Below are 56,562 nucleotides of genomic sequence, written 5' to 3' on the forward strand. Positions count from 1 at the left end.
TCATGCCCCATGGGGGTGGCGTCCGGCATGGACGTCGCAGGATCCTGGAAATCGGGGCTATGTACTTCCGAATCCATAGGCATGTGGCTATACCGCTCTTTGGATTGGTGCGTGCCGGATTGCCGCTCGGTGAGCTGGCGCTTCATCTCGCATTGGCCGGTCACACCGCGCATCAGCGCCATACCACCAATCGCCAGTTCCAGCACGCTGCCCAGACCGCCGGTGCGCAGGCCGCGTTTGAGTAACATCAGGCCACCCGCCACTGACGCGGCACGCTCCCAGCCCTGGACGTTCTGCGGTGCGTTCGGGTCATACAGTTTGTTCATCATCTAACTGATCTCCTGGTAAGGCACATCGTTAATAGATGACCCTGATAGCGAGCAAGCGTTCCAGCTGCTGGACAAATACCTTCCCCCTGGCTCGCTGCGGATCGCTTAACTGACCACCCGATAACAGGGTTCGTACGGCGCGCCGCCTGGCAGTTTCATTCGATGCTGCTCGACAAAGGATTCCAGAAGTTTGTCTAGCGGCTCCATGATTGCGGCTTCGCCGCGAATTTCGTACGGACCATGTTCTTCTATCCGGCGGATGCCCCGAGCCTTGACGTTACCCGCCACAATGCCCGAGAACGCCCGACGCAGATTGGCTGCCAGCTCGTGCCCAGGGAGATCACGGCTCAGCTCAAGACCTGCCATGTTCTGATGGGTCGGATCAAAGGGCCGCTGAAAAGTCTCTTCTATCTTCAACAACCAGTTGAAATGGAAGGCATCGTTGCGCTCACGGCGAAAATCGGTGACGGCCTTCAACCCTTTGGTCATCTCCCGTGCCACCTGGGCAGGGTCGTTGATGATCACCTGATAACGTTTTTGCGCGGCCTCGCCCAGGGTGGCGCCAATAAAGGCGTGGACCTGATGCAGATAGGGCTCGGCACTGGCGGGCCCGGTAAGGATCACCGGAAAGGGTACGTCTTCATTAGCGGGATGCAGCAATATCCCCAGCAGATAGAGAAACTCTTCTGCCGTGCCGACGCCACCGGGGAAAATGATAATGCCATGACCGACGCGTACAAAGGCTTCCAGGCGCTTCTCGATATCGGGAAGAATCACCAGCTCGTTGACGATAGGATTGGGCGCTTCGGCGGCGATGATTCCCGGCTCGGTGAGACCCAGATAGCGGCCATGGCGGATGCGTTGTTTGGCGTGGGCAATGGTGGCGCCTTTCATCGGCCCCTTCATGACCCCCGGACCACAACCAGTACAGATGTCGTGGTTACGCAGCCCCAGCTCATGTCCGACCTTCTTGGTGTACTTGTACTCGTCACTGCTGATCGAGTGGCCGCCCCAACACACCACCATGTTCGGCTCCAGGCCCGGACGCAGCGTGCGAGCATTGCGCAGCAAATGGAAAACGTAATCGGTAATGCCCTGTGAATCGGTCAGGTCAATACGTGGGCTGCCGAGTTCGCTCTCGGTATAGACGATATCGCGCAGCGCACTGAAGAGCATCTCCTTGGTACTGGCGATCATCTCGCCATCGACGAAGGCGTCCGCCGGTGCGTTGATCAGCTCAAGGCGCACGCCCCGGTCCTGCTGGCGGATTTTCACTTCGAAATCTTCGTAGGCCTCGAGGATCGTCTTGGCGTTATCGATCAGGGCCCCGGTATTTAGAATCGCCAGCGCACACTGGCGAAACAGCCGATAGGTTTTGCCCGAGCCGGCCTCGCTAAGTTGCTGGACTTCAAGCTGGGACAGTGTTTCCAGGCTGCCCCGCGGATTTACTGAAACGTTGACTACTTGTCTTTGCATTCTGAATTCCGGCCAGGTGTGATATTGCCCAATCTTACTCCAGCCTCGTCCAGCCGTCGCATAAGCGACATATCAATACCGGGACGGGTTTTGCGAAACGGCCATCCTGCGCCGGACAAGACGAGCGTCGATCGAGCTGGGAGCACCTACGACAATCGGCTGGGCGAATAGTTTGCCTGCCCGGCGTCGGATCATTGCATTGTTCAATTCATCAAAGCAGCTACCGCGGACTACACTGAAAGTCCGCCACCCACGCGACACTGCAGCGAGACTACCGTCATGCGGCTTACACGGATTGCGATTTACCTGACGGCTTTGACCTGTCTGAGCCAGCCCCTGTCAGCTGACATGGCAGAACGAGCCGAAGCAGCGATCACCAAGGCGGAGACGCTCGAGCAGAACACTGCCGAGCAAGGAGATGTCACCCGGGCGGATCCTGACGACACCATCACCAAGGCCGAATCCCGCGCGGTAGATCCGGCCGGCGAGGCGCCACTGGATGATGCGATCACCTGCCTGGCCCGCTCGATCTATTGGGAAGCAAAGGGCGACGGGGCAGACAGCATGGAAGCGGTGGCCAGCGTAGTGTTGAACCGACTGGCCGACGGCGGCTTTCCGGAAACGGTTTGCGAGGTGGTAAAACAGGGCTCCGAACAGGGCGCCTGTCAATTCTCCTGGTGGTGTGACGGTCGCTCCGACACCGTTCAGGAAGAAGAGCCCTATCGGATGGCCACAGAAATTGCCCGCAAGGCGCTCAACGGGCAACTGAAGGATCGAACCGACGGAGCGCTGTATTTCCATGACCGCAGCGTCGCCCCCGGCTGGTCTGACACCTTCGTCAAAACCGCCGAGATCGGCGATCTGTTCTTCTACAAGCCCAACTAGATCAGGCGCAGGGCAATGCGGAATTAACTGGCCACTATCGGGTCTCTGTATGTAGGGCCAGTCGGAATTTACCTCTCGTACGTCTCAATGAGAGTTCGACTGATCTGCAGCCAACCTGGCTGATTGTCGGGTTGGGAGGTCCCACTCTGATTCCTGGAACTGAGCGGTCCAGGTCACGCCTCAAGCTGTCTGAGCAAAGGAATGCACGGTTGACCCGAGCCTCATCGCAACCGGGGTAAGCGCGTGGATAACACTTCAGGGGTGCAATCATGACCAGACACGCCACCGAACTACCCAGCTTTGACACACTGATGGAAATGGCAACAGAGCGGCCAGAGGAGCTCGAAAACCTCAGGCAGAGGATGACAGAAGACATTCTGCGGAACGCTCCCCCGGAACGCCGCCGCAGACTACTCGGCGTTGTGTTTCGTATTGATGCTGAGCGGCGCATGGCAAAGAACCCACTGCAGGCCTGCATCAAGATATCGCAGATGATGATGGATTCGGCACTTGAGCTGCGCGACGGCATCCTCGGTCCCCTGCCGGTTCGCAATGAATCCAGGCCGGCGCAGATTATTCCGCTGCGCCGAAGCAAGCCCAACCGCTGATGCCGTTTGAACGCCTGATGCCCGACTGCCCGTCGGACATCAGGAAGCGTCTCAGGCGTCGCGCCACCCATTTCCTTCAGGTAACGACAAACGACATTCGATCCTGCCTCGGGCTCGAGTAGACTTGGAGTCCATGTTGACGACCAAGGCGGCTTATCCATGCCACTCACCACCGAAGAGCTTTCGAAGGTCAGCGCCGTAACTATCGGCCATTACCAACGCCAGGCCGAACAGTTCGAAGCCGGCACCCGTGACCATGACGTGCGCCAGAATATCGATGCCTTGCTGCGCCATATCCAGGCCGACGCTCCGCTGGACATACTCGACTTCGGGTGTGGCCCGGGGCGCGATCTGCGGACCTTTAGCGAAATGGGTCACCATGCCGTCGGCCTTGATGGGTGTCCGCGTTTTGTGGAGATGGCCCAGGCCAATAGCGGTTGCGAGGTATGGCTTCAGGACTTCCTCGCGCTGGATCTACCGACAGAGCAGTTCGATGGCATTTTCGCCAACGCGGCTCTGTTCCACGTGCCCAGCGCGGAACTGCCTGGGGTGTTGCGCCAGCTCATGGCGGCCTTGAAGCCCGGCGGCGTGCTGTTCAGTTCCAATCCACGCGGGCATAACGAGGAAGGCTGGAATGGTGAGCGCTACGGCGCGTATTACGACCTGGACACCTGGCGCGCCTTGCTGAATCAGCAAGGAATGGAGGAACTGGAGCATTATTACCGGCCCGCAGGCCTGCCCCGCGAACAACAGCCCTGGCTAGCGAGCGTATGGCGCAAACCCGGCTGAAGGGGGCAGTGGGCAGAATCACTCTGGTGCTGAACTTCGCCGCTCCAGGTTTCTCCAATCGGTACAACAGCTGACCATTGGGGACACTATGACTCGCAAGAAAGCACCGGAGAAGCCGAAGAAGCCGGAGAAAAAAAAACCAGACGCCGCGGACCCTTCCCAGGAAGAACCCGACACCACCATGGCCAACGCGGGGGAAGGTGGCCCCGGTGAGGATCCAGACTATGACGAGGCCGGCGAAGGTGATGACGGCATCGACGACCGCCATTGACTCCCCGTTATGGGTGATGCCAGCCAGAGGGTTCATCTGCGCCGTCAGATGAACCCTATCCAGCGCCCCGCCAGCACCGCAGCCACCCAGAACCCAAGTGAAGCCCCGGCGTGCATTCGCACGATGGCATCGGCGCGTCCTGTTGACAAAGCCGTCCGCCAACGATTCTGCCCGTGCAGCCACACCGCGTTGAGCAGTCCCAGCGCCACCAGGGCGAGCTTGCTGAGAAATGCGGGGTTATCGAGATAGGACGCGGGGTCGACGCTGAACAACCAGACGCCGGTGATAATCGCCAGCAGCAGGCCGGCTGCAGCTCCCGAGGACAGCATCGGGCCCACCGCGCTCAGCGCTACCGTCCTAAATACCCCGAGCAGGCGCAGATCCAGGGTGATGATGTTACCCAGCAGGTATCCCAGTGAAAGGATATGGGCGGCGTTCACCAGCAGATAGGCGGTCCCTGATTCGCGGATCCAGACCGCGGGTGGCAGCTGCGCTAGCGCCGTCCACAATGCCTGCATTCGTGCTACTGCTCGACACGCTCTGGGTAGATATCGTACGTGCGCCCACCCACGGTCACCTGGACCGCTTTCATACGAAGCTCCGAGCGGTCCAGGCTGCGATTGCCAACGATGGTTATTTCGTCACCGGCTTCAGCTGAGTCTTCGTCGAAACCGGAGCGCGCAGTACCCGCTGGATTACCGAGCTGTATATACCAGCTCTCACCGTCGTGCGTTTCGACATCCAGCGAAGGATGTGGCGGAGCCATGCTGACGCTCCTGACTACGCCGTTGAGCTCCATTTGCTCGGGTTCGGCCCAGGACCAACCATGGTGCGCCGAAACCTGTGTCGCATACAGGAGACTTGTGGCAGCCAGGATGGCTGTTGCAATGGATGGCAATCGATACGACATTGTCCGCCCCTCCTTTTTTGACCCGAACCATTGATCGTTATTGATTCAAGTGTAGGCGTGATGCGAGACAGCGCTCACTCAGCCGACAGACTGAGCAGACGCTGGTAACCACTGCGCGTCAACAGCACCAGATTGGTAGTGCTGCGGTAGATCTGGCCAGCACCCTTGAGTGATTCGATGAAGGCTTCATGCTCGGAGCCTGGCAGGTAGAAATAGTCCGCCTGCTCGACCAGCTGTTCCCGCTGGCGCTTGAATACCCGAAAGGCAGTACCTTTCTGAACACCATTGAGTTCGTCCAGCTGTTTGAAGCTCAAGGTCTCCTGCCCTGCATACTGGATTGCGTCGATACCTGCCATTGTTCCTCCATCAGCTACCATGCCCGGGTCCGAGCGCATGTGATAGGTTAATGCGAATCCTCAGCTCAGGGCCATCCGATGAACGATTTTCACTACTACGAGCCGGCACAGGGCCATGGCCTGCCGCATGATCCATTCAACGCCATCGTCGGACCGCGTCCCATCGGTTGGATCTCGTCGTCTGACGCGGCCGGCAAGGTAAATCTGGCGCCTTATAGTTTTTTCAATGCATTCAATTACATACCACCCATCGTCGGCTTCTCCAGTATCGGCCGCAAGGACAGCCTGAATAACATTGAGCAGACCGGCGAGTTCACCTGGAACCTAGTCACCTACCCGCTCGCTGAATCCATGAACCAGACCTGCGCCATGGTGGCGCCTGAGGTCGACGAGTTCGAGCTGGGCAATCTGACCAAGGCGCCGTCACGGTTGATTGCCCCGCCACGGGTGGCCGAAAGCCCCGTCTCCTTTGAATGCAAGGTGACGCAGATCATCCAGCTGCAACGCGCCGATAAGAGCCTGGTTCCCAGCTGGCTCGTTCTTGGCGAAGTCGTTGCGGTGCATATAGCACACCGCATGCTCAAGGAGGGAATCTACGATACAGCCACGGCGCAGCATGTGTTGCGTGGCGGCGGGCCGGCTGATTACTTCGCGATACAACCGGAATCACTGTTTCGCATGACTCGGCCGACATAGGGCCTGTCGACATAAGGCCGGTTGGGGTAACCTGCTCGCTCCCATTTAAAGGAGCATATTTCATGGCCCAAGCTACAGCCCGTCACATCCTGGTTTCCACCGAAGCGAAATGTAATGAATTGAAGACCGCCATCGAAGGCGGCGCTGACTTCGCACAGGTTGCCCGTGAGAATTCAACTTGCCCTTCAAGCCGTCAGGGCGGTGATCTTGGCACATTCGGTCCAGGCCAGATGGTCAAGGAATTCGATACCGTAGTATTCAGCGCGCCGATCAATGAAGTTCAGGGTCCGGTAAAAACGCAGTTCGGCTACCACCTGTTGCAGGTCACCAGCCGCCAGGACTGATTAACGCTCCGCCTCTTTTACGGCGTCTCAGGCTCCCGATCGCACCACGAGGGCCCGCCAACAGCCGAAAGAGGCGGAATATATCGGCGGGAATTACCGCAGCGGCGTGCCGAATACCTGGGTCCATAGGATCGGAGTCGCTGCATCGGGGTTCAACACGTAGGCTGCACCCATCTCGGTATAAGACGGCTCCATGATATTGGCGCAGTGTCCCGGGCTGGCGAGCCACCCTGCCACCACCTGCTCAACCGCCCCCTGCCCCGCCGCGATGTTCTCGCCGATATGGCTGAACTGATAGCCCTGATCGCGCACGCGTGAGTCGACTTGCCGTCCGTCCTTGTCTGCATGACTGAAGTAACCCTGCTGGGCCATATCCTCACTATGCTCGATCGCCGCTGCTGCCAGTTTGGCGTTCCACCGCAACGCCGGTGCCGCTTCGTACTCCGTACCACCACAACGTCTTGCTGAACGGCGAGCTTCGTTCACATGCGTCAATATCGCCTTGCCGGCCTCTTGCCAATCACCGAGATCCTCATCCAGCAATGGCTGCGCCAATATGATCTGCCAGCTGTTGCCATCCTGACGTATACCGATATCCGCCACCTGCGGGTCAAGCAGTGCGCTGCAATAACGCTCCTTTATCATGCGCATCGCCATGTCGGCACTATCGGGTCCAGCAAAGGCGAGTGCCTGCGCGCCAGCGGCCTGATAACCAGCCTGCTGCAACAGCGATTGCAACTGAGACTCCGAATCCAGACGGACTTCGGAGAGCGTCTGATTGGGGGCCAGCGGGCCGACCGGCTCAACCTCCTGACCGTCGCAGCGCTGCGGCGTCTCACGGAACTGGTTGATCATGCTCATCAGCTCGTCGGCGTCATCGGCCACTGCTGTCTGAGTCGACAGCGCCGCGGGCAATAAACACAACAAGGCTACTGCATACCGGCGGCTCGCTACCTTCTGCCACAGACCACCTAATTCTGGGAACATGATTGAGATCTTCCGTATTGCCAGAGATGTCAAATTGGACAACCAACCGCAGCCGAACATTCTGTCGTCCAAAAAAAACCGGAAGCATCGGCTCCCGGTTTATTCGTTTACCGCTGATCGCAGCGGCCGTTACGCCTTGTCGACGCCTTTTTTGACGGCATCCTTTGCGTCGCCCTTCACACCCTGCGCCTTGCCTTTGGTTTCCTGGACGTTGCCTTCCGCTTTGGTCTGCTCGTTATCAGTGGCTTCGCCGACACCCTGCTTGGCTTTGCCCATCGCTTCGTTTGCTTTGCCTTTCAGCTTGTCACCTGTACTTCCCATGATCATGCCTCTCTCTGCTAGGTATCCAGTGGGTACATACAATCGATCCTGATACGGGACGACAGTTCCACTGCGTACACAACTCGTTTCAATGATGGGGCTCATTCTCGTGCAGCAGCACGTTGAGCTCATCGACTACCGGCTCCCAGTCTGCATCGTCCATGATCGACTCTTTGAGGAAAGCCGCCTGTGATTCGTTCCAGAATGGGGCTTCAGAGACTTTCACATCGTCGGGCAGCGGATAGTGGCTGGCAATGAATGCGTCGATGCTGGCCTGATCAGATGCCAGACCCAGTTGTTCGAATAGCAGGCTCAGGTCTTTATTGAGCAGATCCATGATGACTCCTCTATCAGGCGCCGGAACAGCCGGCTCCAGGTCGCGTGCTTGGTTAACCCAGAGCCCGCCGAGGGTCATTGCTGCGGCGACACCTCGACAGGCTCTAGTAAGTAGAGGGTCGTTGAGTGATATCGGTTCCCTGCCATGCGCTGCGCCTGGCAGGGAACGCAGACGATCACTTGACCAACAACACCGGAACCGGTGAATCATGGACCACACGCGTGGCGACAGACCCCATGACCAGATTACCGAGACTACCCATGCCGCGCGTACCCATCACGACGGTGTCACATCCATGACGGGTAACTGCCTCCACTAGCGCGGAAGTCACCTCTCCCACCGCAGTATGGGTCTCGCAGACGATACCCGCGGCCTTAAGCTCGGCCGCGGCTTCTGCAACGATTTCCTTGGCATGATCTTCGGCACCAGCGTTAAGCTGATCGAGCATGGTAGCTGACACGTAGTTGCCGTAGAGCTTGGGCCCAGGCTGTACGTTCAGCACATGCACCGTGAGCTGAGGATATTCCTTCGAGAAATTCACCAGATACTGAATTGCACGCTTGGCTGAAGGCGAACCGTCAAATGGGACCAGAACCTTTTGCATAACCTTTCCTCATTATTGTTAATCGTGGCCTTGTCACTATAACCATTGTGGCAGCTGTCATTCACCCCGGGTTGACCTCGATCAAGAGGATTAGCAAGATTGTTCATTAATCCTGTTGCGGAAACGACTGTGACGCTCTGTTTCGAGTGCTTGCCGAAGATTGCCATACCCATGGCCAACCAGTTCTATCGGTCGCAGGCGAGCCGCATGAAAGCGCGCTCACGCCATCAGGTTCTGGTACTGCGTGATACGGAGATCAAAGCCGCGCTGTGTCTTCAGCCGATTGCGGACGGCACCTGGCTGACCAATCTACTGATCGCGACGGATCAACGGGGAAGAGGCTTGGCAACGCAATTGCTCGCCGAGGCCCGCAGCGTGACGCAGGGACCCATCTGGCTGTTCGCCAGGCCGGAGCTGGAAGGGTTCTATGTGCAACGCGGTTATCAGTCCCGGCCTGTGCTACCGGCGGAACTGGCAGATCGGCTGGTGCGTTATCAACGCACCAAGCAGTTGGTCGCGCTGGTTCAGCCGGGCTGAATATCACATCTCGGCGTGTCGACGACGTATACCGATATCGACTCGCATGCACACCGCAGCCAGAAACAGAAAGGCTATGCCCAACGCGCCGCGGCTTACGTTCGTTCCCGCCAACGCAGATAAGAAGCCAGCGATTTCATCCGGAAAAGCTGCAAGAAGGCCGCCGACGGGCACCATGACAAAAAGGAAACAATAGCCAAGAGTACGAAATATTTTCAAAAGGAGTCCTCACGCCATGCTTTGTTGTTCTCGACGCAGCATGGCGTGATTCGATCGAGGATTCAAACTAGACGATAGTGGCAGATCGAGCTCAGGCGCGCGGCAAGGTCACGCCGCGCTGGCCCTGATACTTTCCACCGCGATCCTTGTAGGACACTTCACACACCTCGTCCGACTCGAAGAACAGCATCTGCGCTACGCCTTCGTTGGCGTAAATCTTTGCCGGCAAGGTCGTGGTGTTGGAAAATTCCAGGGTGACGTGGCCTTCCCATTCCGGCTCAAGCGGGGTGACGTTGACGATGATGCCGCAACGCGCGTACGTGCTCTTGCCCAGGCAGATGGTCAACACATTGCGCGGGATACGGAAGTATTCCACAGTGCGTGCCAGCGCGAAGGAGTTCGGCGGAATGATGCAGACGTCACTCTTGATGTCGACGAAGCTGTCTTCATCGAAGTGCTTGGGATCGACAGTGGCCGAATGGATATTGGTGAAAACCTTGAACTCATTAGCGCAGCGCACATCGTAGCCATAACTGGAAACCCCATAGGAAATCACCCGGCTGCCTTCCTCACCGCGCACCTGGCGTTCCATAAAGGGCTCAATCATGCCTTGCTCTTCGGACATGCGGCGAATCCAGCGGTCAGATTTAATGCTCATGGAGTGTCCTGCTTTAGACCAGAAAAGGTGCCGTATCTTAGCCGGTTATGCCTGTCGACAAAAGATCAACAGGCAAGCCGCCATCAATCGTCGCTGATACTGATGGTCGGAGCGGCCTGAGCCTGCCCGGCCCGCTGAGCAATGCGCGCGCCGACATGCCGGGCAATGTCCTGATACAGCATACTGATCTGGCTGTCCGGCTCGGCAATAACGGTCGGCGTGCCGCCGTCGGCCTGTTCGCGAATCATCATTGACAGCGGCATCGACGCGAGCAGGTCGACATCGTATTCGTCTGCCAGGCGCTCCCCGCCGCCTTCACCAAACAAGTGCTCGGCATGGCCGCAATTGGAACAGATATGCACCGCCATGTTTTCCACTACGCCCAGCACGGGGATGTTCACCTTGCGGAACATCTCGACACCCTTCTTGGCATCCAGCAGAGCGAGATCCTGCGGTGTGGTGACGATCACCGCTCCGGTGACTGGCACCTTTTGAGCCAGCGTCAGCTGAATATCACCCGTGCCCGGCGGCATATCCACAACCAGATAGTCCAGATCGTTCCAGGCAGTTTGTGTCAGCAGCTGCATCAATGCACCGGACACCATTGGGCCACGCCAGACCATTGGCGTCTTGGCGTCAGCCAGGAAGGCCATGGACATGACCTGGATGCCATGGGCGGTGGGCGCGATAAAAAACTTCTCGTCGCGTACCTCTGGGCGGGTACCTTCCGGCAACCCAAGCATCAGACCCATGCTTGGACCATAGATGTCAGCGTCAAGTACGCCGACCCGGGCGCCTTCCCTGGCCAGAGCCAGAGCGAGATTGGCGGCAGTGGTGGATTTCCCTACACCGCCCTTGCCTGAGGCGACGGCGATGATGTTCTTCACGTTGTGCAGTGCTTCGACGGTCCCCTGCGAAGGGGCGGCGGCGATTTCACAGCGCACTTTAATAGAAGCCGATTCAACGCCGTCTACATTTTCCACCGCCACCTTGAGCATCTCGGCAATGCCACTGATGATCCCGGCTGCCGCGTACCCAAGCACCAGCTCCGCCGATACCTTGCTGCCGTCAATATCGAGGCTCTTGAGACAACCCGAGCTCACCAGATCGGTACCGGTATAAGGATCCTGATATTGAGCGAGGGCGCGTTTGATAGCGGGGCGATCGATTGTGGTCATGGGGTATCCAATGCTGTGGCGTTTCAGGTTCGCATGCTACTGACTGAACAGACGTCAGGGAAGCGTTGTGCAGAGTATGACAGCGCGCATCAAAGCTTTACTCATGAAAAAGGCCGGCGTACCCGATAGGTGCGCCAGCCTTGATCAATCGCCCACAAAGGCTGCAGGTTATCGGAAGTTAAGCCGCTTCAGGCTCTTCTTCAGTTGCGTCTTCAGGCTGCTCGCCCGCTTCAGCGTCGGACTCTGGCTCATCTGTCTCCTCAGGCTGCTCGTCCTGCGGTTCTTCACCTGCCTGTTCGAGGAGTGCGTTGAGCAAGCTCTCACCACGCTCACCAACCATTTCGACGAAGACATCACGCACCGGCAGGCTGCGCTCGCGGAATGCAGCACGCTCTTCAGCAGTGAGGTAGATCAGCTCGATATCGCTGTTCTCGGTAATGATATCCAGACGCTCGGTGTTCAGACGCGTCTGCACGTCATGGATGTAAGGCACCAGTTCAACCACTACTTCCTCGATGAGATCCTTGCGCTCGTCAGACAAGTTTTCGTACCACGCCTGATTGGCCATGAAGGTGGCGATGAACTGCGCCTGGTTAGCGAAGATCATGTAATCCTGGACCTGATAGAAATCCATTTCCTGGTGGGCAAACACCGGCTGGATATTGCCGTCCAGCTGACCCAGCTGCAGACCGCTATACAACTCGCCATATTCCATGGTGGTTGGATCCGCACCGTAGGCACTGTAGGTCTCATTCAGCAAACGGTTATCCATGGTCCGAATCGCCAGGCCTTCAAAATCTTCCGGAGTGCGGACGGGTTTGTTCGCGGTCCAGACCTGCCAGCCTTCCGGGACGATCGCCAGCGGATGCAGATCGCGCTCGTTGAACGCACCTATCAGATCCGGATGCTTGCGAAAATCGGGGTGGTTGAGAATTTCAGCATTCTTCTTTTCGTCATCCGTGAGGACAAAGTTCAGACTGAACAGCTGTGATTCAGGAACGGTCCCGCCAAGAAAACCGGAGCCAAACGCCATTTCAATCGAGCCCGCCTGGACTTGATCATAAATATCAGTCAACCCGCCAAGTTGGCCATAGGGGAAGAGTTTGACTTCAACTTCACCGTTGGTTTTCTCGCTAATCAATTCCGCGAACTGCGCACCGTATTCGTATTGAACGCTGCCTTCAATTTCTTCGAGGGCAACACGCCACACTTCGACCTGACCGGTTTCCGGTTGTGCTTCAAGCCCAGTTTCGGCTGTTTCTTCCGGCTCATCCGAGCCGCACGCCGCCAATACCAGGGCTGCTGCCCCAACTACTCCATTACGCCAGTTCATGGAACGCTCCTTATCTATTGTTCTGGTTAACCGCTTTTAACCTTATCACAAGGTCGTCATATGTCCACGTCGTGCAAAAACCCGAATCATGGGTTAAGGTCAAAAAAGGAATCTGGACGCGAAGTCGGTGCAACGTGGCCAGTTACCAGTGCATTGACTACAGAATGAAAGTAAATATCCCGACGTTACCTTTTTACGCCCGGGTAGTGCCTGACCAGGCCATGGAGAGGATCAACAGATGCCCGAACCTGCCGACAGGTCGGACAGCCACTCGTTCAAGGCATTGCTGAGCAAAGCTCTGCGTGTGCTGGATCGAATTGCAGAACACATTGAGAAAACCATACTGGGCTGCAGTGTGCTGTTCCTGGCGGGTCTGTTGATTGCTCATGTCCTCGGGCGCCAATTGCTGGGAACCGGCGTGACCGGTCAGGTGGAACTGACTCAGATGAGTCTGATCATCATGACCTTCGCCGGCTTGGGCTATGCCGTTCGGCGTGCCCGACACATCTCTATGTCAGCCTTTTACGACCAGCTCAAGGGCACGCCCCGCAAGATCCTGCTGGTCACCATCTCCTTGTCGACCGGTGCGCTGATGTTCTTCTTCGCCTGGCACGCCTGGGATTACGTGATGGCCATTCAAGGGCGCGGCCGTACGTCTTCCGCCCTGCAGATCCCGCTGTGGATTCCCTACCTCATGGCGCCGGTGGGCTTTGCTCTGGCGGGTATCCAATATTGGCTTACGGCAATCCGCAACATGATCTCCAAGGGCATTTACCGGTCATTCAATGAGAAAGAAGCTTACGATGAAGTCCCCGACTCAGCCCTCTAGAACGGTGATCAATCCATGCTGACCCTCACTGTCATTGTCATGGTGGTGTTGCTCCTGCTCGGCTTTCCCATGCTGGTTCCGCTGCTCGTTGCCAGTCTCATGTTGCTGTTCCTCGAACTGGACATGAACAACGTAAGCCTGCTGATGGGTCAGATGATCAGTGGCGTTCAATCCTGGGCACTGGCGGCCGTTCCGCTGTTCATCTTCGCTGCAGATGTCATGACCCGTGGTCACACATCCCAGCGCCTGCTTGATCTGGTGCAGAGCTTCGTTGGCCACTTGCGTGGTGGCTTGCCGATCACCACTGCTGCCAGCTGTACATTGTTCGGAGCAGTCTCGGGCTCTACCCAGGCCACCGTCGTTGCGATGGGTGGACCGATGCGGCCAAAATTGCTCGAAAAAGGCTATTCCGACAGTTTCACCCTGGCCCTGATCATCAACGCCAGCGATATTGCCCTGCTGATTCCACCCAGTATCGGCATGATCATCTACGGCGTGGTGTCCGGCGCGTCGATCGGCAATCTGTTTATCGCCGGCATTCTGCCGGGGATAATGATCCTATTGATGTTCTCTCTCTATTGTTGGGCAGCCTCTATCCGCATGGGCATCGCACCCGAGCCGCGCTCCGGCTGGGCGATTCGCTGGGCAGCGATGAAGAAAGCCATATTACCGCTAGGTTTTCCCCTGGTAGTGGTAGGCGGCATTTACGGCGGCATTTTCAGTCCCACCGAGGCGGCAGCCATCGCCGTGCTGTATGCCCTGGTGCTGGAGATAGTGATTCTGCGCGCCGTCAAGATCAGCGAGATATGGGATGTGGCCCTTTCCACAGGTTTGATCACCGCGGTGGTATTCATTCTGGTGGCGGCCGGGACGGCGTTCACCTATACCATTTCCTTCGCGGGCATTCCCCAGGCAATACTCGGGCCGGTCATCGAGGCGATTGGCGACAGCCAGCTGTTGGTGCTTGGTCTGATAGCCATATCCTTCTTTATTGGTTGCATGTTTGTCGATCCCATCGTGGTGATTCTGATCCTGACTCCGCTATTCAAACCGGCTGTGGATGCGGCGGGTCTCGACCCGGTGCACGTCGGTGTCATCGTCACTCTGCAGGCCGCGATCGGCTCGGCCACACCCCCGTTCGGCTGCGATATCTTCACCGCGATGGCAATCTTCCGCCGCCCCTATTTCGATGTAATCAAGGGCACGCCGCCCTTCATATTCATCCTGCTGTTGGCCACCGCGCTGTTGATCTTCTTCCCGCAGATCTCGCTCTGGCTGCCGTCGCTGTCCGATTCCTGAAGGCTTGCGCCTGAAGCCTTCAGGATCCCCTCTGCCCGTCGCTGACAAAAAACTTGATCTCTGCCCTTCGGTTATTCCGCGGGTTGCCGATAAGGCTATATAGTGGCGAAAGCCAATCAACCGTATCAAGTGATCGATAAAAAGCGCATCCATTAAGGCGTGACGAGGACAGTATGAACGCGACGGAAACCGCACCTGAAACCGGTCTTGCACCGAACCTCCCCACCATGTCCCGAGCGGGGATTTGCCTGGCCTTGTGTCTCTGCCAACTGTTCTTTACCGGGGCAGTGATCTGGCTCGCCGATGGCGTCCTGCTGGTCATGGCTATCCTGCTCACACCAGTCGCCTTCTATCTGATATTTCAATCGCGCTCTAAACGCGATGAGGCCGGCGATATGCTCGAACGCCTGGGCATGACCAACAGCAAGCAGATCGACCTGCGCCAATTGGAAACCGGTGATGCGCAACAGAGTGAGGCCAGCCACCGGTTCAACGATCTGAACGAACGGCTGCGTACAGTCATGCTCGACCTGCAAACCAATAGCCTGCGAACCGCGCTGGCCTCTGCCAATAGCCGATTGCTGGCAGAAAAGACCGCCAAGGATGCCAGCCTGCAACAACAGCTGTCTGAACTGATATTTCATGCCAGCGAACAAACCACCACCGCCCTGCAGGACATTTCCTCCCGGGCGAGCGACGTTTCAGAGGTCAATACCCGTAGCCTGGAGCTAGCACGTCAATCGAAACAGCAGATGGGTGATGCCCGACAGAATATGCAGTTAGTGACTGAGTCGATGAATGGCTTCAAGGGCAATATCAACGCGCTCTCTGCCACGTCAAAGAAGGTCAGAGAAATCCTCAATACCGTGCAGGACTTTTCAGCCCAGACCAACATGCTGGCGCTGAACGCAGCCATCGAGGCCGCGCGCGCGGGGGAACAGGGACGGGGCTTTGCCGTAGTGGCTGACGAGGTGCGCAGCCTCTCGTTCAAGGTAGGCAATGCCGCCGAGCAGATCACCCAACTCATGGAGCAAATGACCAAGGCTATGTCCGGAGCCGAGCAGCAAACCCTCGGCATGCTCGAACAGACCGAAACCACTGGCCTGGCGGTCAGCACCGCCGCCGACCAGTTCAACGCCATGGTGGAAGACTTCCAACAAGCCAATGACGACCTGCTGATGGTCAGTAGCGCCCTGGAAGAACTCACCGCCACCAACACCGAAACACTCAAGCACGGCGGTGAGATTCGAGCGCTCAGTCTTACCATCAGCAAATCCATGGAAGATACCTTCAGCCAGGCGGATGCCCTGCGCGACAACACCCATTTCACATTGCGCTCACTGGCAGGATTCCGTCTGGGTGAAGGCAACATGGAAGCGGTGACTCAACTGCTTATGCAGCGCAAAGAGGCACTGCAGAGCCGTTTGGCTGATCTGGCCAATGCAGGTGTGGATCTGTTCGACCAACGCTATACGCCGATCGCCGGCACCAATCCGCCCAAGCACGACGTGAGCTGGGCAGATGCGTTCATCAAGCAGGTGCGTCCGCTACTGGACGAGTGGGACCAGGGAGGCAAGGACGGTGTCGTGTATATGGCAGCGGTCAACGACAAAGGCTACCTGCCGACCAGTCGCAGCGCCTCGTCACAACCCGCCACCGGCGACCCAAAGATCGACGCCGCGCGCAGCAACTTCAAGCGCTTCGCCGTCACCAATGCCTCCGACCTGCATTTCATGACGACCTGCACCTATTTGAATATGGGTACCTTTGTGCTGCCGGGCACGGCAACAATTGTGTTCGTACTTTATGTACCGATCGAGGTAAACGGCCGGCGTTGGGGCACCATGTCCGCCGCAGTGTTGCCGACGGCGTTGGGGATCTAAATGCTGCCGCACTGCGCTATGAAGCGGTAGCAGGCCGCAGCCGCCTGGCTGATCAACTGCTGCTGCGTCTGCCCGCTGGCCTTCAAGGGCTTGAAGTCATGGTCGCCGGTGCCCAGCCAGTGCATCGAGATCTGCTTTGCTAGAGCGTACTGCTCGACGTCCTCGGGCTTGCCAAGCGGATCGCGGGTGCCCTGCACGATCAGTGTCGGTGTGACGATATCCTTGAGATGCTCAACCCGTGTCCTTTCCGGCTTGCGCGGAGGGTGGAAGGGATAACCGAAACACACTAGCGCCTTCGCGCCCAGCTCATCGGCCAGCATACTGGCCACACGACCACCCATCGATTTACCGCCGATATACACCGGCCCCTCACAGTCAGCGCAGGCCTGGCGAAACGCGTCGAGCAACATTGGCATCCGATTCGGTGGCCGTTTACGGCCATCTTCTCGACGAGCAGCCATGTACGGAAACTCGAAACGCGCTACCTTTAACCCGTTATCGGCTATGTCCTGCGCCAACAGCTCCATGAACGGACTGTCCATCGGTGCGCCGGCACCATGGGCGAGCACCAGGGTCCCCGGTAGCTGAGCCGATTCAGGCTGATTGATCAAGAATGAAGCGGGCATTGGGTCTCCGGCAGCTGTTGGTGCGACACGATGTCACAGCAGCGCAGCCGCATCAGGGTTCACTTGCCGATTGTGTGGGTTTACCCTTGAGTTCGTCCAGAGCATCTGGAAAAACTAACACCGGCGAGGTACAGCAACCGCCGAGGCCCCTGCAGGTCAGCTCGTGGATCCATTCCGAGCGAGCTCCTCTGATCCAGGCAGGGACGGGCCGCAAAGTCCGAAAAACCTGGGTGTGATGGGCTACCGACACCACGCCAGAGAGGTCTCGGACGGCCGTTAACGTTGACCTGTGTCATTGCAATGAGTTCAGCGTTTGCTCATACTTGCGGCCGCTTCGCCCCCCCTTTAACCATTGCTATCCGTGGAATCTCGCATGAGCACAGCTACCACTCCGACAGCTTATAACTACAAGGTAGTACGCCAGTTCGCCATCATGACGGTGGTCTGGGGTATTGTAGGTATGGCATTAGGCGTTTTTATAGCCGCACAACTGGTCTGGCCCCAACTCAGTTTTGACCTGCCCTGGTTGAGTTTCGGACGCTTGCGTCCATTGCACACCAACGCGGTCATTTTCGCGTTCGGTGGCTGCGCCCTTATGGCCACCTCCTATTATGTGGTGCAACGTACTTCCCAGGCGCGGATCTTCTCCGATGGCCTGGCTGCGTTCACCTTCTGGGGCTGGCAGGCAGTGATCGTGCTTGCGGTCATCACTCTGCCCATGGGTTTGACCTCAACCAAGGAATACGCCGAGCTGGAGTGGCCGATAGACATACTGCTTGCGGTTGTCTGGGTGTCCTATGCAGTGGTGTTCTTCGGCACCATCATGAAGCGCAAGATGAAGCACATCTACGTGGGCAACTGGTTCTACGGCGCCTTCATCGTTACGGTTGCGGTTCTGCATATCGTCAACAGCGCCGCTATGCCGGTCAGCATGTTCAAATCCTACTCTGCCTACGCCGGTGCTACTGACGCCATGGTGCAGTGGTGGTATGGCCACAACGCGGTGGGTTTCTTCCTGACTGCAGGCTTCCTGGGCATGATGTACTACTTCGTACCCAAGCAGGCCGGCCGTCCGATCTACTCCTATCGCCTGTCGATCGTTCACTTCTGGGCGCTGATCGCGTTGTACATCTGGGCAGGCCCGCATCACCTGCACTACACCGCTCTGCCTGACTGGGCGCAGTCCCTGGGCATGGTGATGTCGCTAATCCTGCTGGCTCCGAGCTGGGGCGGCATGATCAACGGCATGATGACCCTGTCAGGTGCCTGGCACAAACTGCGTACCGATCCGATTCTGCGCTTCCTGGTCGTCGCTCTGGCGTTCTATGGCATGTCCACCTTTGAAGGCCCGATGATGGCCATCAAGACGGTCAACGCTCTGTCCCATTACACCGACTGGACCATTGGTCACGTGCACGCGGGCGCCCTGGGCTGGGTGGCAATGATTTCGATCGGCGCGATCTACCACATGATTCCCAAGCTGTTCGGCCGTGAACAAATGCATAGCGTTGGCCTGATCAACGCCCACTTCTGGCTGGCGACTGTCGGTACCGTTCTGTACATCGTATCCATGTGGGTAAACGGCATTACCCAGGGCCTGATGTGGCGCGCGGTAAACGTAGACGGCACGCTGACCTACTCATTCGTAGAAGCACTGGAGGCCAGTCATCCCGGCTTCGTGGTTCGCATGATTGGTGGCGCGTTCTTCCTGATCGGCATGCTGGCAATGGCTTACAACGTCTGGCGCACTATCCGTCAGTCCGAGTCTGCTGAAGCTGAAGCCGCAGCGCAGATGGTCTGAGGAGTTATTGATGAAACACGATATTGTAGAAAAGAACGTAGGCCTGCTGGTGGTGCTGATCATCTTTGCGATCAGCTTCGGTGGTCTGACTCAGATCGTACCCCTGTTCTTCCAGAAAGAGACGACCGAACCTGTTGAGGGCCTGCGCCCTTACACGGCGGTGGAACTGGAAGGCCGGGATGTGTATATCCGCGAAGGCTGCGTGGGCTGTCACTCGCAGATGGTCCGCCCGTTCCGTGCGGAAACCGAACGCTATGGACACTACTCGGTAGCCGGTGAGAGCGTCTGGGAGCACCCATTCCTGTGGGGCTCCAAGCGTACCGGCCCAGACCTGGCTCGTGTTGGCGGTCGTTACTCCGACGATTGGCACCGTGCTCACCTGATCAATCCGCGTGACGTAGTGCCCGAGTCCAAGATGCCGTCTTACCCATGGCTGCAGGACAACATGCTGGATGGCAAGCACACCGCCCGCAAGATGGAAGTGCTGCGTACCCTTGGCGTGCCCTACACCGATGAAGACATTGCCGGCGCGACGGAAGCCGTTCAAGGCGTCGCCGAAATCGACGCAGTGATCGCCTATCTGCAGCATCTCGGCACCGTTCTGTCCGACCGCAGGTAACCCATCAATGGATATCAACACGCTACGCGGCATAGCCACTATCTTTGCGATGGTGGCCTTCATCGGCATCGTGATATGGGCGTACAGCTCATATAAGAAGAAGGATTTCGACGAAGCGGCCAACCTGCCGTTCGCCGATGAAGAAAACGATGAGAAAACGGCCCGTGAGCAGCATGACACCAGGAGCAATGACAAATGAGTAATTTCTGGAGTGGGTACATCATCGCCCTCACCACGGTCTTTCTTATCCTTATCACCTGGCTGCTGTTTGCCACGCGCAAGGGTCAGCATTCCGACCAGACCGATCAAACTACTGGCCACTCGTTTGATGGCATTGAAGAGTATGACAACCCCCTGCCCCGCTGGTGGTTCATGCTGTTCGTCGCCACCATCGTGTTCAGCGTCGTCTATCTGGTGTTGTACCCCGGTATGGGTAAGTGGAAAGGCGTCCTCGGCTGGACTCAGATCGAGCAGTATCAGGACGAAGTAGACCGCGCCGAGGAACAGTTCGCGCCGATCTTTGCCCGCTACGTCGACATGCCGGTTGAAGAAGTTGCCCGCGATGAAGATGCCGTGCGCATCGGTCAGCGTCTGTTCGCCACCAACTGCTCCGTGTGTCACGGTTCCGACGCGCGCGGCGCCTTCGGCTTCCCGAATCTGGCCGACAACGACTGGATCTGGGGCGGCAGCCCGGAACAGATCAAGACCACCTTGAATGAAGGCCGTCAGGCTGCCATGCCTGCGTGGCTGGCTGTGATCGGCGAAGCGGGTGTACGCAACACCGCAGGCTATGTGCGCAGTCTGGCGGGTCTTGAGTCGGAAAATGTCGATCTTGAAGCAGGCAGGAAGATTTTCCAGACCAATTGCGTTGCTTGTCACGGGCCGGAGGGCAAAGGTAATCCCATGCTCGGCGCGCCAAACCTGGCTGATGACATCTGGTTGTATGGCTCCAGCATGCTGCAGGTTCAGCACACGCTCCGTTTCGGACGTAACGGCAACATGCCGGCGCAAGCGCACCTGGGTGAAGACAAGATCCACATGCTGACAGCCTATGTCTACAGCCTGTCCCAGGAAGATGGTGAAGTGTCAGATACTGGCCGCCCCAAAGGCCGGTAAGCGGTTGCGACTACTGGTCGCATAGTGCCTAGGGCTTTCCCGCAGTAAGCTATGAATGCGGAAAGCCATACCGGCCGGATCCTCTTCCGGCCGGGTTTCCTCCCCCCTCTCCCAACGGCCAAGGCACAGATGACTAAAAAGATCCCAGTCAAAGATGTAACCTCGGGCAAGGTGGAAACGTACGACCTGTACGCCAAGCGCCCGAAAATCCATACTCGCTCCTATACCGGCCTGTTCAAGAAGGTCCGGCAGGCGGGTATCGCAGCACTGTTCATGCTGTACTTCGGTACGGCCTGGCTGCAATGGAATGGGCGTCAAGCCGTGTTGTTCGATCTACCGGCCCGACAGTTTCACATTTTTGGCGCGACCTTCCAGCCACAGGACTTCTTCCTGCTGTCATTTCTGCTGATCATCTGCGCCTTTGGACTGTTCTTCATTACCGTATTCGCTGGGCGGGTCTGGTGTGGTTATACCTGCCCGCAGACCGTCTGGACCTGGATTTTCATGTGGGGTGAGCGGGTTACTGAGGGTGAGCGCAACGCGCGCATCAAGCTCGACCAGGCGCCCATGAGCGCAGAAAAATTTGCGCGACGGACCGCCAAGCACAGTATCTGGCTGGCCGTCTCGATCGTTACGGCGATTACCTTCGTCGGGTATTTCACTCCCATTCGCGAACTGGTCGTTGATACTTTTACTCTGCAAATCAGTGGCTGGGCGGCTTTCTGGGTGTTCTTCTTCACCGCGGCCACCTACATCAACGCCGGCTGGCTGCGTGAGCAGGTGTGTTTTCACATGTGTCCTTATGCCCGCTTCCAGAGCGTGATGTTCGACAAGGACACACTGATCGTCTCCTATGACCCCAACCGTGGTGAGCAACGCGGTCCGCGCAAAAAGGGTGTCGAGCCAGCCTCAGTCGGTCTTGGCGACTGCGTTGATTGCAACATCTGCGTCCAGGTGTGCCCCACCGGTATCGATATCCGCGACGGTCTGCAATATGAATGCATCAGCTGCGCCGCCTGTGTGGATGCCTGCGACGAGGTCATGGACAAGATGGAATATCCGCGTGGCCTGATCCGCTATACCACCGAGCACAACCTGGCTGGGGAAAAGACCAAGATATTGCGGCCGCGGCTGTTCGGCTACGGCGTCGCACTGCTGATCATGATCGGCCTGTTTATCGCCACGGTGGCCAACATGGCCCAGGTATCGCTGGATGTTCAACGCGACCGCAACGTTCTGTTTCGAGAAGCACGCGGCGGCAACATTGAAAACGTGTATATCATCAAGCTGTTCAACAAAAGTCAGGAAGAGCAGACCTATACGCTGGCGGTTGAGGGCCATCCGGGATTGACCCTCGATCTGGCCGAGAACCGCCTAACCGTTCAGCCGAGTTCGATGCTGCAGCTCCCGGTGAGCGTGCAACTGGATCCAGCGTCCATGGAAGGCACCAATATTCCGGTGACCTTCGAGGTAACCGCACTGGACGATCCGGACATCAGCGCCGAAGCGGAAAGCCGCTTCATGGGCCCAACTTTAAGGTAAACCGATGCACGAAGACGACGATATTCAGCCCTGGTACAAGCAATTCTGGCCGTGGTTCATCATCAGCATACTGGGCCTTTCGGTCGTGCTCGGGCTCGGCCTGCTGTATGTGTCGATCATCAACCAGGACAGCATGGTTCGCGACAATTACTACAAGGAAGGTCGCGCGATCAATATGCACCTTGGCCGCGACCGCATGGCCGAGGAACTGAACCTGACGGCGGAATTCAGCATTGACGATCTGACCCGCGAGATCAGCCTGGTACTCAATGGCGATCTCGACGTGGCTCCGCCAGAGCTGGAGTTCGATATCATGTCGCCCACGCATGCCGAGCGCGACCGTACCGTCATGCTCAGGCGCGTCGACGCACGCCAATACGCAGGCCAGCTGGAATCGGGCCTGGAGGGTCGACACTACGTTGATCTGAGTGATCCGGCGCTGACCGGCGATGATGGCTGGCGCCTCACTGACGAACTCAAACTCGCTCCTGGACAGTCCTACACGCTGTCCCCCCGCTAGTTCATGACCCGTCCTGTATCCTGTTATCACTGTGGCGAGCCGGTTCCGACCGGCTCGTCATGGAGCAGCACTATCCTCGGTGAAAACCGACCCATGTGCTGTCCGGGGTGCCAGGCCGTGGCTGAGGCGATCGTCGCCGGCGGGCTGGAATCCTACTACCGTCACCGCACCGATAAATCCCTCAATCCCGAAGCGCTGCCCGAAGCACTGCAGGGCGAGCTGGAAATGCTCGATCGCGCCGATGTGCAAACGCGTTACGTACGCACTGAAGGCGACAGCCAGCAGATCCAGCTTCTGGTTGAAGGTATTACCTGCGCCGCCTGCGGTTGGCTGATAGAGAAACGCCTGGTGCAAATACCAGGTGTCAGCGAAGCGGTGATCAATCTCGGCAACCACCGGTTAACCGTTAGCTGGCACCCAGAGCAAACGCAGCTATCGGCCATTCTTGCCGAGCTCAAGCGCATCGGCTACGCCGCCTACCCCTATGAGTCGGACAAGGCCAGCGAGCAGATTGCCGCAGAGAACAAGCGGTATCTGCGCCGACTCGGTCTGGCCGGGCTGATGTTCATGCAGGTCATGATGGCGACCATGGCGCTCTACGAGGAATTCAACCAGGACCTCACCGAAAGCATGGCTGTCACGTTGAGATGGATCAGCCTGCTGATGACCACCCCCGTGGTCTTCTACAGCTGCGTGCCGTTTTTCCAGGGCGCCTGGCGGGATCTGCGCAGTCGCCGGCTGACCATGGATGTCTCGGTATCCCTGGCGATCGGTGGGGCTTATCTGGCCGGTATCTGGGCAACCGTGACCAATACCGGCGAGATCTACTTCGACTCGGTGACCATGTTCGCTTTCTTCCTGCTCGCCGGGCGCTATCTTGAGCGCCGCGCCAGGCAACGCACCGTAGAAAGCACTGCCCGGCTGGTCAACCTCCTTCCGCCAAGCGCGGTACGTGTCGACCAATCCGGCAAGGCCAGCCGCATCATGCTCGAGGAGGTCCAGGAAGGCGATCAGTTGGAAGTGAAACCCGGTGAGAGCATTCCCGCAGATGGCATCATCATCGAAGGCGTCAGCAGCATCGATGAGTCCGCCCTGTCCGGTGAGTATCTGCCGCTGACCAAGCGCAGCGGTGACAACGTGGTGGCCGGAACCCTCAACGTCGAAGGCCCGATACGTATCAAGGTGACTGCCATAGGCGACGACACGCGACTGTCGGCGATCGTGCGGCTGCTTGAGCGCGCCCAGTCCGACAAGCCCAAATTGGCGCGCGTGGCTGACACAGTCGCCCAGTATTTTCTATTGGTGGTATTGCTCGCCGTGGTGGTGGTTGGCGGGCTCTGGTGGTGGCAGGTCAACGGCGAAACGGCGTTCTGGATTGTGCTCGCCATGCTGGTCGCCACCTGTCCCTGTGCGCTCTCGCTGGCTACCCCGACCGCCTTGACCACGGCCACAGGAAGCCTGCACAAGCTCGGCATGCTGGTCACTCGCGGGCATGTACTTGAGGGGCTGACCAAGGTCAACACGGTCATTCTGGACAAGACCGGCACCCTCACCGAGGGCCGCATGACCCTGGAGCGGATTAGTGCCTTTGCCGACCAGGATGCCGATCAGGCATTGCACCTGGCACGCATGCTCGAAGCGCGTTCGGAACACCCTATCGCCCGGGCATTCGGCCGCAGCAACGAACAGGCCGAGCACGTCAGCAATCACCCCGGCCTCGGCCTTGAAGGCACCTGTGATGGCCGGCAACTGCGCATTGGCAAGCCTGATTTTGTCGCGCAACTGGGCAATTATCCTGCGCCGCCCCTGCCCGATGCGGCGGGACAGTGGTTGTTGCTGGGTGACGCAAACGGGCCCATCGCCTGGTTCATATTGAACGACCGCCTGCGCCCTGACGCAGCCGAGATGGTCGCCGGTTTGCAGGCGCGGGACATGCGCGTGATCCTGCTGTCCGGCGACCATGCCGGTGTGGTCGAGCGTATGGCGGCGAAGCTCGGTATCAACGAGGCGATTGGCAACGCCAGTCCCGATGACAAACTGGCTTTCATGCAACGGCTGCAGAGCCAAGGCGCGACGGTGCTGATGCTGGGCGACGGCGTCAACGACGTGCCCGTGCTGGCCAGCGCGAACGTGTCAATTGCCATGGGGCAGGCTTCGGATCTGGCCAAGACCAGCGCCGATGCGGTCCTGCTCAGCGGCCATCTGAATGTTATCCTGCATGCATTGAATGGCGCGCGGCGTACCCGCCGGATCATCCTGCAAAACCTGTCGTGGGCCAGTATTTACAACGCCGGCGTGTTGCCCCTGGCTGCATTAGGTATGGTCACCCCTGCCTGGGCGGCGATCGGCATGTCGGCCAGCTCACTGCTGGTGGTACTCAATGCGCTGAGGCTGACACGCCTGGGCAATCCGGTTAACGCAGCCCCTCGTCACTCAATCGCCGTGGAGGAACCCGCATGACCGTTCTCTATATCATTGTACCCGTGGCAGTAGTGCTGGTTATCGTCGCAATATGGGTATTCAACTGGGCCGTGAACAGCGGGCAATACGACGACCTGGACAGCCCAGCCCACAGCATTCTGTTCGACGAAGAAGATCCGGCCCACCTTGCCGCGCAGAAGAAGACATCAACCAAAGAGGATGCGGCGCCGCCAGAATCCGCTGATCCGGAACACAAATCGTGACGCCAGAGCTGCTTCCGCTGATTCTTACTGCATTGGCGCTTGGCCTGCTGGGTGGCGGACATTGCATCGGCATGTGTGGCGGCCTGATGGGCGCCCTGACGTTGGCGATTCCGGTGGAACAACGGCGTGGCTGGCCCATGTGGCGCATCTTGCTCGGCTACAATGCCGGCCGAATCGCCAGCTACACTGCCGCCGGCGCGTTGCTTGGCAGCGTCGGCTGGCTGGTTCGCGACCTGGGTCTGGACATGCTCCTGCGCACCATTGCAGGGTTGTTGATGATTGCCATGGGGCTTTATCTGGCCAACTGGTGGTCAGGACTGACGCGCATTGAAGGCCTGGGTCGCGGTCTCTGGAAGCACATCGAGCCCCACGCCCGCAGATTGCTGCCAGTCAAGCGCGCACCCCAGGCGATAGCGCTGGGCGCCTTGTGGGGGTGGTTGCCCTGCGGTCTGGTCTATAGCACGCTGGTATGGGCGAGTAGCCAGGGCAGTACCGGGCTGTCTGCCGGCCTCATGTTGGCGTTTGGCATCGGCACCTTGCCCACGCTACTCGCCACTGGCCTCGCGGCGGAGCGTCTGATGGCCTTGCTGCGCAAGCGCGCGGTTCGCGTGAGCGCAGCCATAATGGTCATCCTGTTCGGCATCTGGACACTGCCCGGCCCGCACAAGGCGTTGCTGATGGGCCACGGCCCCGGCCACAGCAGCGCGCAGCAGACACAGCCTCATCATTGAAGCGTCACGGGGGCGCCATAGAACAGGCTACCCAGTTGGTGGTACGCTTGCGCTTCACAGACTCGGCTTCGGGATTGAACGGCATGACTGACCCCCTCAAACTTCGGCCCTTGCCAGAACCACACTGCAAGGACTGCACGCTATCCGGACTCTGTCTACCGCTGGCCCTGCAGGCCGATGAAATGGATCTGCTGGATGAGATCGTCAAGCGCGGCCGCCCCCTGAAAAAAGGCGAGATGCTGTTCCGTCAGGGTGAGCCGTTCAGTTCCATTTATGCGCTGCGCTCCGGTGCAGTCAAGACCTACAGCCTTTCCGACAGCGGCGAAGAGCAGATCACCGGCTTTCACCTTGCCAGTGAGATGATCGGTCTGTCAGGAATGGATGCCGATACCTATCCCTTGTCCGCCATGGCGCTGGAGACAACCTCGGTCTGCGAGATTCCCTTCGAGCGACTGGACGACCTAACCGCCTCCATGCCACAGTTGCGTAAGCAGGTGATGCGACTGATGAGCCGTGAAATTCGCGAAGACCAACAGATGATGCTGTTGCTCTCGCGCAAGACCGCCGATGAACGCATCGCCACCTTGCTGATCAACCTCTCGGCGCGATTCCGGGCCCGCGGTTATTCAGCCAAGGCGTTCCGACTCGCCATGTCACGTAATGAGATCGGCAACTACCTTGGTCTGGCGGTCGAAACCGTGTCGCGGGTGTTTACCCGGTTTCAACAGCAGGGCCTGATCGCTGCCGATGGCAAGCAGATCCAGATACTTGAACATACCCAGCTTTGCGCGTTGGCCGGTGGCCAGGGCGAATAATCATTATCGCGAGTGCAGCATGATATTTGACGAGTACAGCATCAAGACCCTGATCAGGCCCGTTCCGGATTTTCCCAAGCCGGGCATTATTTTCAGGGACATCACGCCACTCTACCGCTCCCCCCGCGCCATGCGCATGGTGGCGGACAGCCTGATCCAGCGCTACGTCGAGTCTCCGATCACCCATATCGGCGCGATCGATGCCCGCGGCTTTCTGCTGGGTTCGGTGCTTGCTTATGAGCTGAACAAGCCGCTGGTGCTGTTTCGCAAGCCGGGCAAGTTGCCCTGCGACACGCTCTGCGAAACCTATGAGACTGAGTACGGCGAATCGCAGGTTGAAGTGCATCGCGATGCGCTGAGTAAGGGCGATCAGGTGCTGCTGGTAGATGACCTGATCGCGACGGGCGGCACCCTGCTCGCCGCCGCGCGGCTGATAAAGCGGCTGGGTGCCGAAATCTACGAGGCTGCAGCCATCATCGATCTTCCTGATCTGGAAGGCTCACTTAAGATGCAGGATGCAGACATTCCCACCTTCACTCTGTGTGCATTCGAAGCCGACGAATAATGTGCCTGGGCCGGACCTCCTGGTTTCGGCCCGCCTCAAACCTACCTACACTGAACCGACATGAACTCGACTCTAGAAGCAACCCAGCCTTGGCGCCTGCGCCTCGCCGAGCTGATCGAACGCCCGCGTACCCAGTTTCTGGTCATGGGCCTGATCCTGATCAACGCGGTGATCCTTGGTCTGGAAACCTCACCCACCGTGATGCAGCGTTGGGGCAGCCTGTTGATACGTCTCGATCAACTGATCCTCGGATTATTCGTTGTGGAAATTGCCCTGCGCTTTATTGCGCACGGCTGGCGGCTCCTGCGCGACCCCTGGGGGCTGTTCGACACATTGGTGATTGCGATTGCCCTGGTGCCGGCCAGCGGCCCGCTTGCCGTGCTGAGAGCATTGCGCGTGCTGCGGGTACTGCGTCTGATTTCAATTGTGCCCAGCATGAAGATGGTGGTGCAGTCATTGCTCTCCTCGCTCCCGGGAATGGGCAGTATCGTCGCACTGCTCGGACTGGTGTTCTACGTGGCCGCCGTCATCGCCACGCAGCTGTTTGGCGCGGCCTTTCCGGAGTGGTTCGGCACCCTCGGGGCTACGCTCTACACGCTGTTCCAGGTCATGACCCTGGAAAGCTGGTCGATGGGTATCGTGCGGCCGGTAATGGAGGAGTATCCCTATGCCTGGCTCTACTTTGTCCCCTTTATCCTGATCGCCACCTTCATGATGCTCAACCTGTTTATCGCCGTGATTGTCGATGCGATACAAACCAACCGGGAGCGCGTCGCCGAAAGCAAAGCCCAGGGCCAGGAAGAGAAAAAGAAATCCACGACCAGCCTCTCAGGCACCAACCAGGAACTGTTACTACAGGAAGTACGTCAGTTGCGGGCCGACATACGCGCCCTGCAAGACCGTATCGATGAGCGCTGAGGCACTTATCGAAAGGGGCACGCCAGCATACCGGCGTGCCTGCCTGGCGTTAGTAATCGCCTCGCTGGTGATTTTCGCCAACCTCTATGCCATCCACCCGCTCCTGCCGCTGATTGCAGAGCAATTTCAGGTCTCCACGCTGCAAGCCGGTAACGCCTTTACCATCACCAGCCTGACGCTCGGCCTGTCGCTTCTGGTGCACGGACCGCTCTCCGACGCTGTCGGCCGCCGGGCCCCGTTGTTGGTCGGACTGGGCGCTACCGCGTTACTCACCTTCAGCATGGCGTTCACTGCTCATTTCACTACGCTGGTGTGGTTGCGTGCGGCGCTGGGTGTCGCTCTGGGCGTACTGCCTGCGGTGGCCATCGCCTATCTCGGCGACGCCATGTCGCGTACGGCGCTGGTCGGTGCTGTTGGTCTGTATATCGGCGGCAACACGCTGGGCGGCGCCGGCGGCCGACTGCTCGGCGGATTCATCGCCGACTATTCCAGTCTCCGGACGGTTTTCCTTACCCTAGGGACCTTGAGCCTCTGCGGTCTCGCCGTGGTCGCCCGACTATTACCGCCAGCCACGGGGTTCGTCGCACGTCCGTTGTCACTGGGGGGTAGTCTCAGTGGGTTTCGCGCGCATCTGAGCAACCCTGCCCTGCTCCCCGCCTTCGCAGTAGGCGGGCTGAATTTCATGATTTTTATCAATCTGTACACCTACCTCACATTCCGCCTGAGCGCCGGGCCCTGGCAGCTGGGTGCTGGTAGTCTGGGTATGCTTTTTCTCACCTACCTTGCCGGAACCGTTTCTGCCACGTTTTCGGGCCGCGTTCCATTCAGTCATGCATTGCACGGCATGATGACCGGCGTTGCGTTGCTGATACTGGGTACGCTGTTACTGCTCACCGACCAGCTCTGGTTAATCATCATTGCCCTGCTATGCAACGCCTGCGGATTTTTCCTCACCCACTCGTTAGCCAACACCTGGGTTAATCAGCAAGCCGGCTTCGGCAAGGCAAGTGCATCCTCCCTCTATTCGGTGTTCTATTACATGGGCGCGGCGGCGGGCGTCTACTATCTGGGATTTTTCTGGGAACTGGCTGGATGGAACCTTGTAGTCTTTGCCAGCCTATTCATTCTTTGTCTAAATGCCGGACTGATCTGGCGTCTTTACCGACATTTGTGACGCATTCCCGTTTTCCGCCCCGCCGGGATGTCTTATATTCACCACTATAATAAATTGCGCCTGCAGCCTGACCTGTCCTATAGCTAGGCGCAGACAAGAGGGAATACAGATGGGAATTATGACTTTGCCGCCGGACACGCGGTTGCTGTTGATCGATGACCATCAGATCTACCTTGACGGACTCAGCCTGACCCTTACCAACCTCTGCAAAGACGTGAGCCTGGATCATGCCCACAACGCGGCAGAGGCCGAAGCGCTGGTGAGGGCCAATACCTTTGATCTGATCCTCCTCGATCTGCAATTACCCGACAGCAGTGGTCTGGCTCTGCTACAAAAGTTGAGAGCGATAGACTCACTGGTACCCATCGCGGTCCTGACCGCGAGTAACAGTCCCCGCGATCTTGACGCAGCGCTGCAAATGGGGGCCGCAGGTTTTATCAGCAAGACCGCTGACGGTCAGACGCTGCTTGATGCAGCGACCCGCCTGTTATTTGGTCAACAAGTGGTGATTGCTTCGGAATGCCCGCCACTCGACCGCCAGGGCAATGCCCGGGATCTGGGCGTAACGCCCCGCCAACTGGAGATTCTCGACCTGCTCTCGGAGGGCCTGCCGAACAAGGTGATCTGCCAACGCCTCAATCTGTCTGAAGACACGGTCAAGACGCATCTCAAGGCGCTGTTTTCCACCCTGAATTGCCACAATCGCACCGAATGCGTGAACAACGCACGCAAGCTAGGGTTGGTCAGCTTATAGTTTCGACCACTGGCAACAGCCGTTGCACGGTTCGCCGCAGGCGAGCTGGCAGGACCGGTTTATAGATGACTCCGACATCAGATTGACGCGCCTCGACGATTAACTCTTCACTGGTGTCAGCCGTAATCAACGCCGCAGGCCCTACATAGATTCGCTGTGAGCGCAGCTCACGAATCAGCTCCAACCCGTTCATTTGGCCCTCAAGCCGAAAGTCCGACAGCAACAGATCTACCGGGCTCTTTTGCAACCCCAGCAGCGCCTGTTCCGCGGTTTCGTAGCAGACAACCGTGCACCCCCATTGGCGCAAGAGCGTTTCCGTAGCCTGCAGGTTGATCTCATCGTTTTCCACCACGGCAATCAGCCCCTTGAGTGGCTGACCTTCAGGCATGGGCGCAACCTGTCTGTCGGCGACCCAGTCCGCTGCGGGCACTTCCAGCCAGAATTGCGAGCCTTTGCCGGGGGCCGACTCGACGCCCGACGGGTATTCAAGCAGATGCAACAATTGTCGGCATATCGACAACCCGAGACCGACACCCTTTTCCAGCGTACGGGCCGGGTTTCGAAGCTGGGTAAATTCCTCGAATATGCGTTCCTGCTCGTCTTCGGTCAGCCCGCAGCCGTTGTCGACCACCGCCAGCCGGGTGCGCTCGCCACAACGCGTGACCTCGATACACACTTCCGTGGCCTGGGCATGGACCAGCGCATTATTCAGATAATTGCGCATCAGCCGCTCAAGCAACAGCGCGTCGGCCATCACCGCGCAGTGGCGCGGACAGTTCAGCTTCAATGTCACGCCCCGCTCTTGAGCGCTGGATTCGAGAGTACCCAATAACTGTTGCAGCCAGGGCTGAAGATTGATTGCGCGCAGCTGCGGCCGCACCATGCCGACGCTCAGCCGCGAGATATCCAGCAGCGAATTGAGCATGGCTTGCAGCAGATGGGTGGAATCGGCCAAACGCCTGACGGTGATCCTCGCCTCTGGCTCCTTCACCCTTTCGTCCAGATGCTGAATGAACAACGACATGGCGTGCAATGGCTGCCGCAAATCGTGGCTCGCCGTGGCCAGAAAGCGCGTCTTGCTCTGACTCTCACGTTCAGCGCGCTTGCGTGCGGCTTCCAGCAAGCGCTCGTTGAGATAGGCGCGCCGCATCATGTATTCGTAGACGTACGCTCCAAGACTTCCCATGGCCGCAAAAGAGCCGAGGAACAGTGCCCCGGACAGGATCAAGTAGCGCGAAGAGCCTACCCAGTATTCCGCCAGCAGGTACGCGAAGACGATGAACCAGGAGCCAATTACCGCGTGCCACATCGGCAGTCCCAGCAGAAAGAAGCCGGACAGCAACACCAGATAGAGGCCATCATGGGTCACAGGGACCGGCACCACGGTGAGGCGACTGCTGGTGATGACCAACACCACCATCAGGCCAACGCAGACATATGCCACCGTCGCAGCAAAGAAAGCGGCATCGGGGGCGACCCGCCCGGGTCGATTTGCATACCAGGTAATGATGCATATCAGGATTAACACGCCGCCCCGAATCGGCACGGTGTAGCGATGGATTACTTCCGGAAGGTAGGCGACATCCACCCACATGAACAGCAGCATGAAACTGATACTGGAAAAGGCGACGACGGCGACGCGCCCACACATCTTGCCATGCAGATATTCACGAAACGCGGGTTCGAATTGCTTGGTAAAACGCAGGGCTGCAAAACGCCGCTGCTGCGCAAGCAGTGCTGGTTCGTCCAGGGCCGTTCCTGAAAAAGGCGTATCAGTCGCTTGCATGTGCCATCATCCGGTCTGATGTCGCGGGGCATTTGGGTGATATATCTCGAAGAAATATATCTGCTTGCCACTGCGTTTAAATAGTTTAAAAAACAGGCTTTTACTTTGGATATTCAGCGCTATGCTTGAACTAAAGCATAAGCGCAGGATGCCATTGTGACAGCAAGTGCTATCAATCCGGCCATTAGTCTTCCCCACGATCTCGGATCAACCAGCCAGGTCAAAGTGGCGCCGACTTTTGCGCTCGCCTCAATCAGTAATATTCGGTCTGCGGTGATTGCTCCCACCCTGGATTTTCTGGGGGTGGCCTGCACTGCCGCCGAAGATCTGATACTGGGTACGCTGCTGGTCATGTCGAGTCTACCGCAGGCCAAATGTTCGTCGGAGGGTATCGGCCCCTATGCCATACCGCCAACGCTGCATATTGAACTCTGGGATCACTATCTCGCACGCTCTCCCGACCAGGCAAGCCTGGTGCGCGGTTTGGCCAGTCAGCATTGTTTTCTGCAGAATCCGCACGCCGAGCTCGGCTTCAATCTCGCTTACGCTACCGCCATCGTCTGGGCAATTTATGAATACCGTGGCGTCACACCGGCTGGCCCTACCGGTCTGACTGATCTGGCGCGCATCTGGCAAACAGCGTACCCGCATCGGGGCGGGCGGACCACCGACTTTGTCGACGCCTGGCAGCAGATGTTGGGCGTTTCGCAGGCGGATTGATACCCACTCATAAGGGTGGTCCAGTCAGCTTGACCGCAACCCATGCGCCTACCATGCTGGCTGCTTGTTTCATTCACTGAACCGGAGCCAGACATGCCGCAATCCTTGTCCGTCAATCGCCAGATACTGCTCGCCTCCCGCCCCGTCGGCGCGCCTACCGATGACAATTTCAGACTGGTGGAGACTCCGATTCCCAAGCCGGCACAGGGACAGATGCTGCTACGTAACACCTGGATGTCACTCGACCCCTACATGCGCGGTCGCATGAGCGATGCCAAATCCTATTCCGAACCCACCGAAGTCGGCGCGGTCATGCCCTGCGGCGCGGTGAGCCGGGTGGTTGAATCCAATCTCGATGGCTATCAGCCGGGCGATCTGGTGATGGCCTACACCGCCGGTTGGCAGGATTACACCATTTCCGACGGCTCCATGGTCTTCAAGCTCGACCCCAATATGGAACACCCCTCCCATGCGCTGGGTGTGCTGGGCATGCCCGGGTTCACCGGCTATATGGGCCTGACCGATATTGGCCAGCCCAAAGCAGGCGAAACCGTAGTGGTGGCTGCCGCAACCGGGCCCGTTGGCGCGGTAGTCGGTCAGGTGGCCAAGTTGAAGGGGTGTCGGGTGGTAGGCATCGCCGGCGGCAAACAGAAGTGTGATTACGCCGTTAAGGAGCTTGGCTTCGACGCGTGTCTGGATCATCACCTGGACAGTCTGGAAAGTGATCTGCAGCACGCCTGTCCGGACGGCATCGACATTTATTTCGAGAACGTCGGTGGCAAGGTGTTTGACGCGGTAATGCCGCTGCTCAATCCACACTCGCGTGTGCCCGTTTGCGGGCTGATCGCCCAGTACAATGCCACCTCACTGCCGGAAGGCCCTGACCGGCTCCCGCAGCTGATGCGGCTATTGCTGAGCCAGCGTATCCGCATGCAGGCCTTTATCATCTTCGATAATTACGGCCCGCATTACCCCGAGTTCCTCAAGGTCATGACGCCCTGGGTCAAGGAGGGCAAGGTTAAGGTCAAGGAAGATGTGGTCGAAGGGCTCGAGAACGCGCCGCGCGCGTTCATCGGGCTGCTGGAAGGGAAGAACTTCGGCAAGCTGGTGGTCAAGATCGCTGACGTCTGAGCTCGCAACAGCTCGCTGTCGTAGATAACGGGTGGGACACAGGACGGATCAGCCAGTTGCTTCCGTCCCCCGCCCTTGCGCCTGAAGGTATTCATCCAGACGCCGCTGCTGCGCTGCGCTCAGATGCAGCCCCAGCTTGGTCCGACGCCAAAGAATATCCTCGCTATTCACGGCCCATTCCCGGCCGCATAAATAGCGCACCTCGCGCTCGGTCAGTCCGCCGCCAAAGTCCTCACCCAACTCCTCTGAACCACTGGCCTCGTCCAGGAACTCCCGACACAGCGTGCCGTAGCTGCGCACATACCGAGCGAGTTGCTGCTGGGGCAGCCAAGGGAACTGCGCCGCCAGTTCATCGTGCAATGCCGCCTGGGTATCAAAGTCCCCGCCGGGCAGTGCGTGCTCAGCCGTCCATGCGGGGCCGCCGTCGAGCCAGGGCTCGAGCTTCTCCAGAGCCGCTTCAGCCAGGCGCCTGTAAGTGGTCAGCTTGCCGCCGAACACGGACAACAGCGGCGGTTGCTTGTCAGGTGCCTCCACGGTAAGGGTGTAATCACGGGTCACGGCAGAGGGGTTGGCGTCTTCGTCATCCAGCAAGGGTCTGACGCCCGCGAACCGATGGTGGATATCCGCGCGGGTGAGCTGATGCTTGAAGTGGGCATTAACCACCTCAAGCAGGTATCGCTCCTCTTCCTCAGTCGGGCATATCTCCGCCGGGTCGCCCTGGTAATCGAGGTCCGTCGTGCCGATCAGCGAGAACTGCTGCTCATAGGGTATGACGAACACGATGCGCTGATCCTCGTTCTGCAGAATGTAAGCCTGGGTGCCCGTATACAGCCGGGGCACCACAATGTGGCTGCCCTGAACCAGCCGGACGCCATAGGGTGAACGACTCGAAACCACCTCTTCAATGACCCGTGCGGCCCAAGGGCCGGAGGCGTTCACCAGGGCTCTGGCTTGAATCAGTTCTCTGTCGCCCTCGGCACTCTCCAGCTCCACCCGCCACAGCCCACCCTCGCGTTGCGCCCGGACGCAGCGCGTACGGGTACGAATGTCGGCGCCCAGTGCGCGGGCCTGCATGGCATTGAGCACCACCAGTCGGGCGTCATCTGCCCAGCAATCGGAATACTCGAAGGCGTGGGTAAAGCGCGGTTGCAGCGGCCCCTGATCATCCAGTTGCAGCGCAGTGGAACCCGGCAGTGTCGTGCGCGCCCCGAGATGATCGTAGAGAAACAGCCCGGCCCTCAGCATCCAGCGCGGCCTGAGATGGCTCCTGTGAGGCAAAACGAAACGCAGCGGCCAGATGATGTGCGGCGCCTTGCGTAACAGCACCTCACGCTCGCCGAGCGCCTCATGCACCAGGCGAAACTCGAAATGTTCAAGATAGCGCAAGCCGCCGTGAATCAGCTTGCTGCTGGCCGAGGAGGTGTGCGCTGCCAGATCATGCTGCTCGCACAGCAGGACAGAGAGCCCCCGGCCCGCGGCATCATTCGCGATGCCGACGCCGTTTATCCCCCCACCGATGACCAGCATATCGAACGGACCCTTGCGGCTCACCGACTGGGCACTTTTCATTTCTCCCGGATGCGCTTGCAGCACTCGCCCTACTCCACTGACCTGTCTGACTTGATTAGAGCATACAACCGCGGCCAGAATCGCTTACAAATCCAACGCGGAAACCGCTGCATGACACCCGCTACCAAACAACTCGACAAAGCCAAAGTAGCCTACCGGCTGCACCGTTACGATCACGACCCACAGGCCGAATCCTACGGCACCGAAGCCGCCGAGCGGCTCGCGCTCGAGCCCGGCCAGGTATTCAAGACCTTGCTGGCCGCCACGGAGGTCGGTGAGCTGCTGGTCGCCATAGTGCCGGTAGATCACATGCTGGATCTGAAAGAGCTGGCTCAGGCGGCACGCACGAAAAAAGTCGTCATGGCTGATCCGGCGGCGGCGCAGCGCAGTACCGGCTATCTTGTTGGGGGTATCAGTCCGATCGGTCAGAAAAAGCGCCTGCGCACCTTTATCGATGCCAGCGCAGAGGCATGGCCACAGATATTCGTCAGCGGAGGCCGCCGGGGGCTGGAGATCGAGCTGACTCCGACCGATCTCGCCAGCCAGACAGGGGGTCAGTTCGCCCCGATTGCACGCTAGGGTCTGTTGCCCCGTCCCTACGGGTTGCGATGAATCGGCAACAGACCCTAACCACTTGAGGATGTACATCCATGGGCCATCACATACTCGCAATTGACCAAGGCACCACAAGTAGCCGGGCAATCATTTTCAACGACGAAGCGCAGCCAATCGCGACAGCGCAACAGGAATTCCCGCAATATTTTCCTCAGGATGGCTGGGTCGAGCATGATGGCGAAGAGATCTGGCAGAGCATCCTGGAGGTGTGTCGCGAGGCGCTGAAGTCAGCGCTGCTCGAGGCAGAGGATATTAGCGCTATCGGCATCACCAATCAGCGCGAGACCACCCTATTGTGGGACGCCGAAACGGGTGAACTGCTGCACAACGCCATTGTCTGGCAGGACCGCCGGACTGCGGCTTACTGCGCGGAGCTGCAGGCCGCCGGCCACGAACCCATGGTGACCGAACGCACCGGCCTGCTGATCGATCCGTATTTCTCCGGTACCAAGCTCAGTTGGATGCTGGACAATATCGAAGGCGCCCGCGAGCGCGCCCAGCAAGGCACGCTGCGCTTCGGCACGGTGGACTGCTTCCTGTTGTGGCGGCTCACCGGCGGACGGGTACATCGTACCGATGCCACCAATGCCTCACGCACGCTGCTGCTCAACATTCATACTCAGCAGTGGGATGAGCAGATGCTCGAGCTGCTGGATATACCCCAAAGTCTACTGCCGGAAATCATGGACAACGCGGCCGACTTTGGCGTGACCGATCCGGATGTACTGGGCGCAGCTATTCCCGTGGCTGCCATGGCAGGCGACCAGCAGGCAGCGCTCTTCGGGCAGGTATGCTTCGAGCCGGGCATGGTCAAGAGCACCTACGGCACCGGCTGTTTCATGATCATGAATACCGGCACCACCCCTGTCAGCTCCAAAAATCGGCTGCTGACGACCGTCGCGTACCGGCTCGACGGCGAGACCACCTACGCGCTCGAGGGCAGCATATTTGTAGCGGGCGCGGCCATCCAGTGGCTACGCGACGGCCTCAAACTGATCCAGCACGCTGGCGAAACCGAAGCCCTGGCCAGGCAGACCGGCGACCAGTGCGGCGTATACCTGGTGCCCGCCTTTACCGGCCTCGGTGCGCCCTACTGGGATCCCAAGGCGCGCGGCGCCATATTCGGTCTGACCCGCGACACCGGCATCGCTGAAATTGTCACCGCCGGGTTGCAGTCAGTCTGCTTTCAGTCCCGCGATCTGCTGGATGCCATGCTCAGAGACAGCAACCAGAGCATTTCCACACTGCGTGTCGATGGCGGGATGGTGGTGAACAACTGGGTCGTGCAGGCGCTCGCCAACATACTCGGGGTCGCCGTCGACCGCCCACAAATCACCGAGACCACGGCGCTTGGGGTTGCCTATCTGGCGGGGCTGCATACGGGGGTGTTTCGTGACCTGGAAGCGCTCACCGAGCGCTGGAGCTGCGAGCGGACGTTTGCCGCCGCTATGCCAGAAGCAAAGCGTGAGGAGCTCTATAAAGGTTGGCTGGACGCAGTGAGTCGCGTCAGAGGGAGTAGTTGAGGGTGCGGTGACAAAAAAAGCGGCTCCCTTCCGAGCCGCTGCATGGCGCGCAATATACGCGGAGGCGTAACGCCTCCGCGCATGGGCTCACTCAGTAAACGTCGTGCTGCGTGTTATGCACATTGAATTTGCCGGTTGGGGTAATCAGGCGCTTGTCCTTGATTACGTGCTTCAGCTCCAATGTTTTGTCATCTACTACGACGATTGCTGATTGTTCTTCCTGTCCGCTCCAAACCGAGAACCAGACTTCGTCGCCAGCCTCATTATACTCAGGCTGAACCACACGCTTGGCGCCATCGGTCACGCCTGCCCACTCGGCAATTGGCAGTACCTTGTAGCCAGCACCAAAGTTCTGGATGTCGAATACCGCCACCGATTGACTGATTTTCTCGTCTGGATTGAAGGTGGTATCCAGATACAGGTGCTGAGACTTCGGATGGGTCTTGATGAACAGCGAACCGCCACCCTGACCTTTCAGTGTATCGACCACTTTCCAGGCCTGGTCAGGATGATCCTCAGGATCGGTGCCGATCAGGGAAATAGTCGCATCGCCCAGGTGGCTGGTTGCCCAGACCGGACCAAATTCTGGATGGACGAAGTTGGCGCCACGACCTGGATGCGGGGTTTTGCCTACATCGACCAGGGCGGTCATCTTACGGTCCTTCGAATCGATTACCGCCACTTTGTTGGAGTTGTTCGCAGCCGTCATGAAGTAACGGTGACTGACATCCCAGCCACCGTCATGCAGGAACGGCGCGGTTCCGATCATAGTGGTAGTCAGGTTTTCGATGTCCTCGTAATTGACCAGCAACACCTTGCCGGTTTCCTTGACGTTGACAATGAACTCCGGGTGTTCGTGGGAGGCGATAATCGCCGCCACGCGTGGCTCAGGATGATATTCCTGGGTGCCAACGACCATGCCGCGCGTCGATACAATTTTCAGTGGCTCCAGCGTCTCGCCATCCATGATGGTGTACTGCGGTGGCCAGTAATCGCCGGCGATGACGTACTTGTCCTCGTAGCCTTTGAACTTGGACGTTTCAACCGAACGCGCCTCGATGCCGACCTTGATTTCGGCAACCTTGGTAGGTTCCTTGGCCCACAGGTCAATCATATCGATTCGAGCATCACGTCCAATCACCAGCAGGTATCGCCCGGATGCGGACATGCGCGAGATATGCACAGCGTAGCCGGTCTCGATAGTCTTGATGATTTCCTTGCTCTTACCATCAATCAGAGCGATTTTGCCGTCGTCGCGCAGGGTGACCGAGAACAGGTTGCCCAGATCCAGCTTGTTCATCTGTTTAGTCGGACGATCCTCAGGCTTGACCAGCACTTTCCAGGATTCGCGCATATCTGCCATGCCCCACTCCGGCGGCACTGGCGGCGCGTGTTGGATATAGCTCGCCATGATCCTGATTTCGTCCTCGGTCAGTTCACCGGAAGACCCCCAGTTCGGCATGCCTGCGGGGGAGCCGTAGGAAATCAGGGCCTGCAGATATGCCTGACCACGCTCCTGAGTGATATCGGGTGTCAGCGGCTTGCCGGTCGCGCCTTTGCGCAGCACACCGTGACAACCCGCGCAACGCTCGAAGTACGTCTTCTGAGCGTACTCAAATTCTTCTTCGGTAAGGTCCGGTGCACCGGGCGACCGAACTATCCCGACCGCAGCTGCATCAACTTCCGACGGCCCACCTTGATAGGCGGAGGCCGGGTCTTCGGCCTGCGGAACAGCGTGGGCCATTATCGAAGCGTTCAACAACAACGCACCAATAGCCAATGCCAACGGATGTTTTTTGATAAACATGATTAATCCCTCAACTTGCTTCATCGAAATGGCAACGAGCTCTGACTACGACTGCTGCCGTGTTATTCGCTCAGAATTGGAAAGTTGCTTCCAGATCTGCGTAGCGCTGCGCGCCGGGAATTTCATCCAGCGGTCGATACTCCCGGTTTAGCAGATTGCCCAGCAACAGGCTAACGCTGACCCGCTCCTGATAATCAATTTTCCAGTTCAGGTTAAGCGTTGCGAAGCCGCCCGCCTGATCGGTTATCTGTCCGAGGTTATCCTCACGCTTTGCCCCTTCGGCGGCCCGCATATACAGGTCCACCTCACTGAACAGGCCAGCGTTGAGCGTCGAAAAATGTCGCAGACCCAGGGTGCCGCTGGCTTCAGGCAGACCACTGTGGCGCGTTGAGCTGTGATTCCCGAAACGGAACGTCCGGCGTGTCAGGTTGATGGAGGCATGGGGCTTCACCGGCAGCTCTCCACGCCATTCCAGGGCCACTTCCAGACCGTGGGTACGGGCCTCATCAACGTTCACGTATTGCCACTGTCGCAGGCGCGAGGAACTCGGCGGCAAGAAACCCTCCGGCGTAGCCGATAACAGGCTACGGTCGATATAGTCCTTGGCATCCGTGCGGTACAGCGCGACGTCCAGCGAGGCCAACGCCGACTCATGGCGCACGCCCAGTTCGACGGTACGCGCCAGTTCTGGTTTGAGCTCAGCGTTACCGTAGTGCACCTCGCTGCCACCGGTAGCGACCGAGAAGAGCTGGGTCAGCGTCGGATAGGAGTAGCCACCGGCGAAGGTTCCGCGCACCGACCAGTTGCTGTCCAGCTGATGCACCAGGCCGAGCGAACCCAGCCAGCGCTCATCCCGGCTGTCTGTTTCGCTGCGGTCGGTACTGCGATTGAGGTCCGACTCGACCACGTAATACCGCCCGCCCAGATGGCCGATCCAGTCCGGCGCGAACTGCCAGCGCTGCTGCACAAACGCCGAAAACGTGTTTTGCTCCGCGTCCTGCACAGAGCTGCGCGACGTGTTTCTCGGAGGTCCAAAAGGCGGCGATACGGTGGTTGCCGTCTGTTTGTCTGCATTGAGCTGATCCTGCATGTATTCAACGCCAGCCAGAGTCGGCTGATTAGCAAACAGGTCCATCTCGGCTTTCAGCGCCAGCCCGCGGGTGCGCAGATCGTCTACTGCCACGTTGTCTACTGCGATTGAGGGAAAGCCACTGACCTCCACACTGTTGGTGAAAGTACGGTCAACCTGACGATGAAATCCATCAAGCGACAGTCGAGTGAGCCAATCCGTTACCGCCTCGGCCTGATAGAAGAATGCATAGCGGGTCTGATCGCGCTGCGGAAACTCCAGGGTCAAGCGCTCGCCAGGAACTGGATCAATCCAGGTATTGGCCGCGAGATTGAACTGCTCCGCCTTCAGCACCAACTGTTGATTAGCCCAGCGGTAGCCCAGATGAGCGCTGACGGATTCATTGTCGTAATCGGAATGATCCAGGGTGCCGTCCGGCGTACGCCGATCGCCATGCTCGCTACGCGACAGAGCAAGCCTGTAATCGAAGCCGTTCATGCTTCCCCCGAGACCGGCGGAGCTTCTGTAGCCCTGGGTCGCCGAGTAATAGCCAGCACCCGCGTGGCCCTCCAGAGGCTTGTCACCGCCGCCCCGGGTGATGATGTTTACTACGCCGCCAATGGCATTCGAGCCATTGATCACGGATGACGGCCCGCGGATGACCTCGATCCTGTCGATCATTGCTGGATCAATAAGCAATGGCGTGCCATAGGTGGAATGATCAGTGAGAGCCTGTCCGTCAATCTGGATAGCGACCCGCCGGCTGCTCTCACCGCGGATGGAGATACGCTTCATACCGGGGGTGTCGGAATCAGCCAGCGTGACGCCAGGGATATCGCGGAACAACTCCGCAGCATCAGCCACAGGCTCACGTTCGATATCATAGCGGTCAAGCCGCGTGACACTCGCCGGGCTCAGCAGCAACGACTCACGCATGCCGGTGGCGGTAATGATGCTGGGCTCAAGCTCCAAAGCCTGCTCAGCAAAAACGCCAGGCGTAGCAAGCAGCGCAGAGACTGTTGCCAATAATGCTGGTCGTTTATTCATCAACCACTCCATCGGTGTACTTTATGACTGACAGTATGGTCAATCAGGAGTAGGACATCTTGATCACGGTCAAGACTTTGTGCGACATGCTGACGCAGCGTTATCAGAGCAGCGCGACGCTGATCAATATTGAACTCGACCTCAACGGATGTGTCTGTTCCGGTACTTTCAACCTCCAAGCCTAGTCAACAAAACCAATAACGGGACGGTAGATGCTTACTTTTATCGCCGCAGTGTCCTTTTTTGTTCTCGCCAGCGAAACCTATCTCAAGAACCATCGATTCGCCTTGATACCCCACGCGCGGCTGGGCGAGTGGCGATCTGTATGTTGCGTGCTAGGGGGGTTCCTCGCTCCTGCTGCCGCAGTGGGCATGATCATATGGGGGTTCTATCGATGCAGGTGGTGGCTACCAGTTGCCGCCATGCTCTTCGGCTCACTGGTGCTGTGCGTGATTTTTCGCAAGAGAATGATCGCCTCACCCGTCTGTACCATGCTCTGCGCCTCGGCGTTCGGATCCGCCTGCGCTGGCTATGTCCTGACGCTGTCGCGTGACCTCGCTTCCTGATCCCTTGCGGGTCAGACGAATGCTTTTAAAAAAGACACGCAAAGCAACTTGAGCGCGGAAACCGGGTCTCACGTACAACGCCAAATCCATACCGGTGCGCCACTTGGCGAGTACCCGGGATTACGTGAGCTGCTACAAGAGGAAGATACCTATGAGGTCATCGACGACCATCCAATTGCAGATCGGCAATGCTATTCCGCCAGGTAACGAGAAGGAGACCGGCGAGATCATTGAGCTCTGGCACCACGCCAATACCTTCTTCAATGATCGGCCTTTTACTGCCCAGGGCCAACTCAACGGCGCTGCGGACTCCTACCATATCAGCCTGGACGCCGGAGACCTGATCGCTGCGATGGAGAGCGCCAGAAACCAATCCGGCTCGTTCTCGAAGCACCAGCTGGCGCATGTGGAGGATCCGGGCAAAGCCACCACTGCGGGCTTCTCAATTGTCGTTTCTTCAGATAGTCATACCACTACTGAGGAAGAGAGCTACCAGGTGGCGACCATTTTCATCCAGCAGCTGGTAATGGCGATCAACCTGCTCAGACCCGGGGCGTTGCAGATTCTGGATAGCCGATTTACTGGCGAAGGCGCCCACAAGTATGAGGCGCAGAACTATGATTCCAGACTCTACTACGGCGCCCTGAAAGCCTCGCAGGATAATCAATGGCCGCCACTCAAAACGCTTTCCCTCGAAGAGGTGTGGTCCTGGCTGGAAGACACTGAAAGCAGCCGGACCGACACTGCACTGAAGAGCATCAACAAGGTATTGTTCACTCTGCTGAAAGTGGCCCAGCAGCGCCATGAATACAGCGCCAGAACAGCGCTGCTGGTGATGTATCAACTGGAAATAATGCTCGAATGCCGGCAGATCAACTCGCTGTCGGACCTACGCAACCGTATTGCGCTGATTTTTGAAAACTTTCCGGGTTCTGCTAACTGGCTCTCGGAGTTGCATGAGGCTCGCAACGGTCTCGTCATGGCCAGCGTGCCGGTGCACCGCCCGCCCCTGATCTGCCACACCACGGGAAATGCCCTTCGCAAACAGTCAGGGCAGCATTGCGCCGCTGTCGAATCGGGTACGGCTCTTGTGCTGGCTCTGCTCCATGACCTGATTGCCGAGAAAGCACAACGCTACCGGTTTTCAGAAACCATGGTCCGAGACTGAGTTGAATTGAATTGAATTGAATTGAAAAGCCTATTGGTGGATCCAGCTGTTCCAGACATGTGGAGCAATGAGATATGGGTACCGTAGCGACAGTGACAATGAATCCATCCATCGACCTTTTCGCGGAGACCAGGAAGCTCGTGGCCAATGGCAAGAGTCGCTGTCACAACCTGGTCCATGAACCCGGTGGCGGCGGCATCAATGTCGCCCGCAACCTGCACCGCTTTGGCGTCGACGTGGTGGCGATTCTCACCACGGGCGGCCTGCAAGGGGAGAGGCTCAAGCGGATCCTGGAGCGTGAGACGTTCGACATTCATTGCGTCGACATTGCAGATGAGACCCGCGAATGCATTGCCCTCACAGAAAAGGCCAGTGACAAGCTCTTTCATCTGGTTTTCCCGGGTCCTGAACTCAAGGAGTCCGAATGGCGGCAGTGCCTCGAAACCTTCGAAGCACTGCAACCGACGCCAGACTATCTGGTGCTCAGCGGCAGTCTACCAGGCGGAGTGCCGACGGATTTTTACGGGAACCTGGCGCACTCGGCCGCCGACCGGGGCGCCAGAGTGATACTGGACACCTCTGGCAAGGCGCTTTCTCCCTCATGGGGGAAAGGGGTCTATCTCACCAAACTCAACTTCGAAGAATTTGCCGATCTGGGATATTCAGGTCCCGAAGACCGCTCTAGCATACTGGCGGCTATGGAACAAATGGTTAAACAGGGCTTTACCGACAATCTGATTGTTACTTTGGATGCTGACGGCGCCCTGCTCGTCTCCGACACCGGCGAGAAGCTGCATGCGCGCCCTCCCGAGACGCGAGTGGTCAGTCACGTGGGTGCCGGAGACAGCTTCGTTTCGGTTCTGGTCCATCAGCTTGAGCATGGCAAGACGGTGGCCGAGGCATTCCGTTACGGCGTGGCAGCAGCAGCCGTCAAGGTCAGCACCCCGGGAAATCAGCTCATGGACCTCGAAAAAGTCGAATCCATCGCCGCCGAGGTGACGATTCGCGAGCATGAATAGTCAGGGCTTTCCAGCACGTTTATTGCTTAAGCGTGACCACATTGACCGGATTGCCCGCCACGAACCGGCGAATGTTTTCCACCGTGGCATCAAAAATACGCTGCACGGCTTCCCTCGTGTTGAACGCACTGTGGGGGGTGACTACTACGTTTTTCATCCGCACCAACACTTCGTTCGCCAGCAGCGAGGAAAGATCCTCGGTCTCTTCGTAGACCGACCGGAGTAACTCCGCCTCTTCGCGCACCACCGGCTCATAGGGCAGGACATCCAGTCCGGCAGCCGCCACTTTCTGCTCCGCCAGTGCTCTCGCCAGGGCTTTTATATCAACCACGTCGCCCCGGGCCGTATTGATAAGGACCACCCCATGTTTCATTTTCGCAAACGCCTCCCCATCAATAAGATGGTGGGTCTGCGGATTGGAAGGCACATGAAGGGTTATGACATCGGCATCGCGCAACAGGTGGTCCATATCCACATAGTTAAAGCTGAGCTCATGTGCAGCCCCTTCATCCGGCTCGATATCACATGCCAGCACCGGCATGCCAAACCCCTGGGCAATGCGGATGGTTGCCATGCCGATATTGCCGGTGCCCACCACACCCAGCGTTTTTCCTCGCAGGTCGAAGCCCTGCAGGCCACGCGGTGAGAAGCCGCCCCTACGGGTCCGCTCCACCGCTTCCTCCAGCCGGTGGCTAATCATTAGCAGCAGGCCGAACACGTGCTCTGCTACGGTGTTTCCGCCGTAGTCGGGACAATTACATACCGTGATCCCCCGCCGTTCACATTCCTCAATATCGACATGGTCGAAGCCCGTGGATCTGCAGCTGATCAATTTGAGGCCTGGCATGCTATCCAGCACCTGCCGGTCCACTTTCGAATAGATGAAAATGGAAATGGCTTCGGCGGACGCGTATTCCCCTGCGTTACCGGCCCGCAGCGGGTCTTCGCTGTAGCGCACGACGTGCTCTGGCTGCAACGTATCGAAGGCATCCCGTTCCCACTTTTCCATGTCAAAAAACACAATGTTCACCGGGGCTTGTCCTCGCGCCAGATTTCCAGGATATCAAGCACACTGTCTGGATTGAGGGAAATGGAATCGATACCGCTATCCACCAGAAACTGGGCGAAATCCGGGTAATCGCTGGGCGCCTGACCGCAGATACCTACCTTGCATCCGCTCTGGTGAGCCTTGTCGATCACTTGCACAATCGCCCTCTTGACCGCCTCGTCCCGTTCATCGAACAGCTCGCTGAGCACCTCTGAATCCCGGTCCACTCCCAGCACCAACTGGGTCAGGTCATTGCTGCCAATGGAGAAACCATCGAACCGCTCGGCAAACTGCTCCGCGAGGAACACATTGGAGGGTATCTCGCACATCATATACAGCTGCAGGCCGTTCTCGCCGCGACGGAGCCCGTGCTCGGCCATCACCTCGATGACCCGGTCCGCCTCCCGCGGGCTGCGAACGAAGGGAAGCATGACCACGATATTATCCAGGCCGATCTCTTCACGGGCCTTCTTCACCGCGCGGCACTCCAGGGCGAAACCGTCCTTGTAGCGGTCGCTGTAATATCGGGAAGCGCCGCGGAATCCCAGCATGGGATTTTCCTCCCGGGGCTCGAACTGTTTGCCGCCGATGAGCTTGGCATACTCGTTGGTCTTGAAGTCGCTCATGCGGACGATCACCGCATCCGGATACTGGGAAGCGGCAATCATGGCGATCCCCCGGCTGAGGTGTTCGACGAAGTACTCGGTTTTATCCTCGTAACCGGCAGTGAGTTCCTCAATGCGCTTTTGCGCCTTCTTGTCTTGCACCTGATCAAACCGCGCCAGGGCCAAGGGGTGGATCTTGATCACGTTACTGATAATGAACTCCATGCGGGCCAGGCCGACACCCTGAACCGGCAGGCGCCACCAGCGGAAAGCGGCATCCGGCGCAGCCAGGTTAATCATCAGTTGCACCGGCGCCTCGGGAAGATTCTCGATATCGATATCCCGCTCCTCGAAGTCGAGGATTCCCGCGTAGATCCGACCTTCGCTGCCTTCCGCGCATGACACCGTGACTTCCTGGCCGTCCTTCAGCACCGCTGTCCCGGAGCCTGTACCCACGATGGCGGGAACGCCGAGTTCTCGGCTGACAATCGCGGCGTGGCTGGTTCGACCTCCGTGATCGGTGATGATGGCTGTGGCCCGTTTCATGATCGGCCCCCAGTCCGGGTCTGTCCGCTCGGTGACCAGCACGTCGCCATCCTCGAAGCGATCTATTTCCTGGGGGCTTTTGAGAATCCTCACCCGACCGGCCGCTATGGACTCGCCAATGGCCACGCCGCGGGCCAGCACCTCGCCGGTTTCTTCCAGCCGGTAGCTCTTGAACGCGCCGGATTGCTTCTGCGAGTGAACGGTTTCGGGGCGGGCCTGGACACAATAGAGCTCGCCGGAGTCACTGTCCTTGGCCCACTCCATATCCATCGGCGTGCCGTAATGCTTTTCGATGGTCACGGCCCAACGGGCAAGGGTAAGGACATCATCGTCATCGAGCACCATGGCTTCACGCTCAGCCCTTGTGGTGTCCACCGTTTTGGTGGGCTTCGGTCCCCGGGCCGCGTAGATCATCTTTTCCTTCTTACTGCCGCATTTCCTGGCCAGGATCGGCACCAGGTGCGTGTTCTCAAGCCCCGGTTTGAACACCCGGTACTCATCCGGGTCCACGGTGCCCTGCACCACCGTTTCGCCAAGCCCCCAGGTGGCATTGATGACCACCACATCGGGAAAACCGGTATCCGTGTCCAAGGAGAACATCACGCCAGCGCAGGCCTTGTCCGAGCTCACCATTTTCTGTACGCCCACGGACAGCGCGACGTCCAGGTGATCGAAGCCACGATGCTCCCGGTAGTTGAGGGCACGGTCAGTAAATAATGAGGCATAGCATTTCCGGCAGGCGTCGATCAGGTCGTCGCCGCCGCGGATATTGAGGTAGGTTTCCTGCTGGCCGGCAAAACTCGCCTCGGGTAGATCCTCCGCCGTAGCGCTGCTGCGTACCGCCACGGGTAGATCCTTCCTGGCATTGCGCGCGGCGAGTTCCTCATAGGCGTTGCGAATGGCCTGCTCAATATCGTCCGGAAAGCTGCCTTGCAGGAATGCCTCGCGGATTTCCTTGCCTACCTGTTTGAGCGATTTTTCTTCACGAACAAGCGCTTCGGTCAGCGTGCGGATCCTGTCCTTCAGCTCATTGTGTTCGAGATAGGCGCGGTAGGCATCCGCCGTGGTGGCGAACCCTCCGGGCACCCGCACACCGCCCTCTCGTAAATTGGCGATCATCTCGCCCAGCGAGGCATTTTTACCTCCGACGCTGGAGACATCGTTGTTGCCCAGGTCCTCAAACCAGCGAATATGCGTTGTTTTCGACATAGTCAGGCCAGACATAGTCAGGCCATCCTTTGCATCAGATGCGCGCAGCACCGGGGCGAGGTGGCGATGCGAAATGCTTGCCGGCCTATGTGGCCAAACCCGTGGCTGCCAATCTTCATAAAAAGGGTCTCCGTTGCTGTCCAGGTGACGTTTGCTGGCCTTCTTGAAAGCGTAGTTCAAGAATGTCCGGCCTAAAGACCATCCGTAACTTTTCCGGATCAGCTGATGGCGGGGGCTGCTACGTCACCGGCCACCAGCGGTTTTTATTTCGCCGCACGTTGACTAGAGTTTCAAGGTCGGCTCAGCCATTCAGCCACCCGCCCCTTTCGGTTCTATCGAGCGGTGGTATCAGAATTCCCACGCGGTTGCGGACGACGAGGCGCGGCAATAGCCGCGGACCGGTCTATCGATCATCCAGCTGGAGCTCACCCATGAAGCGCGACGACGGACTAGCTCTCTTTTGCCTGAACAGCGGCCATCACTTCGCTTCGCAGGTGGCGACCCATCTTGGCGTCCCCCTGAGCGCGCACGAGGAGCGGGATTTCGAAGACGGGGAGCACAAGACTCGCCCGCTGGAAACAGTGCGCAACCGCGATGTGTTTGTGGTTCAGTCGCTCCACAGTAGCGATGGCTTAAGCAGCAACGACAAGCTGGTGCGCCTGCTGTTTCTACTGGCCGGCCTGCGGGACAATGGCGCGGCGCGGATCACCGCCGTTGTGCCTTACCTGTGCTACTCGCGCAAGGACCGACGAACCAAGTCCCGCGACCCCGTCAACAGCCGCTACATCGCCCAGCTCTTCGAGGCCGTGTCTATCGACGCAATGGTGACGGTGGATGTGCACAACCGCGCCGCCTTCGAGAACGCCTTTCGTTGCCCGACATTGCATTTGAGCGCGAGGGACGCGTTCATCGACTACCTCCTCCCCGATCTTCAGGACAAGCCAGTCACGGTAGCGTCCCCGGATGTGGGTGGTGTCAAGCGCGCAGAACTGTTCCGCGAAGCCTTGGAGAGTCGGCTGGAACGCCCGGTCGGCAGCGCCTTTATGGAGAAGCATCGCAGCCGCGGCGAATTAAGCGGCTCAGCCGTTGTGGGGGACATAGGCAACCGTACTGTGCTGATCCTGGATGACCTGATTGCCGGAGGAGGCACCATGCAACGGGCCGCGCAGGCGTTCAAGACACAGGGTGCCGAGGCGGTCATCGCCCTCGCCACCCACGGGGTTTTCTCTCAGGAGGCGAATGACAAACTGGCTTCGCCGGTACTGTCTCGGGTGATCCTTGGCAATACCATCGCCCCGACACTGGCGGCAGCAGCGATGAAGAAGATCGAGCTGGTCAATATCACTGCCGGTATCGCCGACACTATTGCCGCACTGCACACCGGACGAGACGTGTCGGATCTGGAGTCCTGAGCTCAGGCTTGGTCGGCCCTGACCCTTCAGCCAGCAAAACGTTCGCCATGGGTCAGGGCTATGCTCAGGTAATCCAAGGCCTTTTGCCGCCAGGGACCGCGGCTCTCCTGGTAATCGTCGTCCAGGTGCCAGATGGCAAGCCTGGCCCGTTCTGAGGCTCGGTAGGCTTTGTAGAATGCTATCAGGGACGCTGGCGGCTCATCTCCGGTAATGGTCCGATAGACCTCGAACAGGATAGTGCCCACGCGCTGCTCCCCGAGCTTTTCGCATTCCATCGCCAAAAAGGACAACTCATCCGCCGGATCCCGTATCCGCAGATCACGGCTGAACTCGAGACAATCGATCACTACGGGTGGCTCTGTCAGGCAAACGTGTTCTGGACGCAAATCACCATGGGCCTCCACCAGCCGGCCGGCCGCCGCGCGACGCCCGACAAGTACTGCATTGTCTTCCAGGAAACTCCTTTGCTGATCACAGGCTGTTTTGACCCGATCCCCGGGAAGGGAATAGTCGATCAACTGCCGGTAGTTTTCGCTGATGCCGCCCCGCAAGCGCTGCAGATACTGCTCCTCCGTGAGCGGTATGGGTGTCGCAGCGAGATAAAAACGGGCAAGCAAATCGGCAACAACCGTGACGCGTCGGTAATCGAGGGCCGCGAGCTTGATCTGGGTGTCGAGCATCGCCTCCGCGGGCAGACGCCGCATGACCACCAGCCAGTCGACGGGTACGCCCTTCCCGCCCAGCACCAGCCCGCCGCCTGCGACGACGCTCAGCGGCTCCACACCAATATAGGTATCGCCACCCAGTCGGCGGTTAAGACGCAGCTCCTCGACACAGTTTTTATAGCGGCCATCCACGCTGGTGAAATCGAACAGCGGTTGCGCCACCGGCTTTTTGAGCTTGTACACCTGTGGGCCGACGAGAAAGACCCAGGACATGTGTGTTTCGAGTACCTCCACCCTATCGGCCTCAACCGGATAGGAAGCAGCCGCTGACAGGAAGGCTACTTTTTCCTGGATGTCGGGTAAGCGCGGCGTCTCGATCATCATGACCCGCGGCCCAGCCGGTCAGGCCACCGTCACAGACGCGGAACGGTAGACATCCTGAATTGCGTGCAGTAGCTCTACCCCTTCATTCATCGGCTTCTGGAAGGCCTTGCGCCCTGTGATCAGTCCCATGCCGCCCGCGCGTTTATTGATCACGGCGGTCCGTACGGCCTGATGCAGGTCATCACTGCCCGCCGACGCGCCGCCCGAGTTGATCAGCCCGATGCGGCCCATATAGCAGTTCGCCACTTGATAACGGACAAGCTCAATCGGGTGATCGATGGCCAGCTCCGAGTACACGCGGTCATGGGTCTTGCCGAAATCAAGCGCGGTAAAGCCCCCGTTCAGCGTCGCCTGTTTTTGCTTGACGATATCGGCGCCGATGGTCACGGCCAGATGATTGGCCTGCCCGGTCAAGTCCGCTGCCGTGTGGTAATCCGCTCCATCCTGCTTGAATGCCGGATTGCGCAGATAGGCCCAGAGCACGGTGACCAGGCCCAGCTCGTGGGCGCGAGCAAACGCATGCGAGACCTCTTCGATCTGCCGGCGAGACTCAGGTGAGCCAAAATAGATCGTTGCGCCAACCGCCACGGCGCCGAGCTCAAACCCCTGCTCGACCGTGGTGAACAGCGTCTGGTCATATTCATTCGGATAGGTCAGCAGCTCGTTGTGATTAAGCTTTACCAGAAACGGAATCCTGTGCGCATAACGGCGGCTGACCGATGCCAGCACACCGTAGGTCGAGGCAATGGCATTGCAGCCACCCTCAATTGCCAATTCCACGAGGTTCGCCGGATCGAAATACAGCGGGTTCGGTGCGAACGATGCGCCAGCAGAATGTTCCACGCCTTGATCGACCGGCAGAATCGACACGTAGCCGGTCCCCCCCAGGCGGCCATGTTCCAGGATCGTCTGCAGGTTGCGCAGCACCGCATTGGAGCGATCACTGTCGGCCAGCACCCGCGAGACGTAATCAGGCCCAGGCAAATACAAATGCTTGCGATCGATACCGCGGCACTCATAACCCAGCAGTGAATCGGCTTCGTCGCCGAGGATGCGTTCGATGTCGCTCATCAGTCACCTCGATTGCAGTTCGCGTGCGCGGCTTTCTGGACGTATCGGAGATCTGCAAAGGATAGACGCCGACAGGGGCTCTTTCCAACATAGGTCCAATCAGTGTAAACGGTGCAATCGTCCTTTAGCGCGGGTCCCTTCAATTGTCATTCCGTGGCATCCCCGACTCGAGCAGATTGATCATGTCAAAAAAACTCATGCACAAAGCTGCGCGAACCCATACAACCCTTACGTGTCCATTATCAAGACCCGGCATTATTCACCAGGGCCAAGCTGCAGCTCTGGAGGAAGCTTAGTCAATGGATCTCAGCCCTCGTCGAGCGCAGCCCAAGGTCCTATTCGTCATTGCCAGCGGCCATTGATCGAGGATCTATCCTTTGGAGTCAACAGACAAAAGGACACGTAACGGCGCCGACAACGCCAATTGGCACGCCGTCGACATCGAGGCCGCTCTGGGAGAGTTCGACGTCCGGACGGAAAAGGGGTTGACCGACGACGAGGCGCAGCAGCGATTGAAGCGCTACGGACCGAACCAGCTGCGGGCAACAGAGAGCCGGCCCTGGTGGCGGATTCTTCTGAGCCAGTTTCACAGTATCGTCATCTACTTGCTGAGCGGCGCCGCCATTCTGGCGTTTGCTACGGGCCGCCTGCCGGAGGGTTTCGCGGTCCTGGCGGTGCTGCTGGTCAATACCGCCATTGGTTTTGTCAGCGAATGGAAGGCTGTGCGTTCCATGGCCGCTCTGCGCCGGTTGGGCGAACATATGACCCGAGTCCGGCGCGAAGGCAGTGAGCGCGATATTGCCGCACCGGAAATCGTGCCCGGCGACATCGTACTGCTGGAGGCCGGCGACCTCGTCCCTGCCGACTTGCGGCTGATTGAGGCGAATCACCTCAGGGTCAATGAGGCGCCGCTTACCGGAGAGTCCGTGCCGGTGAGCAAATTAACCGATGCCCTGGCGGCGGATACGCACATTGCCGATCGCAAGAACATGCTCTACAAGGGCACCAGCCTCTCCAGCGGCACAGCCGTGGGCGTTGCCGCTGGCACCGGATCGGAGACCGAACTGGGTCGAGTGTCCGCACTCGCGGAATCGGCCGAGGGAACAGTCCCGCCGCTGCAGCAGCGGTTGGATCAGCTGGGGCGTCGTCTCGCTATATTGACCATCTTCATTGCCATTGCGGTCGCACTGCTGGGCTTTCTGGTACGAGAGCAGCAGGCCGCGCTGGTAATCGAGACCGCGCTCGCCCTGGGGGTGGCCGCCATTCCTGAGGGCCTGCCCATCGTCGCGACCATTGCTCTGGCCCGCGGCATGTATCTGATGGCAGTACGCAACGCGCTGGTCAACCGGCTCACCGCAGTGGAAACCCTGGGAGCCACCCGGGTAATTTTTTCGGACAAGACCGGCACTCTGACGGAAAACCGGATGCGGCTGCAAAAAATCGTCACCCCCACCGGCGATCTGGTGTTGGAGGAAACCGGGCCTGACGACAAGCTGGCGGAAACGGACGCCGTGCGCCGCATCATGGAGGTGGGCGTGCTCTGCAATGGCGCCTCCCTCGGTCAGGAGCAGGGAGAAGATAATCCACGCGGCGATCCCACCGAAATAGCGCTTCTGAAAGGCGGAAAAGACCTGGGGCTGAACCGAAAGGCGTTGCTGGAAGAGCGGCCCGAGGCCCGCGTGGAAAAATTCGAGCCCCGGGTGAAAAAGATGGCCAGCTTCCATCGGGCAAATGGCGAATTCTACGTCGCGGTGAAAGGCGCACCCGAGGCCGTGCTGGAAGTGTGCAGCGATATTGTTGCGGCGGATGGCGGCACCGAGCCGCTAGATGACGAGATGCGCCGCCAATGGCTTGAACGCGCCAACCAACTGGCGGCCGAGGGTTTGCGCCTTTTGGCCATGGCCGAGAAACGGGTGACAACCAAGGATGCTGAGCCCTATAACGAGCTGTGTTTCCTCGGCCTTGTGGGTTTGCTCGATCCACCCCGCAAAACAGTCAGGGAGGCAATTGACGCCTGTCAGGCGGCCGGCATCCGCGTGGCGATGGTGACGGGCGATCAACTGGAGACCGCCACGGCGATTGCCCGGGCGGTGGGGATCGCCGGCGGCGAGGATGATCCTGAGACAGTCGGGATGCTGGGACGCGACATCGGTTCACCCGACGATCCGAACAGGCCAGAGAACATCTACCGCGCCAACATCTTCGCCAGGGTGAGCCCTGAGCAGAAACTCGATCTGGTGAGTATTTATCAGGCCCGGGGAGAGATCGTGGCCATGACCGGCGACGGCATCAATGACGCACCCGCCCTGAAAAAAGCCGATATCGGCATCGCCATGGGCAAACGGGGCACGGAGGCGGCCAAGCAGGTCGCCGACATGGTATTGAAGGACGACGCCTTTGAAACCATTGTTGCGGCGGTGCGGCAAGGGCGCGTCATCTTCGACAACATACGAAAGTCCGTCATATTCATGCTCACCACCAACGTGGCCGAGGTGTTGGCGGTGGCGCTGGCCACTGGCGCGGGATGGCCCCTGCCCCTGCTTCCCCTGCAGATCCTCTACCTCAATGTGCTCACCGACGTCTTTCCGGCTCTCGCCCTGGGGGTGGGCCCGGCCAGCGGCAGTGAAATGCAAGACAAGCCTCGCAGCCCCCAGGAATCGGTGCTGACCCGGGCCCACTGGACAGAAATCTGCGGATTTTCCGCCATCTTGGCGGCCTGTGTGCTGGGCGCTCTGCTGCTCGGACAGCACTGGCTGGGACTGACGGACCTGGAGGCAGTGACGGTTTCGTTTCTCACTCTGGCTTTCGGGAAACTCTGGTTCACCTTCGTTCTGCGCAACCCAAGGTCCGGTATCGTGCGCAACGAAATCACCCGCAATCTATGGGTCTGGGCCGCCCTGTTACTCTGCATTGCCCTGCTTGCCGCAGCGGTATACCTCCCGCTACTGTCCAATCTGTTACAGACGCAACCGCTTGGCTGGGGGCCCTGGGCACTGATTTTGGGGATGAGCGCGATTCCTTTCCTCGTGGGACAGGCGCTCCGCGAAATACAGCGCAGGTCTTTGAGGCAGGCGCCATAGAGACGAAGCGTATGGGTACGGCAATGCCTGATGCGCGCCCTGACCTATCGACGGAGCCATTCTATGCCTCCGTCTACTGCAGGGGCGTTAGCCAGAACGAATTGTTCATTCAGGGAAAGGTGGCTGCGCGGGTGATTCCTTTTCCGGAATATCGGTCATGGTTGCCTCGGTCAGCAACAGGATGCTGGCGATTGAAACGGCATTTTCGAGGGCAATACGCACCACTTTGGTCGGATCAATAATGCCCGCATCATACATGTCTACATAGCTGTTAACGGAGGCATCGAAACCGACATTTCCAGGCTCTGACAGCATGCGCGCAACCACCACGCCAGCATCCACGGCGGAGTTTTCCGCGATGATTCTTGCTGGCGCTTCCAGCGCCCGGCGAAGAATCTGCAAGCCGGTCCTGGCATCGCCCTCATGACGAGCCTCTTCGGCTGCGATAATCGGCACTGCCTTGAGCAGCGCAAACCCACCCCCCGGAACAATACCTTCTGCAATCGCCGCCCGGGTGGCCGAGATGGCATCATCCAGCGCATCCTTGCGTGCCTTCATCTCGGCTTCAGAAGGTGCCCCGACCCGGATTACTGCAACACCCCCAGACATCTTGGCCAGTCGCTCCTGAAGTTTTTCACGGTCGTAGTCGCTGGTGGTGCTGTCTATTTGCGCACGAATCTGCTGCAGACGGGCCTCGATGGCCTCGCGCGTGCCTGCACCACCAATCAATGCCGTACTGTCCTTCTGCACCACTACTCGATGCGCCCGCCCCAACTGGCTCAGCTCTACCTGTTCGAGCGTGACACCCAAGTCATTGGAAACCACCGTTGCACCGGTCAGAACCGCCATGTCCTGCAGCATCTCCTTGCGTCGATCGCCAAAGCCTGGCGCCTTGATCGCCACTGCCCGCAGCACACCCCGTATCTGATTGACGACCAGGGTCGTCAACGCCTCACCTTCGATATCGTCTGCTATCAACACCAGGGGCTGTCCACTCTTGGCAATGAGTTCGAGCAAGGGTAGCAAGTCCCTGAGCACACTGATCTTATGGTCGCAGAGCAGCAGATAGGCATCATCAAGTTCTACCTGCATCTTCTCGGCGTCGGTGACGAAATAAGGCGAAACATAGCCTCGGTCAAACCGCATGCCTTCCATGACCTCTAACACGGTTTCAGTGGTCTTGGACTCCTCAACGCTAACAACGCCTTCAACACCGACCTTTTCCAGGGCGTCCGCCACGAGTTGACCGATGACAGCATCGTTGTGCGCCGACAGCGTGGCGACCTGCGCCTTTTCCTTGGGTGTGCTGACGGGGCGAGACTGGGCGACGAGTGATTCCACGACCAACGACAGCCCACGATCCAGGCCGCGCTTGAGGTCGATCGCACTGGCCCCGGCAACCACATTGCGTATGCCATCAGCCAGGATGGTATGGGCCAACACCGTTGACGTACTGGTCCCATCTCCAACCGCTTCGCCGGTGCGTTCCGCGGCCTGGCGCAGCATCTGGGCGCCGAGGTTTTCCTCGGGATCCTCCAGGTCAACGCGTTTGGCGATGGTCACGCCATCATTGCAGACCGTCGGAGTGCCCCACTTATTCTGAATCAGTACCGATTTTGATTTGGGCCCCAGGGTCACGCGCACGGCGTCCGCCAGCTGAGTGGCGCCACTCAGAATTTTCTCGCGAGCAGTCGCACGAAACACGATTTTACTGTGAGCCATCTGAGTGATCTCCTGGCCGTTGCTGTAGCGCCTGCGTTTTACAGCTTCCACGCAATGGACAGCGACACCAGGAGTTATATCCATCA

The 56,562-nt window shown here is 58.7% G+C and carries 55 protein-coding genes (1 of these 55 cut by a window edge); 33 read left to right on the forward strand and 22 right to left on the reverse strand.

Annotation, left to right across the window (positions count from 1 at the left end):
* On the reverse strand, nt 1-329 hold the 5' portion of the coding sequence (locus FHK95_RS04310; RefSeq protein ID WP_150303385.1) for a YgaP family membrane protein. It extends 31 nt beyond the left edge of the window; 329 of the gene's 360 nt are visible here — the first part of the coding sequence; the start codon lies at nt 327-329; the stop codon falls past the left edge of the window.
* Nucleotides 330-434: 105 nt separating this feature from the next.
* Nucleotides 435-1,805, reverse strand: a complete 1,371-nt coding sequence (gene ppnN, locus FHK95_RS04315; RefSeq protein ID WP_150303386.1) for a nucleotide 5'-monophosphate nucleosidase PpnN — start codon at nt 1,803-1,805, stop codon at nt 435-437.
* Nucleotides 1,806-2,084: 279 nt separating this feature from the next.
* Here ppnN and FHK95_RS04320 point away from each other — a divergent pair, with 279 nt between their 5' ends.
* The 4 genes from FHK95_RS04320 to FHK95_RS04335 all read left to right on the forward strand — a co-directional run bounded on the left by FHK95_RS04320 (nt 2,085) and on the right by FHK95_RS04335 (nt 4,358).
* Nucleotides 2,085-2,690: a cell wall hydrolase gene (locus tag FHK95_RS04320; protein ID WP_150303387.1), complete on the forward strand. Its 606-nt coding sequence runs from the start codon at nt 2,085-2,087 to the stop codon at nt 2,688-2,690.
* A gap of 269 nt (nt 2,691-2,959) precedes the next feature.
* The gene (locus FHK95_RS04325; protein WP_150303388.1) at nt 2,960-3,298 is read left to right on the forward strand and encodes a DUF3135 domain-containing protein; all 339 of its coding nucleotides are present in this window, start codon (nt 2,960-2,962) and stop codon (nt 3,296-3,298) included.
* A 159-nt stretch (nt 3,299-3,457) separates the two neighbouring features.
* Entirely contained in the window at nt 3,458-4,087 is a 630-nt protein-coding gene (locus FHK95_RS04330; RefSeq protein ID WP_150303389.1) for a class I SAM-dependent methyltransferase, read from the forward strand.
* An 88-nt stretch (nt 4,088-4,175) separates the two neighbouring features.
* On the forward strand, nt 4,176-4,358 hold the full coding sequence (locus tag FHK95_RS04335; protein ID WP_150303390.1) for a hypothetical protein: 183 nt from the start codon (nt 4,176-4,178) through the stop codon (nt 4,356-4,358).
* Nucleotides 4,359-4,402: 44 nt separating this feature from the next.
* Here FHK95_RS04335 and FHK95_RS04340 read toward each other — a convergent pair whose 3' ends face one another.
* From FHK95_RS04340 to FHK95_RS04350, 3 genes are all read right to left on the reverse strand, one after another.
* Complete coding sequence (locus FHK95_RS04340) at nt 4,403-4,876, reverse strand: DUF2214 domain-containing protein (protein WP_150303391.1); 474 nt, start codon at nt 4,874-4,876, stop codon at nt 4,403-4,405.
* Nucleotides 4,877-4,881: 5 nt separating this feature from the next.
* Entirely contained in the window at nt 4,882-5,268 is a 387-nt protein-coding gene (locus FHK95_RS04345) for a DUF6152 family protein (protein ID WP_150303392.1), read from the reverse strand.
* 74 nt (nt 5,269-5,342) lie between these two features.
* The gene (locus FHK95_RS04350) at nt 5,343-5,624 is read right to left on the reverse strand and encodes an ORF6N domain-containing protein (RefSeq protein ID WP_178114708.1); all 282 of its coding nucleotides are present in this window, start codon (nt 5,622-5,624) and stop codon (nt 5,343-5,345) included.
* Between the two features lie 78 nt (nt 5,625-5,702).
* Between FHK95_RS04350 and FHK95_RS04355 the strand changes: the two genes are divergently transcribed.
* Together FHK95_RS04355 and FHK95_RS04360 are read left to right on the forward strand one after the other, a co-directional pair.
* On the forward strand, nt 5,703-6,320 hold the full coding sequence (locus FHK95_RS04355) for a flavin reductase family protein (RefSeq protein WP_150303394.1): 618 nt from the start codon (nt 5,703-5,705) through the stop codon (nt 6,318-6,320).
* Nucleotides 6,321-6,382: 62 nt separating this feature from the next.
* A complete protein-coding gene (locus FHK95_RS04360; RefSeq protein WP_150303395.1) occupies nt 6,383-6,664 on the forward strand; it encodes a peptidylprolyl isomerase in 282 nt (93 codons plus the stop codon).
* Nucleotides 6,665-6,757: 93 nt separating this feature from the next.
* Here the strand turns inward: FHK95_RS04360 and FHK95_RS04365 are convergent, their stop codons facing one another.
* The 4 genes from FHK95_RS04365 to FHK95_RS04380 form a co-directional block, all read right to left on the reverse strand.
* Nucleotides 6,758-7,651, reverse strand: coding sequence for a CAP domain-containing protein (locus tag FHK95_RS04365; protein WP_150303396.1), 894 nt, complete (start codon nt 7,649-7,651; stop codon nt 6,758-6,760).
* 129 nt (nt 7,652-7,780) lie between these two features.
* A complete protein-coding gene (locus tag FHK95_RS04370) occupies nt 7,781-7,972 on the reverse strand; it encodes a CsbD family protein (RefSeq protein ID WP_150303397.1) in 192 nt (63 codons plus the stop codon).
* Between the two features lie 88 nt (nt 7,973-8,060).
* A complete protein-coding gene (locus FHK95_RS04375; protein ID WP_150303398.1) occupies nt 8,061-8,309 on the reverse strand; it encodes a DUF2789 domain-containing protein in 249 nt (82 codons plus the stop codon).
* Between the two features lie 175 nt (nt 8,310-8,484).
* Entirely contained in the window at nt 8,485-8,913 is a 429-nt protein-coding gene (locus FHK95_RS04380) for a universal stress protein (protein WP_150303399.1), read from the reverse strand.
* 129 nt (nt 8,914-9,042) lie between these two features.
* Between FHK95_RS04380 and FHK95_RS04385 the strand changes: the two genes are divergently transcribed.
* A complete protein-coding gene (locus tag FHK95_RS04385) occupies nt 9,043-9,450 on the forward strand; it encodes a GNAT family N-acetyltransferase (protein ID WP_235906713.1) in 408 nt (135 codons plus the stop codon).
* Between the two features lie 310 nt (nt 9,451-9,760).
* Here the strand turns inward: FHK95_RS04385 and dcd are convergent, their stop codons facing one another.
* The 3 genes from dcd to dctP all read right to left on the reverse strand — a co-directional run bounded on the left by dcd (nt 9,761) and on the right by dctP (nt 12,838).
* Nucleotides 9,761-10,327 carry a dCTP deaminase gene (gene dcd / locus FHK95_RS04390; protein WP_150303400.1) on the reverse strand — a complete coding sequence of 189 codons (567 nt, stop codon included), beginning with the start codon at nt 10,325-10,327 and terminating at the stop codon, nt 9,761-9,763.
* Between the two features lie 83 nt (nt 10,328-10,410).
* Entirely contained in the window at nt 10,411-11,505 is a 1,095-nt protein-coding gene (apbC, locus tag FHK95_RS04395) for an iron-sulfur cluster carrier protein ApbC (protein WP_150303401.1), read from the reverse strand.
* Between the two features lie 178 nt (nt 11,506-11,683).
* Nucleotides 11,684-12,838: a TRAP transporter substrate-binding protein DctP gene (dctP, locus tag FHK95_RS04400; RefSeq protein ID WP_150303402.1), complete on the reverse strand. Its 1,155-nt coding sequence runs from the start codon at nt 12,836-12,838 to the stop codon at nt 11,684-11,686.
* Nucleotides 12,839-13,076: 238 nt separating this feature from the next.
* Between dctP and FHK95_RS04405 the strand changes: the two genes are divergently transcribed.
* The 3 genes from FHK95_RS04405 (at nt 13,077) to FHK95_RS04415 (ending at nt 16,849) form a co-directional block, all read left to right on the forward strand.
* Nucleotides 13,077-13,667, forward strand: coding sequence for a TRAP transporter small permease (locus tag FHK95_RS04405; RefSeq protein ID WP_178114709.1), 591 nt, complete (start codon nt 13,077-13,079; stop codon nt 13,665-13,667).
* A gap of 15 nt (nt 13,668-13,682) precedes the next feature.
* A complete protein-coding gene (locus FHK95_RS04410) occupies nt 13,683-14,966 on the forward strand; it encodes a TRAP transporter large permease (protein ID WP_150303403.1) in 1,284 nt (427 codons plus the stop codon).
* Nucleotides 14,967-15,718: 752 nt separating this feature from the next.
* Nucleotides 15,719-16,849, forward strand: a complete 1,131-nt coding sequence (locus FHK95_RS04415; protein ID WP_408003590.1) for a methyl-accepting chemotaxis protein — start codon at nt 15,719-15,721, stop codon at nt 16,847-16,849.
* Here FHK95_RS04415 and FHK95_RS04420 read toward each other — a convergent pair.
* Nucleotides 16,846-17,475, reverse strand: a complete 630-nt coding sequence (locus FHK95_RS04420) for an alpha/beta family hydrolase (protein ID WP_150303405.1) — start codon at nt 17,473-17,475, stop codon at nt 16,846-16,848. The genes FHK95_RS04415 and FHK95_RS04420 overlap by 4 nt on opposite strands.
* Nucleotides 17,476-17,848: 373 nt before the next feature.
* Here FHK95_RS04420 and ccoN point away from each other — a divergent pair, with 373 nt between their 5' ends.
* The 14 genes from ccoN (at nt 17,849) to FHK95_RS04490 (ending at nt 30,714) form a co-directional block, all read left to right on the forward strand.
* On the forward strand, nt 17,849-19,276 hold the full coding sequence (gene ccoN, locus FHK95_RS04425; protein ID WP_150303406.1) for a cytochrome-c oxidase, cbb3-type subunit I: 1,428 nt from the start codon (nt 17,849-17,851) through the stop codon (nt 19,274-19,276).
* 10 nt (nt 19,277-19,286) lie between these two features.
* Nucleotides 19,287-19,895 (forward strand): cytochrome-c oxidase, cbb3-type subunit II, encoded by a 609-nt coding sequence (gene ccoO, locus FHK95_RS04430; protein WP_178114710.1) that lies wholly within the window; start codon nt 19,287-19,289, stop codon nt 19,893-19,895.
* 7 nt (nt 19,896-19,902) lie between these two features.
* On the forward strand, nt 19,903-20,094 hold the full coding sequence (locus FHK95_RS04435; protein WP_150300967.1) for a cbb3-type cytochrome oxidase subunit 3: 192 nt from the start codon (nt 19,903-19,905) through the stop codon (nt 20,092-20,094).
* Entirely contained in the window at nt 20,091-21,011 is a 921-nt protein-coding gene (gene ccoP / locus FHK95_RS04440; RefSeq protein WP_150303408.1) for a cytochrome-c oxidase, cbb3-type subunit III, read from the forward strand. Before FHK95_RS04435 ends, ccoP begins: the two co-directional genes overlap by 4 nt.
* A gap of 129 nt (nt 21,012-21,140) precedes the next feature.
* Nucleotides 21,141-22,553, forward strand: a complete 1,413-nt coding sequence (ccoG, locus tag FHK95_RS04445) for a cytochrome c oxidase accessory protein CcoG (RefSeq protein WP_150303409.1) — start codon at nt 21,141-21,143, stop codon at nt 22,551-22,553.
* 4 nt (nt 22,554-22,557) lie between these two features.
* A complete protein-coding gene (locus FHK95_RS04450) occupies nt 22,558-23,073 on the forward strand; it encodes a FixH family protein (protein ID WP_150303410.1) in 516 nt (171 codons plus the stop codon).
* Nucleotides 23,074-23,076: 3 nt separating this feature from the next.
* Nucleotides 23,077-25,533, forward strand: coding sequence for a heavy metal translocating P-type ATPase (locus tag FHK95_RS04455; protein ID WP_150303411.1), 2,457 nt, complete (start codon nt 23,077-23,079; stop codon nt 25,531-25,533).
* Nucleotides 25,530-25,757 (forward strand): cbb3-type cytochrome oxidase assembly protein CcoS, encoded by a 228-nt coding sequence (gene ccoS / locus FHK95_RS04460; protein WP_150303412.1) that lies wholly within the window; start codon nt 25,530-25,532, stop codon nt 25,755-25,757. The genes FHK95_RS04455 and ccoS overlap by 4 nt, the downstream gene beginning before the upstream one ends.
* A complete protein-coding gene (locus tag FHK95_RS04465; RefSeq protein ID WP_235906714.1) occupies nt 25,754-26,488 on the forward strand; it encodes a sulfite exporter TauE/SafE family protein in 735 nt (244 codons plus the stop codon). Before ccoS ends, FHK95_RS04465 begins: the two co-directional genes overlap by 4 nt.
* 83 nt (nt 26,489-26,571) lie before the next feature.
* Nucleotides 26,572-27,303, forward strand: a complete 732-nt coding sequence (fnr, locus tag FHK95_RS04470; RefSeq protein WP_150303413.1) for a fumarate/nitrate reduction transcriptional regulator Fnr — start codon at nt 26,572-26,574, stop codon at nt 27,301-27,303.
* 19 nt (nt 27,304-27,322) lie between these two features.
* Nucleotides 27,323-27,868, forward strand: a complete 546-nt coding sequence (locus FHK95_RS04475) for an adenine phosphoribosyltransferase (RefSeq protein ID WP_150303414.1) — start codon at nt 27,323-27,325, stop codon at nt 27,866-27,868.
* A 60-nt stretch (nt 27,869-27,928) separates the two neighbouring features.
* The gene (locus FHK95_RS04480) at nt 27,929-28,786 is read left to right on the forward strand and encodes an ion transporter (RefSeq protein WP_150303415.1); all 858 of its coding nucleotides are present in this window, start codon (nt 27,929-27,931) and stop codon (nt 28,784-28,786) included.
* Complete coding sequence (locus tag FHK95_RS04485) at nt 28,776-29,960, forward strand: MFS transporter (protein ID WP_150303416.1); 1,185 nt, start codon at nt 28,776-28,778, stop codon at nt 29,958-29,960. Before FHK95_RS04480 ends, FHK95_RS04485 begins: the two co-directional genes overlap by 11 nt.
* A 109-nt stretch (nt 29,961-30,069) precedes the next feature.
* On the forward strand, nt 30,070-30,714 hold the full coding sequence (locus tag FHK95_RS04490) for a response regulator (RefSeq protein ID WP_150303417.1): 645 nt from the start codon (nt 30,070-30,072) through the stop codon (nt 30,712-30,714).
* Here the strand turns inward: FHK95_RS04490 and FHK95_RS04495 are convergent.
* Nucleotides 30,704-32,500 (reverse strand): hybrid sensor histidine kinase/response regulator, encoded by a 1,797-nt coding sequence (locus FHK95_RS04495; protein ID WP_150303418.1) that lies wholly within the window; start codon nt 32,498-32,500, stop codon nt 30,704-30,706. The two genes, FHK95_RS04490 and FHK95_RS04495, sit on opposite strands and share 11 nt — an antisense overlap.
* 156 nt (nt 32,501-32,656) lie before the next feature.
* Here FHK95_RS04495 and FHK95_RS04500 point away from each other — a divergent pair, with 156 nt between their 5' ends.
* A complete protein-coding gene (locus FHK95_RS04500) occupies nt 32,657-33,220 on the forward strand; it encodes a hypothetical protein (RefSeq protein ID WP_150303419.1) in 564 nt (187 codons plus the stop codon).
* A gap of 93 nt (nt 33,221-33,313) precedes the next feature.
* Entirely contained in the window at nt 33,314-34,351 is a 1,038-nt protein-coding gene (locus FHK95_RS04505; RefSeq protein ID WP_150303420.1) for an NADP-dependent oxidoreductase, read from the forward strand.
* Nucleotides 34,352-34,399: 48 nt separating this feature from the next.
* Here the strand turns inward: FHK95_RS04505 and glpD are convergent, their stop codons facing one another.
* Nucleotides 34,400-35,920, reverse strand: a complete 1,521-nt coding sequence (gene glpD, locus FHK95_RS04510; RefSeq protein WP_150303603.1) for a glycerol-3-phosphate dehydrogenase — start codon at nt 35,918-35,920, stop codon at nt 34,400-34,402.
* 111 nt (nt 35,921-36,031) lie between these two features.
* On the opposite strand from glpD, the gene ybaK reads away from it, so the two are divergent.
* Both ybaK and glpK read left to right on the forward strand, forming a co-directional pair.
* Nucleotides 36,032-36,499 (forward strand): Cys-tRNA(Pro) deacylase, encoded by a 468-nt coding sequence (ybaK, locus tag FHK95_RS04515; RefSeq protein ID WP_150303421.1) that lies wholly within the window; start codon nt 36,032-36,034, stop codon nt 36,497-36,499.
* Between the two features lie 71 nt (nt 36,500-36,570).
* The gene (glpK, locus tag FHK95_RS04520; protein ID WP_150303422.1) at nt 36,571-38,058 is read left to right on the forward strand and encodes a glycerol kinase GlpK; all 1,488 of its coding nucleotides are present in this window, start codon (nt 36,571-36,573) and stop codon (nt 38,056-38,058) included.
* Between the two features lie 91 nt (nt 38,059-38,149).
* On the opposite strand, the gene FHK95_RS04525 is transcribed toward glpK, so the two are convergent.
* Both FHK95_RS04525 and FHK95_RS04530 read right to left on the reverse strand, forming a co-directional pair.
* Complete coding sequence (locus tag FHK95_RS04525) at nt 38,150-39,865, reverse strand: cytochrome D1 domain-containing protein (RefSeq protein ID WP_408003588.1); 1,716 nt, start codon at nt 39,863-39,865, stop codon at nt 38,150-38,152.
* A gap of 70 nt (nt 39,866-39,935) precedes the next feature.
* A complete protein-coding gene (locus tag FHK95_RS04530; RefSeq protein WP_178114711.1) occupies nt 39,936-41,981 on the reverse strand; it encodes a TonB-dependent receptor plug domain-containing protein in 2,046 nt (681 codons plus the stop codon).
* A 212-nt stretch (nt 41,982-42,193) separates the two neighbouring features.
* Here FHK95_RS04530 and FHK95_RS04535 point away from each other — a divergent pair, with 212 nt between their 5' ends.
* The 3 genes from FHK95_RS04535 (at nt 42,194) to FHK95_RS04545 (ending at nt 44,734) form a co-directional block, all read left to right on the forward strand.
* Entirely contained in the window at nt 42,194-42,547 is a 354-nt protein-coding gene (locus FHK95_RS04535) for a hypothetical protein (RefSeq protein ID WP_150303424.1), read from the forward strand.
* Nucleotides 42,548-42,698: 151 nt separating this feature from the next.
* Nucleotides 42,699-43,715: a hypothetical protein gene (locus FHK95_RS04540; protein ID WP_150303425.1), complete on the forward strand. Its 1,017-nt coding sequence runs from the start codon at nt 42,699-42,701 to the stop codon at nt 43,713-43,715.
* Nucleotides 43,716-43,789: 74 nt separating this feature from the next.
* The gene (locus tag FHK95_RS04545; protein ID WP_150303426.1) at nt 43,790-44,734 is read left to right on the forward strand and encodes a 1-phosphofructokinase family hexose kinase; all 945 of its coding nucleotides are present in this window, start codon (nt 43,790-43,792) and stop codon (nt 44,732-44,734) included.
* A gap of 19 nt (nt 44,735-44,753) precedes the next feature.
* On the opposite strand, the gene FHK95_RS04550 is transcribed toward FHK95_RS04545, so the two are convergent.
* Both FHK95_RS04550 and ppsA read right to left on the reverse strand, forming a co-directional pair.
* Nucleotides 44,754-45,764, reverse strand: a complete 1,011-nt coding sequence (locus tag FHK95_RS04550; RefSeq protein ID WP_150303427.1) for a hydroxyacid dehydrogenase — start codon at nt 45,762-45,764, stop codon at nt 44,754-44,756.
* The gene (gene ppsA, locus FHK95_RS04555; RefSeq protein ID WP_235906715.1) at nt 45,761-48,157 is read right to left on the reverse strand and encodes a phosphoenolpyruvate synthase; all 2,397 of its coding nucleotides are present in this window, start codon (nt 48,155-48,157) and stop codon (nt 45,761-45,763) included. Before ppsA ends, FHK95_RS04550 begins: the two co-directional genes overlap by 4 nt.
* A gap of 416 nt (nt 48,158-48,573) precedes the next feature.
* Between ppsA and FHK95_RS04560 the strand changes: the two genes are divergently transcribed.
* The gene (locus FHK95_RS04560) at nt 48,574-49,554 is read left to right on the forward strand and encodes a ribose-phosphate diphosphokinase (protein ID WP_150303428.1); all 981 of its coding nucleotides are present in this window, start codon (nt 48,574-48,576) and stop codon (nt 49,552-49,554) included.
* 26 nt (nt 49,555-49,580) lie between these two features.
* On the opposite strand, the gene FHK95_RS04565 is transcribed toward FHK95_RS04560, so the two are convergent.
* Together FHK95_RS04565 and FHK95_RS04570 are read right to left on the reverse strand one after the other, a co-directional pair.
* Nucleotides 49,581-50,603: a hypothetical protein gene (locus tag FHK95_RS04565; protein WP_206668535.1), complete on the reverse strand. Its 1,023-nt coding sequence runs from the start codon at nt 50,601-50,603 to the stop codon at nt 49,581-49,583.
* Between the two features lie 18 nt (nt 50,604-50,621).
* On the reverse strand, nt 50,622-51,674 hold the full coding sequence (locus FHK95_RS04570; RefSeq protein ID WP_150303429.1) for a class I fructose-bisphosphate aldolase: 1,053 nt from the start codon (nt 51,672-51,674) through the stop codon (nt 50,622-50,624).
* A 377-nt stretch (nt 51,675-52,051) separates the two neighbouring features.
* Between FHK95_RS04570 and FHK95_RS04575 the strand changes: the two genes are divergently transcribed.
* Complete coding sequence (locus FHK95_RS04575) at nt 52,052-54,754, forward strand: cation-translocating P-type ATPase (protein WP_150303430.1); 2,703 nt, start codon at nt 52,052-52,054, stop codon at nt 54,752-54,754.
* Nucleotides 54,755-54,859: 105 nt separating this feature from the next.
* On the opposite strand, the gene groL is transcribed toward FHK95_RS04575, so the two are convergent.
* The gene (groL, locus tag FHK95_RS04580; RefSeq protein ID WP_150303431.1) at nt 54,860-56,476 is read right to left on the reverse strand and encodes a chaperonin GroEL; all 1,617 of its coding nucleotides are present in this window, start codon (nt 56,474-56,476) and stop codon (nt 54,860-54,862) included.
* Nucleotides 56,477-56,562: the final 86 nt, after the last annotated feature.

This window comes from Pseudomonas saliphila, assembly GCF_008638345.1.
Taxonomy (GTDB): domain Bacteria; phylum Pseudomonadota; class Gammaproteobacteria; order Pseudomonadales; family Pseudomonadaceae; genus Halopseudomonas; species Halopseudomonas saliphila.

Bases quoted from the DNA above. Each gene is read 5' to 3' on its own strand.
- ppnN (WP_150303386.1), bottom strand. From the start codon at position 1,805: ATGCAAAGACAAGTAGTCAACGTTTCAGTAAATCCGCGGGGCAGCCTG.
- FHK95_RS04320 (WP_150303387.1), top strand. From the start codon at position 2,085: ATGCGGCTTACACGGATTGCGATTTACCTGACGGCTTTGACCTGTCTG.
- FHK95_RS04325 (WP_150303388.1), top strand. From the start codon at position 2,960: ATGACCAGACACGCCACCGAACTACCCAGCTTTGACACACTGATGGAA.
- FHK95_RS04330 (WP_150303389.1), top strand. From the start codon at position 3,458: ATGCCACTCACCACCGAAGAGCTTTCGAAGGTCAGCGCCGTAACTATC.
- FHK95_RS04335 (WP_150303390.1), top strand. From the start codon at position 4,176: ATGACTCGCAAGAAAGCACCGGAGAAGCCGAAGAAGCCGGAGAAAAAA.
- FHK95_RS04340 (WP_150303391.1), bottom strand. From the start codon at position 4,876: ATGCAGGCATTGTGGACGGCGCTAGCGCAGCTGCCACCCGCGGTCTGG.
- FHK95_RS04345 (WP_150303392.1), bottom strand. From the start codon at position 5,268: ATGTCGTATCGATTGCCATCCATTGCAACAGCCATCCTGGCTGCCACA.
- FHK95_RS04350 (WP_178114708.1), bottom strand. From the start codon at position 5,624: ATGGCAGGTATCGACGCAATCCAGTATGCAGGGCAGGAGACCTTGAGC.
- FHK95_RS04355 (WP_150303394.1), top strand. From the start codon at position 5,703: ATGAACGATTTTCACTACTACGAGCCGGCACAGGGCCATGGCCTGCCG.
- FHK95_RS04360 (WP_150303395.1), top strand. From the start codon at position 6,383: ATGGCCCAAGCTACAGCCCGTCACATCCTGGTTTCCACCGAAGCGAAA.
- FHK95_RS04365 (WP_150303396.1), bottom strand. From the start codon at position 7,651: ATGTTCCCAGAATTAGGTGGTCTGTGGCAGAAGGTAGCGAGCCGCCGG.
- FHK95_RS04370 (WP_150303397.1), bottom strand. From the start codon at position 7,972: ATGGGAAGTACAGGTGACAAGCTGAAAGGCAAAGCAAACGAAGCGATG.
- FHK95_RS04375 (WP_150303398.1), bottom strand. From the start codon at position 8,309: ATGGATCTGCTCAATAAAGACCTGAGCCTGCTATTCGAACAACTGGGT.
- FHK95_RS04380 (WP_150303399.1), bottom strand. From the start codon at position 8,913: ATGCAAAAGGTTCTGGTCCCATTTGACGGTTCGCCTTCAGCCAAGCGT.
- dcd (WP_150303400.1), bottom strand. From the start codon at position 10,327: ATGAGCATTAAATCTGACCGCTGGATTCGCCGCATGTCCGAAGAGCAA.
- apbC (WP_150303401.1), bottom strand. From the start codon at position 11,505: ATGACCACAATCGATCGCCCCGCTATCAAACGCGCCCTCGCTCAATAT.
- dctP (WP_150303402.1), bottom strand. From the start codon at position 12,838: ATGAACTGGCGTAATGGAGTAGTTGGGGCAGCAGCCCTGGTATTGGCG.
- FHK95_RS04405 (WP_178114709.1), top strand. From the start codon at position 13,077: ATGCCCGAACCTGCCGACAGGTCGGACAGCCACTCGTTCAAGGCATTG.
- FHK95_RS04410 (WP_150303403.1), top strand. From the start codon at position 13,683: ATGCTGACCCTCACTGTCATTGTCATGGTGGTGTTGCTCCTGCTCGGC.
- FHK95_RS04415 (WP_408003590.1), top strand. From the start codon at position 15,719: ATGGGTGATGCCCGACAGAATATGCAGTTAGTGACTGAGTCGATGAAT.
- FHK95_RS04420 (WP_150303405.1), bottom strand. From the start codon at position 17,475: ATGCCCGCTTCATTCTTGATCAATCAGCCTGAATCGGCTCAGCTACCG.
- ccoN (WP_150303406.1), top strand. From the start codon at position 17,849: ATGAGCACAGCTACCACTCCGACAGCTTATAACTACAAGGTAGTACGC.
- ccoO (WP_178114710.1), top strand. From the start codon at position 19,287: ATGAAACACGATATTGTAGAAAAGAACGTAGGCCTGCTGGTGGTGCTG.
- FHK95_RS04435 (WP_150300967.1), top strand. From the start codon at position 19,903: ATGGATATCAACACGCTACGCGGCATAGCCACTATCTTTGCGATGGTG.
- ccoP (WP_150303408.1), top strand. From the start codon at position 20,091: ATGAGTAATTTCTGGAGTGGGTACATCATCGCCCTCACCACGGTCTTT.
- ccoG (WP_150303409.1), top strand. From the start codon at position 21,141: ATGACTAAAAAGATCCCAGTCAAAGATGTAACCTCGGGCAAGGTGGAA.
- FHK95_RS04450 (WP_150303410.1), top strand. From the start codon at position 22,558: ATGCACGAAGACGACGATATTCAGCCCTGGTACAAGCAATTCTGGCCG.
- FHK95_RS04455 (WP_150303411.1), top strand. From the start codon at position 23,077: ATGACCCGTCCTGTATCCTGTTATCACTGTGGCGAGCCGGTTCCGACC.
- ccoS (WP_150303412.1), top strand. From the start codon at position 25,530: ATGACCGTTCTCTATATCATTGTACCCGTGGCAGTAGTGCTGGTTATC.
- fnr (WP_150303413.1), top strand. From the start codon at position 26,572: ATGACTGACCCCCTCAAACTTCGGCCCTTGCCAGAACCACACTGCAAG.
- FHK95_RS04475 (WP_150303414.1), top strand. From the start codon at position 27,323: ATGATATTTGACGAGTACAGCATCAAGACCCTGATCAGGCCCGTTCCG.
- FHK95_RS04480 (WP_150303415.1), top strand. From the start codon at position 27,929: ATGAACTCGACTCTAGAAGCAACCCAGCCTTGGCGCCTGCGCCTCGCC.
- FHK95_RS04485 (WP_150303416.1), top strand. From the start codon at position 28,776: ATGAGCGCTGAGGCACTTATCGAAAGGGGCACGCCAGCATACCGGCGT.
- FHK95_RS04490 (WP_150303417.1), top strand. From the start codon at position 30,070: ATGGGAATTATGACTTTGCCGCCGGACACGCGGTTGCTGTTGATCGAT.
- FHK95_RS04495 (WP_150303418.1), bottom strand. From the start codon at position 32,500: ATGCAAGCGACTGATACGCCTTTTTCAGGAACGGCCCTGGACGAACCA.
- FHK95_RS04505 (WP_150303420.1), top strand. From the start codon at position 33,314: ATGCCGCAATCCTTGTCCGTCAATCGCCAGATACTGCTCGCCTCCCGC.
- glpD (WP_150303603.1), bottom strand. From the start codon at position 35,920: ATGAAAAGTGCCCAGTCGGTGAGCCGCAAGGGTCCGTTCGATATGCTG.
- ybaK (WP_150303421.1), top strand. From the start codon at position 36,032: ATGACACCCGCTACCAAACAACTCGACAAAGCCAAAGTAGCCTACCGG.
- glpK (WP_150303422.1), top strand. From the start codon at position 36,571: ATGGGCCATCACATACTCGCAATTGACCAAGGCACCACAAGTAGCCGG.
- FHK95_RS04525 (WP_408003588.1), bottom strand. From the start codon at position 39,865: ATGTTTATCAAAAAACATCCGTTGGCATTGGCTATTGGTGCGTTGTTG.
- FHK95_RS04530 (WP_178114711.1), bottom strand. From the start codon at position 41,981: ATGAATAAACGACCAGCATTATTGGCAACAGTCTCTGCGCTGCTTGCT.
- FHK95_RS04535 (WP_150303424.1), top strand. From the start codon at position 42,194: ATGCTTACTTTTATCGCCGCAGTGTCCTTTTTTGTTCTCGCCAGCGAA.
- FHK95_RS04540 (WP_150303425.1), top strand. From the start codon at position 42,699: ATGAGGTCATCGACGACCATCCAATTGCAGATCGGCAATGCTATTCCG.
- FHK95_RS04545 (WP_150303426.1), top strand. From the start codon at position 43,790: ATGGGTACCGTAGCGACAGTGACAATGAATCCATCCATCGACCTTTTC.
- ppsA (WP_235906715.1), bottom strand. From the start codon at position 48,157: ATGTCTGGCCTGACTATGTCGAAAACAACGCATATTCGCTGGTTTGAG.
- FHK95_RS04560 (WP_150303428.1), top strand. From the start codon at position 48,574: ATGAAGCGCGACGACGGACTAGCTCTCTTTTGCCTGAACAGCGGCCAT.
- FHK95_RS04565 (WP_206668535.1), bottom strand. From the start codon at position 50,603: ATGATGATCGAGACGCCGCGCTTACCCGACATCCAGGAAAAAGTAGCC.
- FHK95_RS04570 (WP_150303429.1), bottom strand. From the start codon at position 51,674: ATGAGCGACATCGAACGCATCCTCGGCGACGAAGCCGATTCACTGCTG.
- groL (WP_150303431.1), bottom strand. From the start codon at position 56,476: ATGGCTCACAGTAAAATCGTGTTTCGTGCGACTGCTCGCGAGAAAATT.